This window comes from Leucobacter sp. Ag1 (assembly GCF_000980875.1).
GTDB lineage: Bacteria > Actinomycetota > Actinomycetes > Actinomycetales > Microbacteriaceae > Leucobacter > Leucobacter iarius.
This window is the reverse complement of sequence record NZ_LAYO01000091.1, coordinates 1-52,349: the sequence shown is the minus strand read 5'-3', so window position 1 is coordinate 52,349 and position 52,349 is coordinate 1. Positions and strand designations below refer to the sequence as shown.

Annotated in this window: 71 protein-coding genes, 1 tRNA gene and 1 pseudogene (1 of these 73 running past the window's edge); 21 read left to right on the top strand and 52 right to left on the bottom strand. The window is 69.0% G+C overall.

Going from position 1 to position 52,349, the window contains the following annotated elements; translation table 11 throughout:
* The 15 genes from XM48_RS18590 to XM48_RS07585 form a co-directional block, all read left to right on the top strand.
* Positions 1-99, top strand: partial view of a hypothetical protein gene (locus XM48_RS18590; protein WP_255350849.1) — the 3' portion only. It extends 27 nt beyond the left edge of the window; only the last 99 of its 126 coding nucleotides appear in the window; its start codon lies off the left edge, out of view; the stop codon is at positions 97-99.
* A gap of 12 nt (positions 100-111) precedes the next feature.
* Positions 112-480, top strand: coding sequence for a hypothetical protein (locus tag XM48_RS07650; protein ID WP_046455206.1), 369 nt, complete (start codon positions 112-114; stop codon positions 478-480).
* Positions 480-698 (top strand): helix-turn-helix domain-containing protein, encoded by a 219-nt coding sequence (locus tag XM48_RS07645; RefSeq protein ID WP_046455205.1) that lies wholly within the window; start codon positions 480-482, stop codon positions 696-698. The genes XM48_RS07650 and XM48_RS07645 overlap by 1 nt, the downstream gene beginning before the upstream one ends.
* On the top strand, positions 695-1,552 hold the full coding sequence (locus XM48_RS07640) for a hypothetical protein (RefSeq protein WP_046455204.1): 858 nt from the start codon (positions 695-697) through the stop codon (positions 1,550-1,552). The genes XM48_RS07645 and XM48_RS07640 overlap by 4 nt, the downstream gene beginning before the upstream one ends.
* Positions 1,553-1,724: 172 nt before the next feature.
* Positions 1,725-2,021 carry a hypothetical protein gene (locus XM48_RS07635; RefSeq protein WP_046455203.1) on the top strand — a complete coding sequence of 99 codons (297 nt, stop codon included), beginning with the start codon at positions 1,725-1,727 and terminating at the stop codon, positions 2,019-2,021.
* 44 nt (positions 2,022-2,065) lie between these two features.
* A complete protein-coding gene (locus XM48_RS07630) occupies positions 2,066-2,647 on the top strand; it encodes a hypothetical protein (protein WP_046455202.1) in 582 nt (193 codons plus the stop codon).
* 11 nt (positions 2,648-2,658) lie between these two features.
* Positions 2,659-3,330 carry a hypothetical protein gene (locus XM48_RS07625; RefSeq protein WP_156174973.1) on the top strand — a complete coding sequence of 224 codons (672 nt, stop codon included), beginning with the start codon at positions 2,659-2,661 and terminating at the stop codon, positions 3,328-3,330.
* On the top strand, positions 3,327-3,917 hold the full coding sequence (locus XM48_RS07620) for a helix-turn-helix domain-containing protein (protein ID WP_046455200.1): 591 nt from the start codon (positions 3,327-3,329) through the stop codon (positions 3,915-3,917). The genes XM48_RS07625 and XM48_RS07620 overlap by 4 nt, the downstream gene beginning before the upstream one ends.
* Entirely contained in the window at positions 3,904-4,128 is a 225-nt protein-coding gene (locus XM48_RS07615) for a hypothetical protein (RefSeq protein ID WP_046455199.1), read from the top strand. The genes XM48_RS07620 and XM48_RS07615 overlap by 14 nt, the downstream gene beginning before the upstream one ends.
* Positions 4,121-4,405 (top strand): hypothetical protein, encoded by a 285-nt coding sequence (locus XM48_RS07610; protein WP_046455198.1) that lies wholly within the window; start codon positions 4,121-4,123, stop codon positions 4,403-4,405. Before XM48_RS07615 ends, XM48_RS07610 begins: the two co-directional genes overlap by 8 nt.
* A 45-nt stretch (positions 4,406-4,450) precedes the next feature.
* On the top strand, positions 4,451-5,302 hold the full coding sequence (locus XM48_RS07605) for a hypothetical protein (protein ID WP_046455197.1): 852 nt from the start codon (positions 4,451-4,453) through the stop codon (positions 5,300-5,302).
* The gene (locus XM48_RS16915; protein WP_052961368.1) at positions 5,299-6,510 is read left to right on the top strand and encodes an AAA family ATPase; all 1,212 of its coding nucleotides are present in this window, start codon (positions 5,299-5,301) and stop codon (positions 6,508-6,510) included. The genes XM48_RS07605 and XM48_RS16915 overlap by 4 nt, the downstream gene beginning before the upstream one ends.
* On the top strand, positions 6,510-6,821 hold the full coding sequence (locus XM48_RS07595; RefSeq protein ID WP_046455196.1) for a hypothetical protein: 312 nt from the start codon (positions 6,510-6,512) through the stop codon (positions 6,819-6,821). Before XM48_RS16915 ends, XM48_RS07595 begins: the two co-directional genes overlap by 1 nt.
* 17 nt (positions 6,822-6,838) lie before the next feature.
* Positions 6,839-7,192: a hypothetical protein gene (locus XM48_RS07590; RefSeq protein ID WP_046455195.1), complete on the top strand. Its 354-nt coding sequence runs from the start codon at positions 6,839-6,841 to the stop codon at positions 7,190-7,192.
* Positions 7,189-7,437, top strand: a complete 249-nt coding sequence (locus tag XM48_RS07585) for a hypothetical protein (RefSeq protein ID WP_046455194.1) — start codon at positions 7,189-7,191, stop codon at positions 7,435-7,437. The genes XM48_RS07590 and XM48_RS07585 overlap by 4 nt, the downstream gene beginning before the upstream one ends.
* Positions 7,438-7,485: 48 nt before the next feature.
* On the opposite strand, the gene XM48_RS07580 is transcribed toward XM48_RS07585, so the two are convergent.
* The 11 genes from XM48_RS07580 to XM48_RS16905 form a co-directional block, all read right to left on the bottom strand.
* Complete coding sequence (locus XM48_RS07580; RefSeq protein ID WP_046455193.1) at positions 7,486-7,857, bottom strand: hypothetical protein; 372 nt, start codon at positions 7,855-7,857, stop codon at positions 7,486-7,488.
* Positions 7,858-7,867: 10 nt separating this feature from the next.
* Complete coding sequence (locus XM48_RS17865) at positions 7,868-8,044, bottom strand: AlpA family transcriptional regulator (RefSeq protein WP_156174972.1); 177 nt, start codon at positions 8,042-8,044, stop codon at positions 7,868-7,870.
* Positions 8,041-8,187: a hypothetical protein gene (locus XM48_RS17860; RefSeq protein WP_156174971.1), complete on the bottom strand. Its 147-nt coding sequence runs from the start codon at positions 8,185-8,187 to the stop codon at positions 8,041-8,043. Before XM48_RS17860 ends, XM48_RS17865 begins: the two co-directional genes overlap by 4 nt.
* Positions 8,188-8,483: 296 nt before the next feature.
* On the bottom strand, positions 8,484-8,825 hold the full coding sequence (locus XM48_RS07575; RefSeq protein ID WP_052961367.1) for a hypothetical protein: 342 nt from the start codon (positions 8,823-8,825) through the stop codon (positions 8,484-8,486).
* Positions 8,825-9,322 carry a hypothetical protein gene (locus tag XM48_RS07570; protein ID WP_046455192.1) on the bottom strand — a complete coding sequence of 166 codons (498 nt, stop codon included), beginning with the start codon at positions 9,320-9,322 and terminating at the stop codon, positions 8,825-8,827. Before XM48_RS07570 ends, XM48_RS07575 begins: the two co-directional genes overlap by 1 nt.
* Positions 9,319-10,125: a hypothetical protein gene (locus XM48_RS07565; protein ID WP_046455191.1), complete on the bottom strand. Its 807-nt coding sequence runs from the start codon at positions 10,123-10,125 to the stop codon at positions 9,319-9,321. The genes XM48_RS07570 and XM48_RS07565 overlap by 4 nt, the downstream gene beginning before the upstream one ends.
* An 11-nt stretch (positions 10,126-10,136) precedes the next feature.
* Positions 10,137-10,322 (bottom strand): hypothetical protein, encoded by a 186-nt coding sequence (locus tag XM48_RS07560; protein WP_046455190.1) that lies wholly within the window; start codon positions 10,320-10,322, stop codon positions 10,137-10,139.
* A gap of 8 nt (positions 10,323-10,330) precedes the next feature.
* Positions 10,331-11,128, bottom strand: coding sequence for a hypothetical protein (locus XM48_RS16910; protein ID WP_052961366.1), 798 nt, complete (start codon positions 11,126-11,128; stop codon positions 10,331-10,333).
* Complete coding sequence (locus XM48_RS07550; RefSeq protein WP_046455189.1) at positions 11,128-12,177, bottom strand: hypothetical protein; 1,050 nt, start codon at positions 12,175-12,177, stop codon at positions 11,128-11,130. Before XM48_RS07550 ends, XM48_RS16910 begins: the two co-directional genes overlap by 1 nt.
* A gap of 11 nt (positions 12,178-12,188) precedes the next feature.
* Positions 12,189-14,354 (bottom strand): fibronectin type III domain-containing protein, encoded by a 2,166-nt coding sequence (locus XM48_RS07545; RefSeq protein WP_046455188.1) that lies wholly within the window; start codon positions 14,352-14,354, stop codon positions 12,189-12,191.
* Between the two features lie 3 nt (positions 14,355-14,357).
* On the bottom strand, positions 14,358-19,049 hold the full coding sequence (locus XM48_RS16905; protein ID WP_052961365.1) for a peptidoglycan DD-metalloendopeptidase family protein: 4,692 nt from the start codon (positions 19,047-19,049) through the stop codon (positions 14,358-14,360).
* A gap of 29 nt (positions 19,050-19,078) precedes the next feature.
* Here XM48_RS16905 and XM48_RS07530 point away from each other — a divergent pair, with 29 nt between their 5' ends.
* Positions 19,079-19,798, top strand: coding sequence for a DUF4429 domain-containing protein (locus XM48_RS07530; RefSeq protein WP_046455187.1), 720 nt, complete (start codon positions 19,079-19,081; stop codon positions 19,796-19,798).
* Here the strand turns inward: XM48_RS07530 and XM48_RS17855 are convergent.
* The 29 genes from XM48_RS17855 to XM48_RS07395 all read right to left on the bottom strand — a co-directional run bounded on the left by XM48_RS17855 (position 19,787) and on the right by XM48_RS07395 (position 37,913).
* On the bottom strand, positions 19,787-19,945 hold the full coding sequence (locus XM48_RS17855; protein WP_156174969.1) for a hypothetical protein: 159 nt from the start codon (positions 19,943-19,945) through the stop codon (positions 19,787-19,789). The two genes, XM48_RS07530 and XM48_RS17855, sit on opposite strands and share 12 nt — an antisense overlap.
* 10 nt (positions 19,946-19,955) lie before the next feature.
* Positions 19,956-20,360 carry a hypothetical protein gene (locus tag XM48_RS07525; RefSeq protein WP_046455186.1) on the bottom strand — a complete coding sequence of 135 codons (405 nt, stop codon included), beginning with the start codon at positions 20,358-20,360 and terminating at the stop codon, positions 19,956-19,958.
* Positions 20,361-20,398: 38 nt separating this feature from the next.
* Positions 20,399-20,803: a hypothetical protein gene (locus XM48_RS07520; protein ID WP_046455185.1), complete on the bottom strand. Its 405-nt coding sequence runs from the start codon at positions 20,801-20,803 to the stop codon at positions 20,399-20,401.
* 92 nt (positions 20,804-20,895) lie between these two features.
* Positions 20,896-21,468 (bottom strand): hypothetical protein, encoded by a 573-nt coding sequence (locus tag XM48_RS16900; protein WP_156174968.1) that lies wholly within the window; start codon positions 21,466-21,468, stop codon positions 20,896-20,898.
* Complete coding sequence (locus tag XM48_RS07510; protein WP_046455184.1) at positions 21,461-21,688, bottom strand: hypothetical protein; 228 nt, start codon at positions 21,686-21,688, stop codon at positions 21,461-21,463. Before XM48_RS07510 ends, XM48_RS16900 begins: the two co-directional genes overlap by 8 nt.
* Positions 21,689-21,728: 40 nt before the next feature.
* Complete coding sequence (locus XM48_RS07505) at positions 21,729-22,121, bottom strand: hypothetical protein (protein WP_046455183.1); 393 nt, start codon at positions 22,119-22,121, stop codon at positions 21,729-21,731.
* Positions 22,114-22,455, bottom strand: coding sequence for a hypothetical protein (locus tag XM48_RS17850; protein ID WP_156174967.1), 342 nt, complete (start codon positions 22,453-22,455; stop codon positions 22,114-22,116). The genes XM48_RS07505 and XM48_RS17850 overlap by 8 nt, the downstream gene beginning before the upstream one ends.
* Positions 22,455-22,880 carry a hypothetical protein gene (locus XM48_RS07500; protein WP_156174966.1) on the bottom strand — a complete coding sequence of 142 codons (426 nt, stop codon included), beginning with the start codon at positions 22,878-22,880 and terminating at the stop codon, positions 22,455-22,457. The genes XM48_RS17850 and XM48_RS07500 overlap by 1 nt, the downstream gene beginning before the upstream one ends.
* Positions 22,881-22,940: 60 nt before the next feature.
* Positions 22,941-23,204, bottom strand: a complete 264-nt coding sequence (locus XM48_RS07495) for a hypothetical protein (protein ID WP_046455182.1) — start codon at positions 23,202-23,204, stop codon at positions 22,941-22,943.
* Positions 23,204-24,103 carry a phage major capsid protein gene (locus XM48_RS07490; protein WP_046455181.1) on the bottom strand — a complete coding sequence of 300 codons (900 nt, stop codon included), beginning with the start codon at positions 24,101-24,103 and terminating at the stop codon, positions 23,204-23,206. Before XM48_RS07490 ends, XM48_RS07495 begins: the two co-directional genes overlap by 1 nt.
* Before the next feature lie 17 nt (positions 24,104-24,120).
* The gene (locus XM48_RS07485; RefSeq protein ID WP_052961363.1) at positions 24,121-24,657 is read right to left on the bottom strand and encodes a hypothetical protein; all 537 of its coding nucleotides are present in this window, start codon (positions 24,655-24,657) and stop codon (positions 24,121-24,123) included.
* A gap of 92 nt (positions 24,658-24,749) precedes the next feature.
* The gene (locus XM48_RS07480; RefSeq protein WP_046455180.1) at positions 24,750-25,547 is read right to left on the bottom strand and encodes a hypothetical protein; all 798 of its coding nucleotides are present in this window, start codon (positions 25,545-25,547) and stop codon (positions 24,750-24,752) included.
* Between the two features lie 9 nt (positions 25,548-25,556).
* Positions 25,557-27,149 (bottom strand): phage portal protein, encoded by a 1,593-nt coding sequence (locus XM48_RS07475; RefSeq protein ID WP_046455179.1) that lies wholly within the window; start codon positions 27,147-27,149, stop codon positions 25,557-25,559.
* Complete coding sequence (locus tag XM48_RS07470) at positions 27,146-28,696, bottom strand: DEAD/DEAH box helicase family protein (protein ID WP_046455178.1); 1,551 nt, start codon at positions 28,694-28,696, stop codon at positions 27,146-27,148. The genes XM48_RS07475 and XM48_RS07470 overlap by 4 nt, the downstream gene beginning before the upstream one ends.
* A complete protein-coding gene (locus XM48_RS16895) occupies positions 28,650-29,051 on the bottom strand; it encodes a hypothetical protein (protein ID WP_156174965.1) in 402 nt (133 codons plus the stop codon). The genes XM48_RS07470 and XM48_RS16895 overlap by 47 nt, the downstream gene beginning before the upstream one ends.
* A gap of 192 nt (positions 29,052-29,243) precedes the next feature.
* On the bottom strand, positions 29,244-29,618 hold the full coding sequence (locus XM48_RS17505) for an HNH endonuclease (protein ID WP_046455177.1): 375 nt from the start codon (positions 29,616-29,618) through the stop codon (positions 29,244-29,246).
* A gap of 6 nt (positions 29,619-29,624) precedes the next feature.
* The gene (locus XM48_RS07455) at positions 29,625-29,894 is read right to left on the bottom strand and encodes a hypothetical protein (RefSeq protein ID WP_046455176.1); all 270 of its coding nucleotides are present in this window, start codon (positions 29,892-29,894) and stop codon (positions 29,625-29,627) included.
* A complete protein-coding gene (locus tag XM48_RS07450) occupies positions 29,891-30,313 on the bottom strand; it encodes a hypothetical protein (protein WP_046455175.1) in 423 nt (140 codons plus the stop codon). Before XM48_RS07450 ends, XM48_RS07455 begins: the two co-directional genes overlap by 4 nt.
* Positions 30,310-30,519, bottom strand: coding sequence for a hypothetical protein (locus tag XM48_RS07445; protein ID WP_046455174.1), 210 nt, complete (start codon positions 30,517-30,519; stop codon positions 30,310-30,312). Before XM48_RS07445 ends, XM48_RS07450 begins: the two co-directional genes overlap by 4 nt.
* Positions 30,520-30,706: 187 nt before the next feature.
* Positions 30,707-30,777 (bottom strand) — tRNA-Gln (locus XM48_RS07440).
* Between the two features lie 357 nt (positions 30,778-31,134).
* The gene (locus XM48_RS07435) at positions 31,135-31,800 is read right to left on the bottom strand and encodes a hypothetical protein (protein WP_046455173.1); all 666 of its coding nucleotides are present in this window, start codon (positions 31,798-31,800) and stop codon (positions 31,135-31,137) included.
* The gene (locus XM48_RS07430) at positions 31,793-32,626 is read right to left on the bottom strand and encodes a hypothetical protein (protein WP_156174964.1); all 834 of its coding nucleotides are present in this window, start codon (positions 32,624-32,626) and stop codon (positions 31,793-31,795) included. The genes XM48_RS07435 and XM48_RS07430 overlap by 8 nt, the downstream gene beginning before the upstream one ends.
* A complete protein-coding gene (locus XM48_RS07425) occupies positions 32,623-32,868 on the bottom strand; it encodes a hypothetical protein (RefSeq protein WP_046455171.1) in 246 nt (81 codons plus the stop codon). Before XM48_RS07425 ends, XM48_RS07430 begins: the two co-directional genes overlap by 4 nt.
* Positions 32,859-33,344: a hypothetical protein gene (locus tag XM48_RS07420; RefSeq protein WP_052961360.1), complete on the bottom strand. Its 486-nt coding sequence runs from the start codon at positions 33,342-33,344 to the stop codon at positions 32,859-32,861. The genes XM48_RS07425 and XM48_RS07420 overlap by 10 nt, the downstream gene beginning before the upstream one ends.
* Positions 33,334-33,648: a hypothetical protein gene (locus XM48_RS07415; RefSeq protein WP_046455170.1), complete on the bottom strand. Its 315-nt coding sequence runs from the start codon at positions 33,646-33,648 to the stop codon at positions 33,334-33,336. The genes XM48_RS07420 and XM48_RS07415 overlap by 11 nt, the downstream gene beginning before the upstream one ends.
* A complete protein-coding gene (locus XM48_RS07410; protein ID WP_046455169.1) occupies positions 33,645-33,914 on the bottom strand; it encodes a hypothetical protein in 270 nt (89 codons plus the stop codon). Before XM48_RS07410 ends, XM48_RS07415 begins: the two co-directional genes overlap by 4 nt.
* A complete protein-coding gene (locus XM48_RS07405) occupies positions 33,911-34,345 on the bottom strand; it encodes a hypothetical protein (RefSeq protein ID WP_046455168.1) in 435 nt (144 codons plus the stop codon). The genes XM48_RS07410 and XM48_RS07405 overlap by 4 nt, the downstream gene beginning before the upstream one ends.
* A 514-nt stretch (positions 34,346-34,859) precedes the next feature.
* Positions 34,860-36,233 carry a TRAP transporter large permease subunit gene (locus XM48_RS07400; protein ID WP_046455167.1) on the bottom strand — a complete coding sequence of 458 codons (1,374 nt, stop codon included), beginning with the start codon at positions 36,231-36,233 and terminating at the stop codon, positions 34,860-34,862.
* Between the two features lie 21 nt (positions 36,234-36,254).
* Positions 36,255-37,913, bottom strand: coding sequence for an amidohydrolase (locus XM48_RS07395; protein WP_052961359.1), 1,659 nt, complete (start codon positions 37,911-37,913; stop codon positions 36,255-36,257).
* Between the two features lie 130 nt (positions 37,914-38,043).
* On the opposite strand from XM48_RS07395, the gene XM48_RS07390 reads away from it, so the two are divergent.
* Both XM48_RS07390 and XM48_RS07385 read left to right on the top strand, forming a co-directional pair.
* A complete protein-coding gene (locus tag XM48_RS07390; RefSeq protein WP_052961358.1) occupies positions 38,044-38,766 on the top strand; it encodes a TetR/AcrR family transcriptional regulator in 723 nt (240 codons plus the stop codon).
* Between the two features lie 137 nt (positions 38,767-38,903).
* Positions 38,904-39,479: a nitroreductase family protein gene (locus XM48_RS07385; RefSeq protein WP_084821055.1), complete on the top strand. Its 576-nt coding sequence runs from the start codon at positions 38,904-38,906 to the stop codon at positions 39,477-39,479.
* Positions 39,480-39,550: 71 nt separating this feature from the next.
* On the opposite strand, the gene XM48_RS07380 is transcribed toward XM48_RS07385, so the two are convergent.
* On the bottom strand, positions 39,551-39,976 hold the full coding sequence (locus XM48_RS07380; protein ID WP_046455166.1) for a hypothetical protein: 426 nt from the start codon (positions 39,974-39,976) through the stop codon (positions 39,551-39,553).
* Between the two features lie 194 nt (positions 39,977-40,170).
* Here XM48_RS07380 and XM48_RS07375 point away from each other — a divergent pair, with 194 nt between their 5' ends.
* Positions 40,171-40,608, top strand: coding sequence for a carboxymuconolactone decarboxylase family protein (locus XM48_RS07375; protein WP_046455165.1), 438 nt, complete (start codon positions 40,171-40,173; stop codon positions 40,606-40,608).
* Between the two features lie 54 nt (positions 40,609-40,662).
* Here the strand turns inward: XM48_RS07375 and XM48_RS07370 are convergent, their stop codons facing one another.
* The 8 genes from XM48_RS07370 to XM48_RS07335 form a co-directional block, all read right to left on the bottom strand.
* Positions 40,663-41,124: a GNAT family N-acetyltransferase gene (locus XM48_RS07370; protein ID WP_046455164.1), complete on the bottom strand. Its 462-nt coding sequence runs from the start codon at positions 41,122-41,124 to the stop codon at positions 40,663-40,665.
* A gap of 69 nt (positions 41,125-41,193) precedes the next feature.
* Positions 41,194-41,979 (bottom strand): uroporphyrinogen-III synthase, encoded by a 786-nt coding sequence (locus XM48_RS07365; RefSeq protein WP_046455163.1) that lies wholly within the window; start codon positions 41,977-41,979, stop codon positions 41,194-41,196.
* Between the two features lie 196 nt (positions 41,980-42,175).
* Positions 42,176-42,433, bottom strand: a complete 258-nt coding sequence (locus XM48_RS07360; RefSeq protein ID WP_046455162.1) for a hypothetical protein — start codon at positions 42,431-42,433, stop codon at positions 42,176-42,178.
* Positions 42,430-42,912, bottom strand: coding sequence for a phage holin family protein (locus XM48_RS07355; protein WP_046455161.1), 483 nt, complete (start codon positions 42,910-42,912; stop codon positions 42,430-42,432). Before XM48_RS07355 ends, XM48_RS07360 begins: the two co-directional genes overlap by 4 nt.
* Positions 42,912-43,322, bottom strand: a complete 411-nt coding sequence (locus XM48_RS07350; protein WP_046455160.1) for a YtxH domain-containing protein — start codon at positions 43,320-43,322, stop codon at positions 42,912-42,914. Before XM48_RS07350 ends, XM48_RS07355 begins: the two co-directional genes overlap by 1 nt.
* Before the next feature lie 140 nt (positions 43,323-43,462).
* A complete protein-coding gene (locus tag XM48_RS16890) occupies positions 43,463-44,857 on the bottom strand; it encodes a hypothetical protein (protein ID WP_156174963.1) in 1,395 nt (464 codons plus the stop codon).
* Positions 44,850-45,965, bottom strand: a complete 1,116-nt coding sequence (locus XM48_RS07340; RefSeq protein ID WP_046455159.1) for a CPBP family intramembrane glutamic endopeptidase — start codon at positions 45,963-45,965, stop codon at positions 44,850-44,852. The genes XM48_RS16890 and XM48_RS07340 overlap by 8 nt, the downstream gene beginning before the upstream one ends.
* Positions 45,966-45,975: 10 nt before the next feature.
* Positions 45,976-47,361: a glycine--tRNA ligase gene (locus tag XM48_RS07335; protein ID WP_046455158.1), complete on the bottom strand. Its 1,386-nt coding sequence runs from the start codon at positions 47,359-47,361 to the stop codon at positions 45,976-45,978.
* Between the two features lie 106 nt (positions 47,362-47,467).
* Here XM48_RS07335 and XM48_RS07330 point away from each other — a divergent pair, with 106 nt between their 5' ends.
* Positions 47,468-48,586, top strand: coding sequence for an AI-2E family transporter (locus tag XM48_RS07330; RefSeq protein ID WP_046455157.1), 1,119 nt, complete (start codon positions 47,468-47,470; stop codon positions 48,584-48,586).
* A gap of 54 nt (positions 48,587-48,640) precedes the next feature.
* On the opposite strand, the gene XM48_RS07325 is transcribed toward XM48_RS07330, so the two are convergent.
* From XM48_RS07325 to XM48_RS07315, 3 genes are all read right to left on the bottom strand, one after another.
* Positions 48,641-50,107, bottom strand: a complete 1,467-nt coding sequence (locus XM48_RS07325; protein WP_156174962.1) for an NlpC/P60 family protein — start codon at positions 50,105-50,107, stop codon at positions 48,641-48,643.
* A gap of 252 nt (positions 50,108-50,359) precedes the next feature.
* Complete coding sequence (locus XM48_RS07320) at positions 50,360-51,292, bottom strand: 2-hydroxyacid dehydrogenase (protein ID WP_046455155.1); 933 nt, start codon at positions 51,290-51,292, stop codon at positions 50,360-50,362.
* A gap of 27 nt (positions 51,293-51,319) precedes the next feature.
* Positions 51,320-51,940: a TetR/AcrR family transcriptional regulator C-terminal domain-containing protein gene (locus XM48_RS07315; protein WP_046455154.1), complete on the bottom strand. Its 621-nt coding sequence runs from the start codon at positions 51,938-51,940 to the stop codon at positions 51,320-51,322.
* A 123-nt stretch (positions 51,941-52,063) separates the two neighbouring features.
* On the opposite strand from XM48_RS07315, the pseudogene XM48_RS07310 reads away from it, so the two are divergent.
* Positions 52,064-52,349 (top strand): annotated as a pseudogene (locus XM48_RS07310) (MFS transporter); the annotation flags it as partial.

Sequence of the window (52,349 nt, the reverse complement as noted above, 5' to 3'; positions counted from 1 at the left end):
ATCCCGCTCGCATTCGTGATCGCCGCCGGCGCATGGGCGCTCTGGCACGACACAAAGGAAAAGGCCCGGGGCTGCAACCACCGGGCCGGAGACAAGTAACTAGGAGTCCACATGTCTGACAACCACGATAGCACGAGCCTCACGCTCGTGAGAAGCACCGACCCCGAGACCAGCAGCGAAGCCGCGAAGTCGGTGAACCTCGGCCGCTCGATCGACTACGTGTACGACACCCTGCACCGGTTCGGGCCGTTCGCCGATCACGAGCTGGTCGAGTTCCACGAGACCGACCGCACCGGGATCGCGATCTACGGTCGCTTCTCGCCGCAGCGGATCCGCACGGCACGGGCGACACTCACGCAACGCGGCGACGTCGAGCCGACCGGCGAGTACACCCTGACACCTTCCGGTCGCCGAGCACGGATCTGGCGGACGACAGCGAAGCGGAAGGCCGTCCAGGAGCAGCCCAAGAAGGCGGCGTGATGGCAGTCGGCGAGATCCCTGAGCTGCTGACGCTGAAGGAGACCGCCGAGCTGCTCCGCAAGTCCGAGGCCCAGTTGCGGTGGATGGTCCACAGCACGACCGCCCCGCCTTCAGCGCTCATCGGCGGACGCCGCATGTTCCGCCGCTCAGACGTCGCGGCCTTCATCGAAGCCGCGTTCGACACCCACAACCCAACGACTGCCGAGGAGGCATCATGACCAGCACGACGACCGCTGACCGCACCTGGACCCCGACCCCGCTCGACGACCTCAAGGACTTCTACTCGCTCTCCGCAGATCGCATCGGGTTCGCTCTCGACTTCCTCGGTGCGACGCACGAGATCTACTCGGACGAAACTTCCGAGCTGGGCATGCTCGAAGAGGTTCAGGCCACAGCTGCCCGTGCCCTCGCCAAGTACATCCCCGGCATGAACGTCGATGACCGGACCGGGCTCGTCACCTTCGACAACGACGAGGCTCGGCAGGCGGCAAACACCTACGACGACGGCACGCCGGTCGAGAAGCGCCTCGAGTTCGAGGACGTCAAGGGTCTCTCTTTCACCTACCGTCCCCGTCACGACAAGATGCCGTGGGGTGAGTTCCTGGAGTGGGCGCGAGAGCACGCCGAGAAGTGGAAGGCTGAGCAGCACGACCGATACGCCAGTGCCGGCGAGCTCGGGATCGAGTACGTCGGCATCGAAGACGAGCCGTTCCAGCTGCACCTCGGGGATGACGCGCACGCCGCGTTGGACCGCGCTCAGGTGAAAGTGCTTCGGGATGGTCTCACCCGGATCCTCGCAACACAGGCGCGAGCGGGTGAAGCTACCGAGTCCGAAGCTGGTGGGGCATGGGCGCATGCTGAGGAGATCTCCGGCGGGCAGGGCTTCGTGTACGTCGCCACCTTCTACGGCGGCGAGAACGGGAAGCCCGGAGTCGTCATCCAGTCCAATACCGGCACCGCGCCTAGGCCGGTTGAGATGAGCCCCTTCGAGGCACGCCACCTTGCCGCGCTCATCCTCGAGCGTGCCGATGCTGCCGAGCACAAGCAGCACCAGTGGACGAGCGAGCAGTAACCGCTTCCGGCACGGTGTGGGCGGTCGCCAGGGCCTTCGGGTCACGCGACGCGGCGACTGCCCACACGGTCGAGGAGGCCGAGGACCAGCAGGTCGACGAGCAGGTCCGCCGTCGACTCACGAACAAGGAAATCCGGGACGCCATGCGCCCCTCGTTCAGATAGGAGCCGACATGCTCACCTACCTCCGATCCACGATCACCCTGCGGCGAGCGCGGCGGCGAGCGCTGGCAGCGTTCGCCGATGACCTGATCGGTCGTCCCGCTGGGTCGAGCGTCGCGCACCTGGTGCGGGCGCAGCGTGCTGGCGAACAGGCCCGGGTCGCTGCGGTGCTGGCTCGGATCGAGTCGGGCACGGAGACGATGCGCGACATGGCGGGTTCGGTGACGTTGCCGAACGGGATCAGGAAGCGGTGGGGCTACCTCACCGATGACGAGATCGACAGCCTGCGGCGAGCGCAGGCGTACTAACCACCTCGGGCGGCTGCAACCGCCCCAACCTCAAGGAGTCCACGATGACCACCACCCTGTCCCCCGAGCGCCTCGCACTCCCCGAGCTCGGCGACTGGTGCGCGCAGGTGCGCACCTTGCACGACGAGAACGCTCGCCCGATCACCAGCCCGGAGGATCCGCGCGCTGTGACGATGCAGACCGGGTACCGCGACGCCGAGGAAACCGTCCGGTACGCGACCTACCGAGCGCTGCGAGACATCGAGTCCGAGCCTGACCGTGCGGGCGAGACGTTCTTCGAGCACTGGGTCGAGCTGCCCGCTCCCCCGTTCCAGGGGCCGGCATGGGCCGAGAGCCACTCGTACACGATGGCGTGGCCGCAGGTCACGGTCGACTTCGAGTCCGCCCCCATCGAGGTGGGTGACGCCACGGCGTATCTCACGCAGTCCTGGACGATCCAGGTCGCGGACAAGGAGTACGCGCACGGCCCGGAGCTCGCTTGCTCGGTCTGGGATTCGACCCCGTGCGTGCAGGTCGTGACGGATGAGGAGTCGACGCTGGTCGTCTACGAGGCGTCCGGTGAACTGCTCCGTCAGGTCGCGGGTGCGATGCTGCTCGCTGCGGAGAAGCTCGGGGGTGAGAACTGATGGGTGCAACGTTGACCGTTGAGTCCGGCCAGCAGGATCGCCTGCGGCCGTTTGTGCCGAACCTTGAGGCAACGGACGAGGCTCGCGCCTGGGCGGCTGCAACGCTCGCCGACCTTCCGACCGTGGTCACGTTCCGCGACGATCTCCACGTTCAGGTCGAGCAGGACGCAGAGGGGCGCTTCTTTCGAAAGGCGTTCGCGATCGCCTGCTCGCCGAGCGAGACGATGAGGTTCAACATCAACATGTTCTCCGGTGCCGGACCCGATGACCTCGCGCGAGCACACCGGGTCATTGCCCGCGCGAAGGACGGCGTGTTCAATGCTGACTTCTGGCTCCCGCGCGATGGAGGGCGATGGGTCAACAAGCTCTGGTGGGCGTTCGACCCCGACAAGCTGCACCCGGGCGAGCTGCGGCCCTGCATGGTTCCGGGTTGCCTCGCCGACTTCCACGAGTGGCGAGACGATGAGTTCCAGGATCATCACCACCTTGAGCCCATCGTGACCGACCAGTATCGCGTCCTCGGCGAGAACTGGGGCGACGGCTGGAAGGCGAACTTCATCGACGAGATCGACTGCGAGGGTCCGGCGGGGCTGAAGCTACTGCGCGACCTCGTGAACGACTACGCCTGGATGCAGGCCGAGTGTGACAAGCTCAACGCCGCCGCGGAGGTGAGCGACCGATGAGCGAGAACAAGACCGCGAAGAGCCTCGGCCACACTCTCGGGCACCTGCGGTTGACCGCGCGCATGACCATCGCCGAAGCGAGCGACGTCTTCGGATGCGAACCGGCGCAGCTCGAGGCGATCGAGAAGGGCGAGCACACCCCCAGCCTGCTCGCGACTCACCAGCTCACCGCCATCTACGCCCGGAAGATCATCGCCGGGCACAAGCCCGAGACTCTCGAGCAGAATCCTCCCGCCCGGAAGTGGGAGACGCTCCCCTGCGCTGTGCGCGGCTGCTCTGACGGCTTCCACCGGTGGGCCGACAGCGAGCAGGACGACACCTGCTGCTGTATCCGCATCGGCGACAAGGCCCGCCGCGGGAACGACGCATGGCTCGTGGCCGGGTATCTCGACCGCGAGACCGGGATCTGGGAAGCGTACGCCGACGACATCGACCTCGGCCGCTTGACCGGTGCCGCGGGGCTCGTGACGCTCGAGCGGTTCGTCACCGCGTACCGGGCCGTGCAGCAGCACTGCGACCACCTGAACGAGCTGAACAGCCGCGCCGAGCTCGGCCACTTCCGAGGAGGCTCCCATGTCGAAGCCTGAGCAGGCCACAGCACGCATGTTCCTCGGCTTCATGAAGGCCGACCTCGAGCGGATGCGCGCCGAGCGCGAGCACTACTTCACCGGGCTCGCACCGACCTACATTGCCGCCGCCGAGCGTGCCGGCCTCACCCCCGAAGAGATCGCCGAGGAGAGCGGTCTCACCATCGACGAGATCAAGACCCTCACCGAAACGGAGAACACCCATGACTAAGCGTTTCAAGCTCCCCAAGAACATCCACTCCTGCGACGGCATCGTCGGAAGCATCGGAGGTGCGGATGCCGCCGCGGCCATCGGACTCTGGGCGATCGCCGGATCCTGGGCGCGCAAGCAGGACACCGGCGGATACCTCGATGGCCGGATGCTGAAGCACTGGCGGATCCCGACCGGGGCCGTGCAGGTGCTGGTCGCCACCGGTGTCCTCACGCCTCTGAAGGGCGAATCAGGCCAGCTGACCGGTGACTACCAACTCACCAACTGGAACGACTGACCATGCCCGACGAACACGATCGCGCAGAAGGAGACGAGAGTCACGATGAAGGAGGAAACTGAGTTGGCTAGGTCGTACGCGAACATCCGCATCAACATGTGGAGCGACGAGGACTGGCGGAACATTTCGGGTGCTGCGAAGCTGCTCTACATCACCCTGCTCTGCCACGACACCCTCAACTACGCCGGCGTCGCAGACTGGCGGCCGGGCAAGTTCGCCCCGCTGATTGACCCGAACTGGACAGCCGAGGACGTTCGCAACGCTGCCGCTGAGCTGGAGCGCGCATTCTTCGTTGTGATCAGCGAGGAGTCCGAGGAGATCCTGATCCGGTCGTTCCTGAAGCACGACGGGCTCATGAAGCAGCCGAAGATGGCTCAGGCGATGACAACCGCGTTCGCGAGCATCGCGTCGCTCGAACTCCGACAGGTACTCGCCTTCGAGGTGCAGAAGCTCCGAAACAACAACCCCGACATGCCCTGCTGGGGAAACGATGGGATAGAAGCGGTGCTTCGGCACTCGGCGTTCGACGTCCAGGGCACCGCTACAGCGGATACCTCTGCGGAAACCCCTGCCGTAGCCCTTGTGGCAACCCCTCCGGCTGGGCCTGGCGCTGCCCCTACGACGGAGCTGGATGCCCCGTTCCCCGACGACGGGCCAAAGTTGCGGTCGACGGCCCTGCCGAAAGACTGGGCCCCGACCGCGAGCCACTTTGAGCTCGCACGTAGCAGGAACGTGGATATCCAGGCCGAGGCCGAGGCGTTCAGACTGCACGCTGAAACCCATGACCGGAGGGCGGCGCGTTGGAACGCGGCCTTCACGACGTGGCTCAAGAAGGCGAAGCCATCAGCCGGAAAGGTCCGCAACGACGACTGGATGTTCCGGGGGCGTGACTCGTGACCGGGACTACCGCTGAGCGCAACCTCATCGCGTCGATCCTCGCCAGGCCCCGGCTCTGGCGCATGTCGGAAGGACTGGTGAACCGGCAGGACTTCTCCGACGACCGGCTCGGCATCATCTACGAGCAGATGTGCCAGACCGCCGCTGCCGGCGGCTCAGTCGGGCCGGTCGAGGTCGTCGAGCGTTTCCCGGAGTGGGGCATCCGAGGCATCGACTTCGCCGAGGTCATCTCCTGGGAGACCCCGGAGACCTACGCCCACGGGGTCGACGGCTACGCACGCGCGGTGCGGTCGGATGCGCTCCGCCGCACCGCGGCCGACGTCGGCCAGTACCTCATCGGGCAGTCGCGCGACGCCGGCACCGCGCCCGCCGAGATCCTGACGAAGGCGCGCGGCCTGCTCGAAGGCGCGATCGACGGATCCGCGACGGGCCAGCTGCAGCCGAAGCCGCTCGGCGAGATCCTCGCGGGCTCAGACTCATACGACTGGGTGATCCCGGATCTCCTCGAGCGGCAGGACCGTCTCATCCTCACGGGTGCCGAGGGTGCGGGCAAGACGACCTTCGCGCGCCAGATCTGCGTCATGGCTGCGGCCGGCCTGCACCCGCTCTACCGCGACGTCGACGTTTCGACCGGGCGGCGGACAGCGCAGCTGATCCCCGAGCCCGCGCGCGTGCTCGTCGTTGACGCAGAGAACACGGAGAAGCAGTGGCGGCGCGCGACCCGCTTCACCGCGCGCCGCGCGAAGGAGGAAGGCGCACTCGACCCCGCGAACGAGGTCATGGTGGTCGCCGGGCACCGGATCGACGTCACCCGCGGATCCCACCTCGGCGAGATCCACCGCATGATCGACCAGTACAAGCCCGATCTGCTCTACATCGGGCCGCTCTACAAGATCACGCACGGTGCGATCCAGACCGACGACGACGCGGCCCCGCTGCTCGTCGCCCTCGACTCGCTGCGCGAGCGCGGCGTCGCGCTCATCATGGAGGCCCACGCTTCGAAGGGCGACGGAACCACCACCCGTGACCTCCGCCCGCGCGGATCCGCTGCGCTGATGGGATGGCCGGAGTTCGGCTTCGGCCTGCACCCGCTCGGTGAGGACGCACCCGATGATGTCGAGCTCAAGCGCTGGCGCGGCGACCGAGACGAACGCGGCTGGCCCCGCCGCCTTACTCGCGGCCGCGACTGGCCCTGGGAGCTGCACTGATGAACGACAAGACGAAGGAAACGACGAACATGAGCCCCTTCACCCCGACCCCGCAGCTCGCCCGAGCGTGGTACTGCGCCGGTGCCGCTCAGCACGACGGTCTCGACCCGGCCAGGCTGCCCCATGAACAGCACGAACGGATCCACGGCGAGTTCGACCGGATGCTCGCTGAGGAACGCCGCGCCGCAGGCGCAAAGGCGCTGCGCGACGCTGCAGACGCGCACGAGCAGGAGTTCGGCGAACGCGCGCCCGGCGTGACCCTGTCGACGCCCGCGAGCCGCTGGCTACGTGGGCACGCCGAACGTAACTAAACGAAGGAGACGGACGCATGACGACCAGCAACCACCGCCGCGACGTGATCGACGCGATCCGCGGACCAGCACCCGAGGGATTCCCCGAGAGCGCCGGGCACTACCGCGCGCTCGCGATCCTCGCCGCCGACCTGCTCGAGACAGCCGAGAAGGAGGACGCTGCCAGGGCCCGGGACGCTGCGCACCCCGAGTACGTGCCCGAGGCCGTCACCGATGCCGCGTTCGAGTCGCAGGCGAGTTGGTGGAAGCCCGGCGACGAACCGTTGCAGGGCGTGCTCGTGCCGCAGATGATCGAGCAGATCGCCGAGGCTGCCTACCGATCCACCGTCGCGCATCTTGCAGCCGCCCAACAGGAAGGAGAGCCCCTGTGACCGCGGTCGACGAGCTCCCACCCGAGGAGACGATGGAGATGCTCGGCGGACCGCTCGACGGGATCCTGCAGCCGCTCGCGTGGGAGAACGACGGGCCCGCCGAGGTCATCGCGCTGTTCACCGCGAAGCGCCCGCCGGAGGGCACCGACTTCGACCCGAAGGAGGCGGCGTTCAACGTCGCCGAGTACCAGCTGGCCGGACTGCACACGGTCTCGCGGCGCTGGATCTACGTCCCCCGCCGCTGACAGAACGAGGGCCCCGCACCGGCTGATCGGTGCGGGGCCCTCGTGCTGCTACTGGCGGCGGGAAACGGATACCACGGCAGCGAGCGCGGCGCGGACCGTATCCGCGGGAACGTCGACCGAGATTCCGTCGAGGCGGTTGTCGTTGCCGGTGTAGTCGGTCACGGTCATGCCGTCGAGCTCGGAGACAACTGCCGGGTTGTGGCTCGTGCTCACAGGGTTGAGCGTGACGAGGTGTCCGGCGGCTTCGACTGCGGGGATGAGGTGCTCGCGGACGAGCTGAACCAGGGCGTCGTTGAGCGTCTCCTTCGTGTGGCCCTCCATGATGGCCTCGGCATCGCCTACCTGGCGGTAGATGATGTCGCCGTCCTCGAAACCCCACTTGTTGAGCAGCGAGGGTGCGTCGAGCGTGATCGTCTGCATGATGGTCAGCCTACTTCCAGTTTCCGCGGCCAGGGCGGGCCGCATTCCAGGTGTCGATCGTTTCCGGCAGCCAGCCCCGCGTCGTGCCGGTCATCGCGTCCGGCTCGGGCAGGGTGTACCGCGACAGCGTGCCGACCGCCACGCCGATGCGCTCGGCGACCTCGGCGCGGCTCAGGTACCGGATCACTTCCGGTCCGCCTTGCGGATGCCGGTGAACACGACGATGCCGGCGGCGACGACCGCGAGGCCGGCCGCGATCGGCGCGCTGCCGATCGTGAGCGCGGCGACGCCGAGCATCAGCGCCGCGGCGACGAGATTCAATGCGTTCATGGTGCTTCCCGTGGGATCATCGACCTTGGAGGGATCGGAGCCAGCTGCTATGGCTCCGATCCCTCTCAGCCTATTCCTTCCGCTTGCGCTTCCGGGGCCAGGCCTTCAGCAGTGCAGCCACCGAGGTGATGAGCGCTGCCGCCGCGAGCATGAGCTTCGCGAGGCTGTCGATGATGTGATCCACGTTTCCTCCTTTCTTCATGTCTCTATAATACACACTATCGGATGTGTTTGCAAGCGGTCTTGAAACGCGAAATCGCCCCCGCTCCACCGAAGTGGAACGGGGGCGAAGTAGGTCACTCGCGAGCTGCGGCGATTCGGCGCTCTCGCCGAGTGCCTGGCCCAGGCGCATAGCTCGGAGTGCGCGGCGAGCCGAGCAGCCATTCGAGCTTCGGCCAGCGATCGCCGAACCGTCGCACGAGCCAGTAGTAGAGCGCGACGATGCCAGCGGTCACGACCGACTGCACGATGACGAGCACCGAGACGCCGACCATGCCGGCCTCGGCGAAGATGCCGTCGAGCCACGCAATCGCCGCGGCGACCGTGGGCACCGCGGCAATGAGGCGGGCGAGCAGCACGCCGACGAATGCGGGTGTGAAGGTCCGGATCATGCCGGCGGCCTTGTCCTTCTGTTCCATCAGGGGTCCTTTCTGGGGTCCATCGTGTCTTCGATGCGGTCGGCGAGCTCCCGGTCGGCGCGCTCCTGCTCGCGCGACCACTCGGCCGACCATGCGAGATGCGTCGCGAGCTGCTGGCCCTGCCCGTCAACACGGTCCTCGACGCGGCCGATCTGCTTCTGCAGGCCGGTCATGCCGGTCATGATCTCCTCGTGCCGCCGGTCCTGCTCGTCGCGCATGATGATCGGCGTCCCGTCCGGGTGGCGGTGGTCGTTCTCGACCTGCGCGCGCACGCGCTCGAGCGTCGATTCGAGGCCCGGCATCTTGTCGAGCTTCTCGTCGATAGCCTTGAGCTTCCGGTCGAGCCCGATCAGGGTGTTCACCGCGTTCACGAAAGCAGTGATCTTCTTCCAGAGCAGCACGACCATGCCGAGGAACACGAGCGCGACGGAGACCCAGGCGAGGGAGGCCGCGATCGTCACGTCGCCGAACAGGACCGCGCCCTGGTCCTCGGTCATCGGTCCTTGCCTGCGAGCGCGACCGACAGGCGGGTCGCCTGCGCCTGGATCGCCATGTACCCGGCCCGGTCGGTCGAGGACGTCTCGCCGCCGAGCCCGCGGGCGTGAGTGCGCGCCCAGGCGGTGCCGGTCGCCACGTCCGTGGTGACCTCGTAGCCGCGGAACACGGTCACCTTGCCATCGGCGCGCTTCGCGCCGGGGGCAAGGTCGGCTCCGATGTCGGGGTGCGCGCGGGTCCACTCGGGGGCGGGGCCGGTGCGGCGGTGAACGGTGGGCTTCATGTCGTCCTCCTCGGGAGTGAGTTTCTGCGACGCTCGGAGCGTCTTGGTCTTGGCGCTGTTGACGGTCCCGGCGGTGAGCGCGCGAGGGCGCAGGTAGCCGAGGAGTCCGTCGGTGATGAGGTCGGCGATCTGCACCGCGCCCGGGTTCTGGGTGAGGCAGCGCAGCATGCGCGGTCGTGGCGCGTCGAGCACGATCGCGACGTGCGAGTCCCGATACCAGGCGGAGCCGAGCTCCCAGAACGCGACGTCCCCGGGGCGGGGTGCCGCGCCGGGGCCGAGTACTTCGAACCACTTCGTCAGTCCGGCGCGGGCGTGGTGGTAGACGTCGCACGCGAACCAGACGTGCGGCCCATCCCCGAACGCTTCGGTGTAGGTGGCCCAGGACGGGACGCCGAGGCACTGTGTCGCGTAGTGGGACCAGAGGTCCCAGCACTGCGCGCCGACCTGGCCGTCGACGTCGATGTAGTCGCCGCGCACGCGCGCGACGTAAGCGCCGAGGTTCGGCGCGCGAGAGGTAGCCATGCGTGGCCCTTCTATGCAGGAGCCCCGCTCGGGGCAGGACTCGGTTCGGTGATCGTGATCGGTGGGCAATCGGGGGCGTGGGCCACGTCGGTGATTTCGACCTGGCATTCCCCGCAGGTTGCGATGTCGCCGTGCGGCATGGTGAAGGTGATGCCATCGTTGGCGCAGTCGGGCGTGCGGCAGGTGATCTGGTCCATGTCGGCTCCTAGGGGTTCTGCTGGGAGGCGTGCCAGCCGATGCCCGCGGGGGCGGCAGCGCCACTGGTGAAGTTGTCGACGCGGATCTGGCAGCCGTTCACGGTCCGGTTGAGGATCGCGACGGACAGGCGGCTCGCGTCGTACGGGGTGGCCTGCACGTCGGGAACCTTCGTGAACGCGCCGGACGGAAAGGTGACGTTGAGCGTCGCGCCGCCACCGGCCGCGATCGTGCTGCTCAGCGCCGCGACGCCGGAGCAGTCCGCGAACGGCAGGTAGCGGGTCACGACATGGCCGCTGCGTCGGACCGCGAACACCTGCCGGTTCTCGGCCGTCATGTTCGACTGGATCCAGGCGACTGCCTGGGACTCGAACGTCGCGTCCCCGTGCTGCATGGCGAAGTAGGTGTGAGCGACCGCGGTCGGATTCGCGCCGTCGCCGCCCCCGAAGTACGCGCGATTGTTCGGCTGGTTGTAGGCGGTGAAGCCGCCGAGCAGCTGCACCTCGTTGTTGTAGGGCGACTTGATCCGCATCATGCCGCCGGCGCGGCCGGTGATGACCGCCCTCGTGCCCTGCAGCTCGACCCGAACCCGGTCGCCGACGACGAGGCCGGAGAGCGTCGTCAGGGGCGTGCCGAGCAGGGCAGCTTCGTCGCCGTCGAGACGGATCCGCAGCGCGCCCACCTCGGTGACGGTCGCCCACCGGAACGCGGGAGCCGCGGCGGCGCGGGCGCGGGCCGCGTCCACGCGATCGGACAGCTCGTCCCAGTCGCGGCCGAAGCCGTCGAGCGGATCCTGGGGTTCGACCATCAGAGCTCCCTCCACTGGGCTTCGCAGAGCGCCTCGAGGTCGAGGCCGATCCGCATCGACTGCACGCTCGCGGTCGTCTGGTGGCCGTCGCTGTCGAACGTCACGACGTCGTTCGGGTCGATCGGGATCAGCAGGTGGCTGACCGTGATCGACGCGACCGGTGCCATGCGGTCGGCGAGGCGACGTTCGGCGAGCGCTTTCGCGGCAGCCTCGTCTTCGACCTCGGCGGTCTCGCCGTCTGCGATCCAGCGATCGCCGCGGGCCTGGTAGCTGAACGGGGAGTTCGGGTCCTCGTTCTTCGCGACCCCGACGATCGCTTCCTCGTCCTCGGAGCCCGACGTCGTGACGGTGTACTTGTTCGGCACGCCGGAGAGGTCTTGGCCTCGCCCCCAGTCGGGTTCATGGATCGACGTCTCGCCCTCGGTGAAGTCCCAGACCGGCTGCCGATCCTTGGGGTTCACGTAGGGCTCGACACGGAACTGGCCCTCGCGGTCCACCCAGAGCGCCCAGTACCCGATCGCGTCGAGCAGGTCGTTGATGATCGACAGCTTCGACGTGTTCGCCTCCCACACGCGCTGCGACTTCAGCAGCGCGGCGGATGGCGTGACCGTGAACCGCGTCTCGCCCGCGGACTCGATCAAGGCCTGCACGGCCGCGACGACCGGCGTGCCCTCCGCGAGGGAGTAGGTCGCGTCGACCTTGTCCTCGTCGAGGATCGCGAGCTTCGTCGCGAGCTCGACGTCCCAGATCACGGGCCCGTCCGAGTGCTTCTCGTTCGGCGAGGCGAAGATGTAGACGCCCCACGACCACGGCTCGACCCCGGAGATCCCGGGGTCGTAGCGGAAGCGGCAGCGGTGCTGCAGCCAGTTGATGCCCTGCCCGCGGTCGACGATCGTGAGCTGCGCGCTGCCGCGCAGTTGCGTGGTCGCGTCCCGGGTGATCTCGCCGTCCTCGACGCCCTCGAGCGTCTTGAGGGTGGCGTCGTCCTTGTCGAGCAGGTCGATCAGCCAGCGGGGGCGGCGATGCCCGGAGAGGAGTTCCTTGTCCATGCCGCCCCCTTTCAGCGTTCGGAGCCTTCGAGCGTGACCTGGTACGACCACTCGCCGTCGACCACGCGGGTGAGCGGGATCGACGACACGGAGCCGTGGATGCGGGTGCCGTCCGGGTCGCGGTACATCTGCACCGGGGCCGGATCCAGGGCGAGCTCGTGCATGAGATCGCGGGATGCCACGTCCTCGTCCCCGTCATGGACGGAGCCGGAGAACTGCACCTGGATCGTGATCTGCTCGCCGACGACGTTCACGGGCAGCGAACGGCCAGCGAATCGGTGCTGGCCCCGCTTCCGGCCGTGCTCGATCATCACCTCGGGGTCATACGGCAGCCGGGCGGTGAGCGACAGGTCGTTGCCGCCGGACAGCCAGATCGCGGGCGAATCCGCGACCATCTCATCCTCTGTCGACGCGGACGCCCCGATCGCGGTCAGCGCGGTCGCCCGATACAGCGTCGACCCGGCACTGCGGCACTCCCAGTCGGAGACCGTGAGCGCAGGCAGATCACCCGGATCCTCGGACGCGAGCACCAGGCCCTCGGCGTACAGCTCCCAGGTCTGCCCGCCATCGACGGACCGCTCGAGCGAGACGGTGGCCGTCGCGGGCGCGTCGGCGGGGTCGGTGCCCTGGGTGACGGTGATGACCGCGGCCCCGGTGGGCTCGTCCCATCCGACGATCAGCGACGGCGCGGCCGGCGGTACGAACGCCACCACGAACCCGGCTTCGGTCCAGTCGGACTGGATATCCCCGGCCGCGGCCCGCAGCTTCACCGTGTAGGCAGCGCCGTCGAGCAGGCGGGTGTTCAGCGTGACCGTTGCGGTCGCGCCCTGCCCGCTGCGGGACTCCCGGATCGCGCCGGTGTCGTCGAGCAGCTGCAGCTCCCAGGACGACTGCGGCCGGCCCTCCGCCTGGAACCACGACCACTGCACGGGCAGCGTCGGCGAGTCCCAGCTGTCGACCGGCTGGTCGATCGTGACCTGCGGCCGGGAGATCACCGTGAACCGAGCGACCGCCGAGTACGGGGAGTACGTGGCGAAGCCGCCCTTGGTCGACACCTGGAACTCGTACACGCCCACCGCGAGCAGCGGGAGCAGGTAGCTTGCCGCCGTGGTCGCGGTGACGGTCGTCCATGAAGGTGCGCCGACGAGCCGGTACTGAATGTTCGCGGCGGTCTGCGCCGACGAGTCGACCGGGTTGTGCTGCCAGGTGAGCAGCTGCCGGGTGTCGTCGACCGCGAGCCCACCATTCGGGGTGAGGTTCGTCGGCGCGTTCGGCGCGGCAGGCAGCTGCACCGTGTTGGACGCCGCCGACTGCGGTCCCGTGAGGGTGACCCCGCCGGCCTGAGACACGACCTTCGCCCGCACGGTGTACCGGTGCGTGGTGGCGTTCGACGGGTTGACGTGCGTCCACGGCAGCGCGACACCGGTCGCGACCTGCGTGCCGTTGTCGAACACGTCGTAGGTCAGCGGGAACACGCTGGGCGCGGTCGCGCTCACCATGATGTTCGACCCGGAGCGTTCGGCCTTCGCGTTCGTCGGCGCGTTCGGTGTGGTGTAGATCCACCCGAACTCGTTCGACCAGCTACTCTGCCCGCCGGCGTTCACGGCAGCGACCCGGTACCGGTAGGCCATGTTCGGCTTCGTCCCGGTGTCGGTGTAGTTCGCCGGGTTCCCGGTGGGCTTCGCGATCTGCGTGAACGCCGAGATCAGGTCGTTCGTCGGTCCGGTGCTCGTGCGGGACTGTCGCTGCACCACAACCGCGGTCGCGGTCGAGAAGCGGGTCCACTCGGGACGGTGTGAGGTGTCCGAGTTGCGGATCACGCGGTCGATGCGCGGGGCGGTCGGCTTCGGCACCACCGGATCGGCGATGGTCACCGATCGGGATGCCGAAGCGGTGCCGCCCCAGTACGGGATCGGCATCGACACGGAGTAGGTGCGGGTGCCGGTGAAGGTCACCGAGGTCCGCACCAGCTCCTTCGTGGTGACGGCGAGGCCGGATGAGAAGCTGATTGCCCGCGATCCGGACCACGCGCCCCCGTAGCTGAGGGTCGAGTTCCAGGAGTGCGAGTAGCCGTTCTCGTTCCGGCCGTACACGACGAGGGTTGCCGTGGTGCCGGAGATGATGGCGTCGATGCCGAGCTGGAAGTGTCCAGCGACAGTGCCCCATGTGATCGCCATGCGTTACCTCGTTCCGTTCGCGCGCTGCCGGGCGCGGTTGGTGACCTTCCGGAGCCGCGAGATCCGGTCGTCTGCGATTTCGCCCATGTAGCCGTCGAACTCCCGCTCGCCGACCTGCAGCACGACCGGGCCGGAGTACCCGGCCGTGCCCGCCGTGCGGGCCTGAGCCAGGTCGTCCATGCGGATCTCGCGCGGGGGCAGGCTCGAGCGCGACAGGCTCACCTCTGGGGTGAGCGCTGCCGGCATCTGGACCATCGCCCGCGCCGACGCCGCGACCTCGCCGAGCGACGAGTCGATGCCGCGCGCGAACCCGAGACCGGACCAACGCCCGTCCTTCATGAGGACGCGCGACGGCGACTTGATCCCGAGCGTCTTGCGCACGGTCGCGGTGATCGTGTCGGCGATGCGCTTCGCCTGCGCCTGCAGCGCCTTCTCCTGCGACTGCAGACCCTTCACGAGGCCCCGAGCCGAGTCGATCCCGGCCTGGTACAGCACGTTGCCGACCTGATCGCCGAGCTTCCCGCCGGCCGCGTTCAGCTGCTTCCGCAGGTCCACGACCTGCTTCACGCCGGACGCGCCGGAGGCGAGGAGCGCGTCCGCGGCCTTCGACGAACCCGACTGCGCGAATTGCTCGGTGAGCTCCTGGATCGACCCCGTATCGAGGCCCATCTTCCGCAGCTTCTCGATCGTGGCGGTGAAGCCCTGCGTCGCGGTGATCCGCTTCTGCAGGTTCGCCACCATCGACGCAACCGACGACTTCTCGGTGATGCCGCCGAGGCTGTTGATCTTGTCCTGGATCCCGGAGGACCAGTCCGCCATCGTGTCGGCCGACTCCGCGAGCACCTTCTGCGCAGCTGCGAGGCGCTTCGCGACCGCCGCCCGCTGCAGCGCGAGGCTGTTCAGCTTCGCGTTCTGCGTCGAGAGGAAGGTCATGAGCGCCGGCTGCTTCGACTTGCCCGGTGCGCCGATCGAGGCGTTGATGGCCGCGATCTGCTTCCGGTAGTCGGCGATCTGCGCCGCGTAGTTCGCCTTCGCCCGCGAGCCCGCCTTCGCGCCGCGCCAGTTCCCCAGCGCCTTGTCGAGGCGGGTCTGCAGCGAGGACCGCTCGGAGCCGAGCTGGTCGAACGCGGACAGCACCGCACCGACCAGGCGCTCGGTCGCGGCGCGGGTCGCCGGCACCGAGCCGGTGATGCCCGCGACGAGCCCCGCGCCGGTGTACTTGCCGACCGTCTGCAGCTTGCGCGACGGCGAGTGGATATCGAGCACCTTGTTCGCCGTGCTGACGATCACCGAAGCGATCTCCTGCACCGCGGCCACGACACCGCCACGCCCACCGCGCAGGCCCGAGACGAGCCCGGCAAGGGCGTTGCCGCCGACGCCGCCGAGACCGCCCGCGCCCGAGAGCGCGCGCATGAGCAGCTTGTAGCCGTTCATCTCGGTGTTCGTCAGCACGGCTTCCGGCTTGCCGGAGAGGTTCACGCCCGTGCCGCCGTGCGGGATGACCCCGCCGCGGTCGTAGAGCTTCGCGCCCGTCGTGCCGGTATCCGCACCGAGCTTGCCGGTGAAGAACGAGGTCAGGCCCTTCAGGGTGGTCTTCGCAAGACCGCCCGCCAGGTCGATCGCCCAGCCTCCCGCGGGGAAGGCCTTCTTGATCTGCCCCACGGCCCCGTCGATGAACCCATCGAACAGGCCCGCGCCGACGCCGAGCTCCTTGCCGAACACGCCCAGATAGGGCGCGGGGTCGACGTAGCCGTTGTACGCCCGACCGCGCGCGGCATCGCCGCCCGGCTGCACCATGTAGTGCAGGTGCGGGCCGGTCGCCATACCGGTCGCGCCGACGTAGCCGATCGTCTGCCCCTGGCGGACCCGCTGCCCCTCCTTCACCGCGAAGCGGCTCAGGTGCGAGTAGCGGGTGCCGATGCCGTTCGATCCGGCGACGTAGATCTCGTTGCCGCCCATGTTCACCGGGCCCACGAGCTGCGCGATACCGGACAGCGCGGCGAGGATCCGCGTCCCCATCGGGGCCGCGAGGTCGATGCCGTTGTGCGCCGCACCCTTGAACGGCTGGCTCACGGAGTAGCTGCCCTTCGGCAGCGGCGACACGAGACCACCGCGGGCGAGGCCCTGCATCATCGACGCGAAGCCGACACCGCGCCGCCCGGCCGCGTTGACCGAGAGGAACGCGGAACGGTCCGCCTTCGTGCGCAGCGCCTCGGACACCATGACGCCCTCGCCGCGGCGAGCCTGGATGATCTGGTCATCGCCGTGGTGCATCCGGGACGATCCCGGGAGGATGCCGCCGGTCGCGAAACCCTTCGGGAGCTGGGGCTTCTTCAGGTTCAGACCGAAGCCATTCACCACGTCGATGAGCCCGCCGATGACGGTCTGCACGACGAAGCGAACGGGTGCCTTCGCGAGATCCTGGATACCCTTCCACGCCTTGCCGATGGCGTCACGCGCCGCCTCGAAGGCCTTCTTCGGATCCGAGGTGATGACCTTCACCAGGGTGTCGATCACGGGCTTGATGCCCTTGGTCCACACGCTCGAGATCACGTTCGAGATCGCGTCCCACGCGGGCTTGATCGCGTTCTGGTAGAGCCAGGTGAACACCGCGCCGGTGACGCGGATCTGCTTCTGGATCCCGTCCACGATCGGCTTGATGATCGTGTTCAGGATCCAGGTGAAGATCCGGCCGATGGCGTCGAAGACGGGCTTCAGGATCGTGTTCCAAAGCCAGGTGAAGATCGCGCCCCACATCTTGATGTAGACCTGGATCCCGAGGATGATCGGCTGGATCACGTAGGTGTAGATCCAGTTGAAAATCTCGCCGATCTTCGCGAACACCGGCTGCAGGATGGTCTCCCACAGCCAGGTGAAGATCGCTCCCCAGACCTGAATCTGAGCCTTGATGTAGCCGACGATGACGCTGATGATCGTGTCCCAGAGCCACTGGAAGATCGCACCGATGGCCTCGAAGATCGGTCGGAGAATGCCCTCCCAGACGCCCTGGAAGATGCCGGCCATGATCGCGAACGCGACCTGCACCGCGTTGAAGATCGGCTGCAGGATGGTCTCGAAGGTCCACCGCGCCGCGGTCACGATCGCGTCGAAGATCGGCTTCAGGATCGAGTTCCAGACGAACGAGAGCACCTGTCCGATGCCTTCGAAGACCGGCTTCAGCACGTTCTCCCAGACCTGCTTGAAGAACGCGGAGATGTTCCTCCACGCCTCGCCGAGGAACCGGGTGAAGTTCGCCCAGATCTCCTTGCCGAGCTTCGTCTGGGTGAAGAAGTACCCAAGTGCAGCGACTACAGCCAGCACGATCGAGATGATCTTCAGGATCGGGTTGGCGTTCATCACGAAGTTGAATGCCTTCTGGACGACTGCCGCAGCCTTCGTGATGCCAGTCCAGACAGCGATTGCGCCGTACCACGCCTTGAACGCGATGACGGCAGCGCCGACCCCGAGGCCCACCGCAATGATCACGTCCGACCAAGGCGCGAGCACGCCGACGGCGGCACTTGCCCCGGACGCGACACCAGTCAGGAGGTTTGCAAAAGCGGGAAGCACCGCGGTCACGATCTGAGCACCGACAAGCAGGAAGTCGGTCAGCGGCGGCACGACCTGCGGGAGTGCCTGCGCGAGCGCACCGCCGAGGATCCCCGCGACCGTTGAGAGGGCGGACCCGAGTGCGGGGAGCACCGGCTGCAGCGTCTTGAACACCAGCGAGAGCGGAGAGAGCGACTGCCACAGGTCCGTGAACGGCTTCGTGTTCACCGGCTTGTTCAGGAAGCCGATGAACTTGTCGACGGCGGGGGCGACGATCTTGCCGATCTTCTCCCCGAGCTTGCCTGCGACGTCCTCGAGCGGGCCGAATGCCTTCGTGGTCGCCTGCAGTACGGGAGCGATCTGGGTGAAGACGCCGGACAGCAGTCCCGCGCCGACGCGGCCGAGGCTCGCGACGAAGTTCGCCCATGCACCCTTCGTGGTCTTGCCCATCTCGTCGGCGACGGTGCCGGCCGCGGCGGTCGCGGCCTGCGAGAACTGCTCGAAGGAGACTTTGCCCTCGCTGGCGAGCTTGAACACCTCACCCGCGGTGACGCCCATGACCTTCCCGAGCTCCTGATAGATCGGGATGCCCTTATCGGCGAGCTGCGAGATGACGTCGTTCTGCACGCCATTGGCCTGGGTCGCGGCCTTGTTGAAGATGGAGCCCATCTCCCCCATCGAGACGCCGGCCGCGCTCGCGTTGTTCGCGATCGACTTCAGGTGCTTGGTCAGCGCCTCGCCGGGCTTGATTCCGGCGGCGACCGCAGCAGCCGAGACAGTGGCAGCATCGCCGAGACCGAAGGCCGTGCCCTTCACCGAAGTGAGGGCGTTCTTCATGATCGTGGAGACCGTCTTGGTGTCGTTCCCGAGACCGGTCAGCTTCGCCTTCGCGGTATCAATCGCGTCGAGGCGCTGGAAGCCCTTCACGAGCGCGGTGCCGACGCCGACCGCGATCGTCGCGCCGACCGCCTTCACGCCGAGCTTCAGCGACTTCGTGATGCCGCCGGCGAGCTTCGACCCCATCGACTGCCCGGTTGGGCCCAGGTCAACACCACCGAGAGCCTTCGTGACGTCGCGCTTCACGCCGGGCATCTGCGTCAGGACGGTGACATAGGCGCGTGCGATCTCTGCACCAGTAGCTGCCATGAGACCTCCAAGGTCGGTAAGCTCGGCGCATGAGCGCATCGAGTGCTCCGCTGCGGGCGGAGGGGTACAACGGACAGATCGACTTCGACGGCGAAACCGTCACGATCGGTCGGGCCGGTTGGCGTGGGAAGATCGGTCACGGCAGCGCAAGCCGAGTGGTGCCGGTCGAGAACATCGCTCGGATCGACTGGCAGGAGCCCAACCTGCTGACGAACGGGATCCTTCGGTTCGCGGTCCCCGGAGAGGTCGACTCGCAGATGACGAACGACCGCAACGCGGTGATCTTCTTGAAGAAGCACCGAGCAGCGTTTGAGGCGGTTCGCGATGCCGTCGCTGCCCTCATTCCGGAGGGCGCAGAGGCGGCGCTAGTTGGAGCCGCACCAGCTGGCAGCACCAAGCCGAGTGCGAAGCCAGCGAAGTACGACGACCATCGCGCGACCGGCACCGAGTACACGGTGGGCGGCTCGCTGATGCCGAAGGTCAAGAAGCCGATCGCGGGAACGACGGCGCTGTTCGAGAACGGGGCCGACACGAAGCGGTCGACGCTGACCCGTATCGGTGCCGGCGCGGTCCTCGCGGGCCCGCTCGGCGCGGTCGGTGGTGCGCTGCTGCGCAAGAACACCTCGAAGTGCTACGTCACCATCACGTTCGCGGACGGAGACTCGGTGATCGTCGAGGGGCCAGCGAAGGACGAGAAGGAACTGCGCGAGTTCGCGGCTGGGGTGAACCGGCTCGGCTCACTCGCCTGAGACGACTCGCAGGAGCGCCTTGCCGCCCGGATCCTTCCGGGCCTGCTTCACGTCCTCCTGTTCGATGAACGCGCGCGCGGTGCGCTTGTGCGGGTAGACGATGACCCGGTGGCCGGGGCCGGCCGCGGCGCGGCGACGATTCGCCACGCGCGCGACCTCAGCCACCGCCCCCGGTGACGTCATCACCTTGTTGATGCCCCTGAGCGCGAGCCGCACTTTCACGTCGTTCTTCACGTCGTCTCCTCTGTGCTTGGAGCTGGGCCACGCTCGACTGCTGCTTCGCCCGCGCAGCTGCGGCCTTGCGGTTCATCTCGCGCACGCCCTCGGGCAGCTCGCGCGGCTTCACCTTCGACTTCGGGCCGAGATGCGGGGCGAGCGCGGCGTACCAGACGTCGTTCAGGATCTCGGCTTCGAGGGTGACCGCATCGGCCTTCCCGAGCCATTGCCCGATCGCGCCACCGCGCGGCACCAGCGCCACGCAGTCAGCGATCTCCACCGGGTCGATGCGGCCCGCGTACATGTCCGAGAGCCAGACCGAGTAGTAGCGGCGAAGATCCGCCACTACCCGATCCCGGCAGACCCGGAGGAAGTACGCGAGCGTCAGGAGTTTTTTGCGCCTGCCGCCTCGGACACCTTCTCGAGCAGCTCGCCGGCGAACTTCGCGTCGGCGAAGCCGTCCTCGTCGGTGATCGACTTGACGAACTCCTCGTACTTCTCCTCGCCGAGGAGACGGCGCAGCGCGCCGTTCATCTGCTCGCGCTCGAGGAGGTCGAGGAAGCGGATATCGCGAATCGCCTTCGGGGACACGATGTAGGTCACGCCCTCGAACTCGACGGACACCTTCTCGCTCTCCTTCGGCTTGTGGTCCTCGGGCTTGCGCGTCGACTGCTCGCGCGTGGTCGCTGCTGCCTGCTCGGAGGTGCGGCCGGCGGCGTCGGCGCGCAGGCGCTCGAGCTCGGCGCGGTCGTCGGTCGACAGCTCGGTGGTGGTTTCGGTGTTGCTCATGGTGGGCTCCTTGATGGATCGGAAAGGTGGGTGTGGCTCGGGTGGGGTGAGGGCGGCGCGGCGAGCCACATGAACCGCGCCGCCCGGTCTGGTTACGGCGTGACGGCCGCGGCCTCGAGGAAGGTCGGCTCGTTGGTGAGCCAGTACCCCTTCGAGGTCTCCGTCATGGTGAACTCGTACGCCGGGTCGTCCTCGGTGTTCGCGACGTACGAACCGCGCTCCGAGATCGAGATGCGCTCGATGCACTTCATGCGGGTGAGGTCGCCGTCCTGCAGCACGATGATCGCGGCACGCTCGACCACGGGGACACGCTTGGGCAGGTCCACGCGGGCGATCTGCGAGCCCGCGGTGCCGACGAGGGTCGGCTTGCCGTGCCCATAGTAGAGGCCGGTCGTCATCGCCGAGTCCTCGAGCGCGACGAACTTCTGCGTCTTCTTGGTCTTGGTCGGCTTCGTCTTCACGATGTCACCGCCCGGCCACGCGACGGTCTCCTTCGTCTCGACCTCGAGCGACTCCTCGACACCGCCATCGGAGATGATGCCGATGTCCTCGAAGTCGGCCGGGATCTCGAACGAGGTCGTCGGCAGGGTCGTTCCGATCGGAGCGAACCAGAGAGCGCCGCCCTCGGTGTTCCAATCGCGCATGTTGTCCACGTTGCTAGCCACGCTGGGCCTCCTTCTTGGTGGGCTCGTTCTTGGTGGCCGGGGCCGGATTTGCGGCCTCGGCGGGCTTCTCGGCGGGTGCCGGGAGAGCGCGGGCTTCGCCGCGCTTGAGGAGGTCGCGAGCCTGGGCCGGCTCCACCTCCGCGGTCTGGGCGGGCTTGTAGGCCTTCCCCGTCTTGGGGTCGGTCCACCCGTGTGCGATCACGACCTTGGTCTTGGGCATGACTCGCTCCTTCCGGTAGAAATGCGAAAGCCCCCTGGGGTCAGGGGGCTGGGGTGTCGGGATACCGGCCGCGGATCTTCGCGCGGATCGTGAACTGGTATCGGTGGCCGCGGGTCGGCTCGTCCGGGAAGTAGACCGGGCTGCCGATCGTGCGCTTGGCGGTGACGTGGCGGCCGGCGAGTTCTCGGGCGAGCAGCACGAGCCGGTGGATCTCGGCGGCGTAGGCGTCCGCCTCGGCACGGCTTGGGGCCCAGCAGCGGAACGTCATCTGCGCGTCGTCGGTCGCAAGGCCCGGCGCGCCGCCGGTGCGCTCCACCTCGATGAAGCGCGGCGGGCGATCCTGGTCGGGCACCTCGGCGTAGGCGTCGTGCCCCTCGCCGAGGAGGTACGCGATCCAGGCGGCTTCTGCGGGGTCGAACTGGTATCTATCCATCGGCCCTCCGAAGATGCACCACGGTCCCGATCTCGCCGTACCGGGGGTGCTTCCAGGCCGCGGGCTCCCCCTCGACGAGGTAGAGCTCCCCGCGCACGGTGCAGGCGTCTCCGTGTTTGAACGGCATCCCGAAGGGGCCGTACAGGGTCGGCGTCGTGACGACCGCCTCACGGCCCGGCTGGACCACTGTGGAGCTGCCGGGGTCGAAGCCGAAGATCCCGATCTGCTCGTCAGGCCCCCACCCGGTGACCGGCTTGTTGTGGGAGTCGCGGGCCCCGGTGGTCTGGGGGTGCCGGGTGACGTACTCGCTGATGCGGCGCTGCACGAGGCCCATCAGCGTGCAGCCCGGGATCCAGCGAGCAGGTTGATCTCGAACGCCCCCTGCTCGGTGACGGCCTGGAGCTTGGCGAGCTCGCCAGGTTCCAGGACCAGCTGCCCGGGGGTGTCTCCCCCGTAGGTGACGGTCTTGCCCTCAGTGAGGGGGCCGGTGCCGATGTTCTCGGACACGGACCGCTCGCCCCGGGGATTCCGGAAGACGCGGGTAACCATCGCCACGGCGACGTCGATCGCGTCGGCGAGAAGGCCAGTGCGGGGCGGCGTCTCGGCGGCTTCGGCGTCGATCCGTTCCTGCAGGTCGGGAACCTGCCGGATGATCTCACGTTCGGCCTTCCCGAGCCAGACGGTCAGCTTCGCGGTGTCGGTCGGTTCGTCGTCACCGATCCATGCATCGGTGACGTCCTTGGGTTCTGCCCAGGCCATGCGTGCTCCCTTCGGGCGGAGGTGGTGGGGTCCGGGTACCGCCCGGACCCCACCACCGGTTCACTCCGTCTCGGGAGCCTTCGGGGCCTTGTCGGAGGCAGCGATCACCGCGGCGATCTCGGCCTTCTTCGTGGCCTCGCCCAGCGCGATCTCGTGCTCCGTGGCGTAGGCCTTGAGCTCATCGACCTTCCAGTCAGCGAGGGCCTTCGTCAGGTCATAGCCGGGACCGGTCGGGACGGCTCCCCAGGCCTTCGCCTGCGGGGAGTCTTCCTCGACGGTGACGACGGCCCCGCTGAAGGGGTCGGTCACTTCGATGCGGGCCATCACGCACCTGCCTTTCCAGTCAGGCGCGCGAAGCGGTTCACGTCGCGGACGATGAAGCCGATCTCGATCTCGCAGATCACCGAGAACATGTTGTCCTGGCGTCCGGCGTGCTTGAGGCTGCCGTCCGCGTTGAAGATCGGCCCGCCGTACTCCTCGTACTTGATTCCCTCGACGGCACCCCAGTACGCGGAGCTCCAGTCGCCGCCGATGCCGAGGGTCTCGACGGTGCCCGCGCCGCCGGCGGCCTGGTAGAGCGCGCGGGCCTTGTAGACCTCGCGTCCGAGGAGCGCGCCGATCGAGCCATCCTGCTGCGGGTTCACGGTGAACAGCGGGCGGTCGTTGCCGTCCTTCTCGCCGAGCACCTTGATCTCGCCCTGCGGGGCGAGGCCCCACGCGGTGACGTCGCCGCCCGCGGTAGAGACCGCGGAGAGAGCACCGAGCAGCCCCTGGTAGACGCTGCCCGCGGCGTTGATGCTGACCGCGGGCGCAGTCTTCAGGGTGTCGAAGTCGCCTACCGGCGCTCCGATGCCGTGCAGCGCGGCGAGATCGAAGGTTCGTGCGACCGCGCCCTGCATACGAGGCTTGAGCGCGTTGAACAGAGCGACCTTGTCACGCTTGAACTCGTCCGAGAAGGACTCGGTAAGCGCGATCTTGTAGGCGCGCATCGTCTTCGAGCCGAACGTCGGCTCGACGTTGGGCTTGCGCTCGGTCTCGCCGACGAACTTCGCTTCACCGTCGCCGGTGATGATCTGGATCGTCTTGCCCTCGCCGGGCAGGTCGGTCTTCTGACCGCGCTGCATCACGAAGGACTGCTCCTGCGCTCCGGACCAGATCTCGGAGGAGATCTGCGGGGGCAGCAGGACTCCGGTGGTCGTGCGGTTGGTGTTGACACCAGCCATGGTGTTACCTCGTTTCCTTACAGGTCGAACTGCTGTCCGGCCGTCCAATTCGCGAACTGTTCGGCGGTGGACTGGTTAGCGGTGGGGCGGGTGCCCTCGCCGGGGATGACGGTGCGCTGACGGCCAGCGGACTCGCCCTTGAACTGAATGAGCGCGTCGGCCGAGGCTTCGAGCTCTTCGCGCGTGCTGCCGGTCAGCAGCTCGGCGGGAACGTGAATGCCCTTCTCCGGGTCGGACTTCTCGCGTGCGACGTCGGCCCGCATCTGGGCCGCCTTGAACCCGGCGTTCTCACGCTCAAGCTCGGCGATGCGGTCGTTGGTGCGCTGCGTGTCGGTCTTCTTCTCGTCCTCGATCTGGTCGAACTTCTCGGCCTTCGCCTTCAGCTCGTCGTAGTCGGGGAACTTGCCGCGCTCCCGAGCAATCCGGGACTGAATCCGCTTGTCGAACTCCTCCTGCGAGGTGATCGCTTCGAACTCGGTGGTCTCCGTGACCTGCTCGTTGGTGGTCTCCTCGGTGGTGGTGGTGGTGCCACCGGTGTTCTGCTGCTCACTCACGGCGAGCTCCTTTCCGTTTTCGGGCCGTACGCCCATGACCCCGAGAGCGGCTCGGGTGACCGCCGCGGCGAACCGCGGAAGATGAGGTGCCGCTACCGGAGCAGCGAGATGGGGACGAGCGCCGAAAGGTACTCGCGCCCGGACGGGGTGCGGTAATTCGTCACGCGCTCGTAGTAGGTGGGGACCGGCACGCAGTGGCAGTTGTCGTGGTAGTCGTTCGCGAGACCGCGAGCGCCACGTGCCTGGACGCCTCCACCGACGCCGCCAGAGAGGCGGGTGCCGTTCTCGTCGAAGCCAGTGCGCTCCGACCCGCGACCGACGACCGCGCCGGCCGCAGCGTCAGACCGGTAGACGGGGCCGCGCCCGGCGAGGTTGATGCACCATGCGCAGGACTTCCCCGAGCGGGCCCGAGCCGGGTCCGTGCGCCTCCCCCAGCCGACCGCAGCCACCTTCCCTGATCGGGCATCCGACCGGGCCATGAGGTCGACCGTGGATCGGGCGGGGAGCATGACCAGCCGCTGGGCTGCACCGAGCAGGCTGGTCTCGAACGCACCCCAGTCAGGGTCCTCAGCGAATAGAGCGCCGACCGCCCACCGCACCGTTCCCTCGGATTGCTTCGTCTTCGCCGGGGCGGAGAGGACTGTGCGGGCTGTGCCGGATGACGGCGGGAGGTCGCGCATGAGGTCGTAGAAGTCGGCCCCGAGGACCGCGGCGGTGTCCCCGAACGTCGTCATGAAGTCCGGGAACACCCGCAGCAGGAGGTCGCGCACGCGCTTCGGATCCGAGCCGGGGCCGAAGCTGCTCAGGAGGTCGCGGAGCTGATCCTGGGCGAGCGAGGAGATGGCAAGGGCTGCCTGCCGGAACTCTTCGATCTGGGCTGCGTTCGCCATGCCGCCGCCTTACTCCTCGGCCGGGGACTTGATCGTGATCGGCTGCCCGGGGATGAACTTCACGTCGGTCAGGCCGACCAGCTTCGCGGCGGAGTCGGCGTCAACACCGGCACGACGGAGCACGCCGAGTGCGTCGGCCTTCGCCTTCAGCACCTGCGCTTCCTGCAGGCTCGCTTCGGCCGGGTTCGTGGCCGCAACCTGATCGCTTCCGCTGGGTGCCGGGCCGTCCGCGCGCGCTGCGCGGGTGGCTTCCACGAGCTGCGCGATTCGGTCGCCTGCGCCGGCGCGCTGCAGTTCGGCCTTCAGCTGGATGATCTGGTCCTGCGTGAGTCCGGCGTAGCGGAGCCCGACGTCGGTCGACGCGAAGCCGTCGATGTTCGTCGCGAGCTTCGAGAAGGCGTCAGCGCGGCCGGAGGGGGAAACCAGCATCGGGTCGGTGAACTGGGCGCGGAGTGTGCGCATCTCTTCGGTGTTCTCGGTGAGCCCGTCGCGGAGCCGGATCGCTGCGTTCATCGCGCGTGCGGCACCGAACCCCCAGAGGTTGTTCACGTCCTTCGTGCCCGTGATGAGGGTTTCCTTCGCCGCGAAGATCGCGTCAGCGGACGACGGGTTCGCGGAGTCGGCGTAGCGGACGTCCAGATCCATCTCGTCGGCGAACTGGGTCGCGAACATGCGCAGCTGGTCGGTGTGCGGTTGCGGCGATGCGCCGGTGAAGCGGTGCAGGTCCGGGTTCTCTTCGCCGCCCACGTGGTCGACGTCGAGAGCCTTGATGCGGCCCATGAGCGCCGTCCACCGGTTCTTGCCGATGAAGCTGCGCACGTTCGAGCCGAACAGCCAGTACTCGGGGGCGGCGTAGAGCTCGGCCGAGACCTCGGAGCGGACGATGGTGCGCAGCGCGGCGTCGGCGAAGTACATCGACGCCTTCGTGATCCGGGAGTGCCCGAGCGGCCGGCGCAGTTCGTAGCCGTGCACGAGCGGGTAGGCGGGCACCTCGCCAAGCGGGTTCCGGCGCTGCGTGTACTTCCATCCCGAGCTCGTGTGCCAGAGCTCGTAGATCCATTCCCAGGTGTAGAACACCATCGCGCGCGGTTCGCCGTCCTCGGAGATCTCCGTGAGCGACAGGAAGCCCTTCAGGCTGCGCCTGCGGCGGTCCCAGATCGCGGCGCTGGTCTCGGCGTCGCGGGCGAGCATGAGGACGTCTGGCTCACCGGATGCGATATCGCCGTCGCTGACGGTGATGAAGGAGCAGCCGTGCATCGCCGAGGAGACGCAGGCTGCGGGGAACTCGGTTCGGAACTGGTTGTCGAACATGATCGCGTCGACTCCGAGCGGGTCGTCAGCGCCGTTCGTGGTCGAGAAGGCCTCGAACTGGGACCGGTTCGTGAGCGCGCGGACGCCCTTTCCGATCCATCCGAGGGCCGCGACGACGTTGCTCATTTCCGGTGGGAGCGAGATCCCGAAGTCCACCAGCGCCTGCTCGCCGTCGTGGTAGAGCGAGCGCTTGATGTTCGTCGTGAGGCGCTTCTGCCAGACGGTCAGCAGTTCGCCGAGCAGGTCGGTGTCCGGGCCGAGGTCGACCGGGGGTGTGGTGTTGAAGATCACAGGATCGTTCCTCCGTTCCCGGACGGTGCGCGGCCGGTGAGTTTCGATGTGCGGGCGACCCAGAGCGCGAAGCTGATCGCCTCAGTCGGGGTCTCGTCGCCGTCTGGAGACTTCGCAGCCCACGCCCATGCCCCGTCCTTGCCGCGCGGGAGCTTCTTAGCGTCTGCGGTGGAGGCGTCGAGGCGTTCCTGGTTCGTGCGCGGGTGGGTGACGGTTCCGGCCTTCAGCTCGTTGTCGAGCATCTGGGCCGAAGCGAACACGGTCGGGCCGTTCAGCATGAAGATGAAGTGCTCAGGCACGCCCTTCTGTCGAAGCAGCTGCTTCAGCGCCGGGGCGTTCGCGCTGCCTGCGATCGCGATGCCACGCGAGCGTCGCCAGCGCGGCACCCCGTCGTCGTTCTTCTCCGCGAACCAGGCCGCGAGGGCCTTCATGCCGTCGTCCAGCGCGCCCTCGTCAGCGTCGAGCTGCTCGAGGAACGCGACCTTCTCGTCGAGGGTGGCGGCGGCGAGCGCCATGCGGATCCCGGATGCGGAGAAGGAGATTCCGTAGGCGGGTGCGCCGTCTGGGGCTTCGTCTACTGCGGAGTCTGTCCAGAGCTTCGCGGGGATGCCGCGTGCGCTCTCGCGGTCGTCGTCCCAGATGCCGAGTCCTTCTCGGCGGAACGAGTCGTCGTTGGCGAGGTTCTTGCGGACGCGGAGAATCGACTGCTTGGGGACGCGATGCGGGAAGGACGGGTTGGCCTTGGCGACCTGTGCCCAGTCGTCGAGATCGGCGTCGGGATCCGCACCGGCTTCGACGTAGAGCATGTCGGATTCGGCAGGCTTGCCGGCGGCGCGGAGCTTCTTGATCTCGAGGGCTTCGTTCCGGCGGGTGCGGAACGCTTCCCCGTCGTCGGTGGGGCGGGGCGGGGTGCCCATCATGAGGATGAGGGGGTTCTTGGCGGCGCTCGTGGCGGGCACGATGTCGTCGAGCGCCTTGCTTCCGAGGCGCTGCACCTCGTCGAACACCACGATGTCGACACCGGCGAAGCCGAGGCCGAAGCCGTTCTCGCGAGCTCCGAACATAATCCGGGAGCCGTTCTTGAACTTGATGACCTGTTGCCCGTTGGAGAGTCGGATCTGGGCCATGTAGGGGGCGATCTTGCGCTTGCGAGCGAAGCCCTGGAGCGATTCGAACGTTTCGTCGCTGGTGCGGGATCGGTGCGCGGTCCAGAGGACGGTGAGCCGGGGGAAGATGATGCAGAGGGCGAAGATGATCGAGCCGATGGTGAACGTCTTGCCGACCTGCCGGCAGATCGAGATGATGACTCCCCCGATGCCGGCCGCGTAGAGTCCGTCTGCGCGCTTGGCAAGGATCGCGCGTCCGAGGCCGGCCTGCCACTCGTCGTGGACGACGCCCATCTTGCGGCACTGGTCCCGCACCGCGGGCCATCCGGACGAGACGATCCCGCTCGGCAGGACGAGGTGCTTCGCAATCTCGGAGAGGCGGCGCTGGGTGGGCTCAGATCGCGTCTTCGTCCCACTCTTCGTCTGGCGTGTTGGCGGCATCGTCTGCCTCCTCCTCCGCCTGCGATTCGAGCGCGGTGATCTCACGGCTGATGTCGCGCACCTGGCGCGAGATCGCGGCCGCATCGCGCGGGCCGGCCTCCTTCATGAGCTGCACGAGATGGCGGCGGTGTGCCAGGGCCTGCTCGAGCGGTGTCCCGTCCTCGTAGGCGTCGATGAGTTCCATCTGCCGGGGCTTCGGCGGGCCCGGATCCGCGGGTGGTGTCTCGTCGGGCTCGACCGCGCGCAGCACGGGAGCCGTCTTCGGCTTCTCACCGCGGCACTCAGCCGAGCAGTAGCGGCGGCGACCGTCGCCAGTGAACCGCTTCCCGCAGGTCTTGCATGTGCGCTTCGCCATGACGATCACCTCCCGGCTGTTCCCCTGGCAGATACCCGCCGCCGCGTCACCTACTCACGAAAAGGAAGCCGAGGGGTTCGATGTCCACCCCTGGCGGAAAAATCGCAGGGAGAGAAAGGCCCAATGCCGCGGGTGGTCCGCCTGGGGTGGGGGTGGGGGTGGGTACCCAGGGTGCTGGTGGTGGGGCGGTGGTCAGTAGACGCGCAGCGGGCGGGGCTTCGGGAGCGGCTGGCCGGTGTCGCCGTGGAGCTTGGCGCGGGCTTCGGCGAGGGTCATGGTGCCCTTCCACCGGTTGCACTCTCGGTGCATGAGACGGCAGTTCTTTCGGGCGTAGGGTGACCCTCCACGGCTCCGGGGTATGTCCTCGTCGACTTCCGCGCGTCTCGGGTCCGGGATGCAGCCTTGGCAGTCGGGCTTGGAGCAGCGCTTGCCGTGCTGCCCGGCAAGGTAGGTGAGGCTCTTGTCGACGGGCTTGTCGCAGAGTGCGCAGTCGCTCTCTTCGGCCTTCACACGCTTCACGACCTCGCGTCTGCGGTGCCCGTTCGCGTTGTGCTTCGGTGTTGCCATGACGGTCTACGTCTCGGGGTGAGCGTCGAACAGCCAGACGTATCGGTACTCGAGGGTGCGGCCGTCGTCCTCGTGCGTGATGAACTCGGTGACCGACTTGAAGGCCAGCAGCGGGTACCCCTCGGGTGCGGCCTCGGTGAGCGCGAGGTGTGCGGCCTTCTCGAAGGTCACCTCGTCGTGCTCGGGCTTCTGCTCTCGCAGGGTGCTGGTCGTCAGCACCGTCACCTCGGCCGGGGCCCCTTTCGAGGCGGCTGCCGCGGTGGGCTTGGAGATCACAGCTGCTCCCTCAGACCCTTGCCGACGAGCCGCGCTACGGGCTTGCCCATCTGTGGGCAGGGGGTGTCGATGAGGATGGGCACCCACAGCACGGTGAGATCCCCGCTCGCGTCGATCGGTTCGATACGGCAGCCGTCCTCGTGGATATACCAGGGGAACTTCTCGCCGTCGACCGTCAGGTACTCGCCGGGCTTCTGCTCGAACGTGGTCGCCAGCTTGGGGGCGTCCTTCCGTTCCTCGCGCACTCGCTGTGCCTGGGCGGCCTCGGTCGAGCAGGTCTCGCAGATGCTGGGCCCGCCGCATCGAGCACGGCTCTTCGGGGCTGCGGTGCCCTTCGTGACGCCGGGGATCGCGTGGCCGTGGCTGGTCCACGGTCCGCTGAAGACGAAGCGCTCGTTGGTCATAGTGATCTCGGTCATGGCTTCTCCCTCTGGAATCCGAGCTGAATGTCCGGGATCCGGCGTTCGCCGTCGTCCCTCGTCTCGCGGAAGGCTGTCTCCACGAGGGTGTCGCTCCCGGGCGGCGGCGTCTCACCGGACTCCTGCCCACGCTCATCGAGCCATCGGCCCGCGAGACGGTACGCGAGGATCAGCGCGACGATCGCGACGAGTGCCCAGTCGGCCATGAATCCTCCTGCGGCGAGCGCGTGCGCCTTCTGTGAAGGCGAGTAGGTAGCCCCGCTCGGCTCGCTGTTGGTCCGTGTGGCGGTTGGTGATCGAGTGGCGGGGCTGGTCTAGGGGCTGGGGCGGGCAGGAGTTGAACCTGCAGTACCGGGCGACTCTCGCCCCAGCCGTGCACGTGCGTCGCCGTCGTTCCCCACCGAGGATTCGAACCTCGATTACCGGGACCAGAGCCCGGTGTCCTGCCGTTGGACGAGCGAGGAGCGCTCGTGCGGGGCCACCAGATGTTCTGCGAAGCCCCGCACGAGCAGTGCAGGTGACGCCAGGACGTCACCAGATACGGTTCGACCGCTCGGGTCGTCCGTTGTTGCGTGATGCGGCCGTGCACTGCCGCTTTACCCCGAGATGGTCTACCCCCAGCCCGCCTTGCGGGCCTCTGGTTATCCCAGAGAGCGGGCGGATCCCGTCACGTGCGGGAAGTCCGGGTACGCGAAAGGCCCCGAGTGCCGAAGCTCCCGGGGCCGTTCCTGGCGATCTAGACAGATCACCTCCGTGGTTCAACCGTAGCACGGATCGAAGGTGTGTGCGAAATGCATCTTCGAGAATGTCGGAGGTGTGTACTACGGGAGGTCAGCGAGCGCCGTGGCGAGTGCTTCGAGGTCGACGGTGAGTCCCGCGCCGATCGCGAGCGCCTGGAGCTCAGCTGGCCCGGTCCAGGTGGTCTCGCAGCCGTGGCACATCGCCATCGGGGTGCGGCCCGGCTTGACCAGCATCCGAACCGCCGCTGCGCGCGTCACGGGCGACTTCGCGTCGGGCTCGTCCTCCCCGTCGCCAACGGTCAGCACGTAGCGCTCGCCGCAGGCCGGGCACGCAGCGAGCAGCTCCTTCTCGTGGGGCGGGTCCAGGAAGTCCTCGATCTGCTCGACCGCTTCGGCGAACATGCCCAGCAGACGCTCGCCTTCCGCTTCGTCCAGCCGCCTGCCCGCGATCTCGGCGCGGATGGTTCTCAGGAGGGCGGGCACGAGTTCGATCAGGTCGCCCTTGGATTCCTGGTTGAAGTGGTCGAGCCAGCCCCGCACGCGGCCGTCGATGGTCTCGTACTCGGCGATCGCTCTGTAGTTGATGAGGGAGCCGGTGCCGCTTGCCGACGAGCCGCCGGTCCCCACCGACGAGTAGCGTGCGTCCCTCAGCTGCTCGAGCAGTGGTGAACATTCGAAGGTGCGGTCTTCGAGCCAGACGACATGCACCTCGGTGAGGCGCACCACAGCGTAGTCCGGGTCAGTCATTCGTGCTCCTGTTCTGCGGCGAGCGCTCGCGCCGTCGCGATCTGAAGGTGTAGATGAGGGCGAGCGACGGCGAGCGGAACACCGAGCCCACCTTCGGGCGGATGCCAAGCCAGTAGACGAAGCGGCGCAACGGGTTGATCCCGAGCCACCGGCGGATCCGTGCAGCACGGCCGAGTGGACGAGGCGGGGTGGTCGAGACCATGTAGTGCAGGTGCGCTGCAACCTCGGGGTCTACGGTCATCTCGACCACGAAGGGGAACTCGGGCGGATCCCATTGCTCCTCCGCTCGAGGCGCGAACTCGACAGCGGTCACGGGAGTGAGCGGCACGGTGAACCCTGCCGGCGCGTGGAAGACCCTCGTATGCTCCCCTGCGGTCGGCCGACCACCGAGGCGATCGAGCAGTTCGTCCAGCTCCCGGTGCGCACGGCGCGTGAAGTAGTCCGCCACCGCCTCGACCTGCGCGACCGGATCCCGTCGATGCGTCATCCGAATGAGCCCCAACTGGTGGCGCTCACTCTCGAGGTAGCTGCGCTTTCGGGCCAGATCAACCTCGAGCCGGTAGGCCGCCATCTTCAGCTCGGCGAGGTCCACCCTCGCCACGGCCGCAGCGATCTTCGCGAAGGCCTCCGACAGCGGGCCGATCGCGATCGCGCACGCCCGCGAGGCCTCAGCGAGCGCGAACCCGAGCTGCTCCATCTGCCACGGTGTCAGCTGCGGGATCTGACCGTTCAGACCCCCGCTTGACCGTCGCTCCCGCCTCCGAGCACCGCGCACCTTCATCCGCGGGAAGAACTCACGGGTGCGCGGCAGCTGCCCCCGGCTCATCGGTCGCTCCCGCTGAGCACCCAACCGACCAGGACGCAGACCCCGCAGATGGATGCAGCCGTGATGATGGTGGTCGCCATCAAGAGCCCCAGGCCGGCGAGACCAGCCTGCCATCCTGCCGGAATGCCCTCGAAGCCGAGGAAGAACCCCAGAAGGAAACCGAAGGCAGCCCAGGCAACAACGCCGAACGAGATCGCGACAGTTGCGCGCGCTCGGCGGCTCCGCGGACGGTTCATCGCCATCCCTCATCGAGCATGTCGCGCAGCTTCACAGCGAGGCATCCAGCGTGGAAGCGGTAGCACCCGTCGTAGTGGGTGCCAATCTGCCCAGCATGTGCCTCGATCACCTCAGCGAGAACTTCGACCGCGGCGTGCTCCCCCCGCGTCGCGTCGGGCTCGTAGATCGCAGCGAACACGTCGGCCTCCATCGGGAAGATCACGCCCTGTGCGTTGCGCACCACGTAGTCGCCGGGCTTGGCCTTCATCTCGCCCCACGGCGTCATGATGACCATGAAGCCGTCCGCGGGGTCGATGGTGACGCCGGACTCCGGGACCGGGGCGGGGTTGTACCGGTCGCGCACGGCCTCGTGGTCGTAGCTGCCGGCGGTGTTGCTCTCGATCCACAGGTAGATCCGGTGGAGCTCGCTGTCGCTGCCGACGAGCTGGATCGCTTCGACGTCGTACGGGCGGGCGGTGTAGGTGCTCTGGTCAGCGGTCATGGTCGGTTCCTTCCTCTGCGGCGAGCGCGGCGCTCGCCGGTGTGGTGCTGTTCGTTGCGGGGTGCTGCTGGTCGACCACTCGTGCGGCTCGGATGCCGTCGCACCAGAAGTCCAGCCACCATGCGTGAGCGATCGCCACACAGCGGAGGCGGTGGACCCCTTCACGCGCCCAGCCGGTGCTCTGCGAGAGAACCCAGCGGCGCACTTCAACTCGGTACCTGCAGCGCAGCGCGCGACGAGCTCGGCGGTCGCGGATCCATTCGGCCCGGTTGTAGACGACGGCCTCGGTCGGCAGGTCCTTCATCGCAGCAGCCCTTCTACCTCGGCGACGCGCTGCTGCACGACCGCCTCAGCCTTCTCTCGGACAGCCGCCAGGCCATCGAGGAGCGTGGTCTGCTCGAAGTCCGTCAGCAGCGCCCCGGCGTGCGAGAGTGCGAGGATGCTGAAGAACACTCGCTGGATGCGCCCTTCCTCGATCGCCTTCCGCAGCGCGTCGATCGCCTTCAGGCCTTCCTCGGCCTCCCGCTGCCGCTCCTGCGCTGCGGCGAGCGCCTGCAGCTTCACGCTCATCGCGCTGCCTCCTGGTTGCCGCTCGTACGCAGGTCGATGTCGGGCAGGATCGTCTCCGGCTTGAACGTCACCTTGTAGCGGTAGGCGTCCTGCTTCGACGGCTTCAGCTGCTCCACGAAATACGACACGTTGTCCGAGAGGCCCAGGAAGTGCTTCTTGTACTGGTCCTTGCCGGTCTTGCAGATCACCTCGAGCTGGTTGTCCTCGGTGTCGGCCGTGATCGAGCACAGGCCCTCGATCGTCAGCAGGTACTTGTCGGTGATGCCGTTGAAGAACACCACGCGGCGCTCGATCTTGAAGTTGTCCGAGTCCTGGCTGTTGTTGTAGCTCGCGACCGAGGCGTCGTTCGCGCAGCCGGTCAGGGCGAGGCCGGCGGCGAGCGCGAGTGCGCCGGCCGCGGCGGTGATGGTTCTGATCTTGCGGGCTCGCATGGATCCTCCTGAAAACACGAAGGGCCCCGCCGCGATGGCGAGGCCCTTGGGGTACGAAAAAGCCCCCCACGATCCCGTGAGGGGCTTAGCTCTGGGCACACCCGTGCCCTCCGCTGGGAACTACGCTAGCAGGACTCGAACAGATCTTCGAGGGCGGCGCGCGTACGATCGAGACGGATTCCCAGTCCGCAGGTTCCCGGGCGATCCCTTGCCGGGCATGGCCCAACAGTCCGCAATCAGTCCGCACGAGTCCCAATATCGGCCCATCACGGCCCATCGCCGCCAACGCAGGATCCGCACAATTCCAACGTTTCCAACGACGCCCAATCACCGCCAACGGGTTTCAGAAAGTTCGTCTACAACTACGCGGCCACCTACGGGAAGGCCGAGACGATCGTGCGCGACATCGTGTTCGTCACGACGTTCGCGTCGCTGCCCGTCATCGCGCTGATCGCGTGGCTGCTCGGCGGCTGATCCCGGCCGTTCGCGGTGCGAGCGACCGGGGCCGGCGGCCCTACGCCATGACGAAGCCCGTGATGAGATAGGCGATGAAGGTGAGCGCCCCCGCGAGGCCCGCGTAGGGCAGGATCGCCGTCATCAGGTTGACGGGCTTCACGCCGACCGAGCGGGAGGCGAGGATGATGCCGTCGCCGTACAGGCAGGTGGTCGAGCCGAAGGCCGCGCCCGAGAACACCGCGGCGCCCGCGAGGATCGGGTCGACGCCCATGGCGATGGCGAGCGGCAGCACGATCGGCGTGATGACCGCCGCGAGATCCCAGAAGGATCCCGTCGCGTAGGCGTAGATGCCGCAGACGAGGAACACGATCGCGGGGAGCAGCGCGCCCGTCATGAGCGGCTGCGTGACCTCGATCACCCAGTCGACGAGCTTCAGGTCCATGTTCATGTGCTGCACCATGAAGGCGAGCACCGACAGCACCATCACGAACATCATGCTCGCGATGCCCTCGAAGGCCTGGTCGAGCACCTTGCGGAACGTGAGGCGGCGCTGGATCAGGGCGATGACGATCGCGACGACGAGCGCCGCCGCCGATCCCTTGACGATGTCGATGCCGCTCGCGATGGTGACGGCCACGAGCGTGGCGATGGGGATCAGGAACGCGAACGGCAGCGGACGGCTGGGCGCGTCGCCCTGCATGCCCGCCTGCTCGAACGCGCGCTCCTCGTCAGTGGTGTTCGCGGGCAGGGTGTCGCCCGTCTCGCGCGCCCGGCGCACGTCGGCGCGCAGCGTGCCGACGGCGGGCAGCACGCCCAGGGCGAGCAGCAGGCCGATGATGAGCGCGATCCAGCCGAAGAACACGAACGGCAGGCCCTGGATGTAGGCGCCCATGCCGCTGCCGCCGACGGTCACGCCGTCCTTTTCGAGCAGCGCGGCGAAGAACACGGCCCAGGTCGAGAACGGGATGAGCACGGCGATGGGCGCCGACGTCATCTTGATGATGCTGCCGAGCATGGTGCGCGGCACCCCGTAGCGGTCGGTCACCGACTTCATGGAGGTGCCGACGGTGAGCGCGTTCAGGTAGTCGTCGATGAACAGCACGATGGTGAGCAGCCAGGTCGCGACGAGCGAGCGGCGGCGCGAGTTCACGAAGCGCTCGGCCCAGAGCGCGAAGTCGCGCACGGCGCCGGAGGCGTTGAACACGGCGATGAGCATGCCGAAGAGCGCGACGACGAGGAGCAGCCACTGCACCGTCTCGTCGTTCATCGAGGTGCCGAAGTAGCCGATCCACGAGTCGACGAAGCCGAAGCCGCTGAGCAGCAGCGCGCCGACGACCGTGCCGCAGAAGAGCGCGAGCAGGGTGCGGCGGGTGAAGACCGACACGAGCAGGATCGTGACGATCGGCAGGAGGGCGAGAGCGGTGTTCTGCATCTGAGGGGTGTTCCGTTCGGGCTACTCGGCGCGCGCGGCCGAGGTCGGGGCGTCGTCGCGGACGCCGGCGAGGTAGGTGGTGGTGACGGGGAGGTGCAGGATCTCGTCGCCGGAGACGAGCGCGGGATCCTCTTCCCAGACCGCCAGGTCGGCGTGGGCACCCTCGCGGATCACGCCGAGATCGTCGTCGCCCTGCGCGAGCGCGGCTCCGCGGGTGTAGCCGTGCAGCGCCTCGAGCGCGGTGAGGCGCTCCTCGGGCTCGTACACGTGCGCGTCCCGGTCGCCCGGTGTGCGACGCAGCATCGCCCACGCGAGACCGACTCGGGCGTCGAGCTCGGCGATCGGCCAGTCGGAGCCGAGCGCGAGCGGGGCGCCGGCGCGCAGCACCGATCCCGCGTTCCACGCCTGCTTCGCGCGATCCGGGCCGAGGCGCTCCGACCAGGCGTCGCTGCCGTCGGGGATCCGCCACTGCATGTGCATGAGCTGCATCGATGCGGTGACGCCCGTGGCGGCGAGGCGGGCGATGTCGCGGGGATCGAGGCACTCGAGGTGCTCGATGCGGTGCGTCGGGCGGCCGGCGGCGCGCAGGCCCGCCGCCTCGTAGGCTGAGATCGTCTCGCCCACCGCGCGGTCGCCGATCGCGTGCGTGGCGATCTGGAACCCGGCCGCGGTGAACTCGGCGACCGTGCGCACGAATGCGTCGTGATCGGCCCAGAACGGGGTCGTGCCCTCGCCGTGCGTGTCGGGCTCGTAGAGCCAGCCGGTGCCCGAGTCGATGACGCCGTCGGCGTAGAGCTTGATCATCCCGCCGCGCCACCGGTCGCCGCCGCGGTCGCGCTGGGCCATGAGGCGGGCCCGCTCCTCGGCGTCCGCCGCGGGCTTCACGTCGACCGCGCTGACGATGCGCACCGGCAGACCCGATCCGGTGGCGTCCAGCGCCTCGAGCAGGTCGAGGGTCCCGGTGTTGCCGTCCATGATCGCGCCGCCCGTGAGACCCGAGCGGCGCATGAGCGCGAGGGTGCGCCGCGCGGTATCGAGCGTCTCCTCGCGGCTGAGCTTCGGGATCACGGCGAGCACGTCGGCGTAGGCGCTCTCCTCGCGCAGCTCGCCCGTCGGGCGGCCGTCCGCGTCGACCACGACCTCGGAGGTGTCCTCGAAGGTCCGGGCGCCCGTGATGCCGGCCGCGGCGAGCCCGGCGGTGTTGACGAGCGCGGTGTGCACGTCGAAGAAGTAGAGCAGCGCGGGGACGTCGCCGAGCGCCTCGTCGATCGTGGCGGCGGCGATGCGCGTCCCCTCGAAGGCGGCGTAGTCGAGGTTCCAGGCGCGCACCCAGCCGCCGACGGTGTCGCGGCGCACGCGCGCGGCCTCCTCGCGCAGCCGATCGAGCACGATCCGCAGATCGGTGAGGCCGCCGAGATCGACGCCCTGCACGATGTCGACGCCCTGGATCGGGTGCAGGTGCGCATCGATGAGGCCGGGCGTGATGGTGCGTCCGGCCGCGTCGTCGATGCGTGTGCCCGATCCGCGGAACGCCTCCCGCACCGCGTCGGCGGCGCCGACGCCGAGGATCCGGCCGCCCGCGATCGCGATGGATCGGGGCGCTCCCCCGTCGAGATCGCCCGGCAGCATGGTGCGCACGCGCGCACCCTCGATGATGATGTCCGCAGTCCTCGTCGACACGTCTCTCCTCGCCCGTCGTCGCGTGAGCGGCGTCGCGGTCCGCTTCGCCGGGATTAATTTACGATGATTCAATTAATTGCGCAAGCGGGTGCCGCCGGGCGTGCAGCGCGGATCTGGGAGGATCGAGGGTATGAGCGAATCGGAGGGCCCCGCGCGCCGCGTCGGCCGACCGCGCACCGCCGTGCTCTCGCACGAGCGGATCCTCGAGGCCGCGTTCGAGCTCGCCGACGCCAACGGACCCGAATTCTCGCTCGCATCCCTCGCGCGCAGGCTCGGCGTGCAGCCCTCCGCCCTGCACCACTACTTCCCCACCAAGGCCGCGCTCATCGCCGCCATGCGCGGCCAGATCACCCTGCGCCTCGGCACCCACGGCTTCGACGAGCAGCCCTGGCACGAGGCGATCCTGCCGTGGGCGCGCGCCTCGATCGAGGCCTTCGGCCGGCACCCGGGCCTCATCGCCGCCCTCGCCACCCTGCCGATCGACGGCGAGCCCGAGTCCATCGCGGACTACGAACGGATCGTCGCCGCGTTCGAGCGCGACGGCTACCCGTCCGACCTGATCGTGCCCGCGCTCGTCGCCCTCGAATCCTTCATCATCGGCTCGGCGCTCGACGGCCTCACACCGCCCGACAACCTGCGCCCGGTGCACGAGCCCGAGCGCGCCCCGGCGCTGCTGCGCACCGAGGCCGCCGCGCGCGCCGCAGCTTCGGCGGCGGGGATCACCCCCGCGCAGCGCACCTTCGAGTTCGGTCTCCGAGCGCTCGTGGCCGGCCTCCGCGCCATCGGCGAGACCGGTGGCGAAGCCGGCGGCGCCGGCGCGGCCGCTCCACCGTCCCGGGAAATTTCCGGGTAATCCTCCGTCACAGACGGGAATAGCGCGCCGGAATGGGGTGTTCTGTTCTTCCGGCGCCGATGAAGCCGCGCCCCGGACCACGGGCGGCGCAGCCGCGTCGCATGCGATCCGCCCACCCGATCCCGCTTGGAGACCCCATGACCCCGCGCACCGCAGAGACCAGCGCCCCCGTGCTCGACACCATCGCCGAGCGCTGGAGCCCCCGATCCTTCGTCGCCGACCACGCGCTCCCCGAGGGCGCGCTGCGCGGCGCGCTCGAGGCCGCCCGCTGGGCGCCGAGCGCGAGCAACACCCAGCCGTGGCGCTTCATCGTCGCCCGCCGCGGCAGCGAGAGCTACGAGAAGATCCGCGAGAACCTGATGGGTTTCAACCAGGCCTGGGCCGGCTCCGCCTCGGCACTGATCGTGAACATCGCCGAGACCGTGACCGCCGAGGGTGACGAGCGCCCCTGGGCCGTCTACGACCTCGGCCAGGCCGTGGCGCACTTCGCCGTGCAGGCGCACAGCGAGGGCCTCTACGTGCACCAGATGGGCGGCTTCGACCGCGACGGGATCCGCGCCGCGTTCGATCTGCCCGAGCGCCTGCAGCCGATCTCCGTCGCCGCCGTCGGCCAGCTCGCCGATCCCGCGCAGCTGCCCGAGCCGCTGCGCGAGCGCGAGGTCGCCCCGCGCCAGCGCATCGAGCTCGACGAGCTCGTGATCCGCAACGACTGATCGCGCGCCCTCGAACGGGGTCGTACCGGCTACGCCGGTGCGGCCCCGTTTCGCGTCTGCCCGGTATTCCGTCAGTCGTCGGTGTCGGCCGTGAAGACGTCGTCGCCGTCGCTGAGCCGCAGCGCAGTGATGAGCTCGCTCGCGTGCGAGGTCGACAGGATCACCCGGGCGAAGTCGTCGTACTCGGCGACCCAGCCGGGCTCGGTCTCGGCTCCGTTCGGCGCGTCGAGGTCGATCACGATCGCCGGACGCCCGCTGCGCGCCACGATGAAGTCGCGGCCGCCGAGGCTGCGCCAAGTGCCGAGCGCGAGACGTCGGGGCAGGTGGGCGCCGAAGGCGCGGACGCCGCGCAGCCACACCCACGGATCGTCGGTGATGACCGCCGATGTGATCGCCTCGCGGCTGATCACCACGTCGCGCCGGCGCAACGCCAACGCCCGCTCGGACGCCGTCAGACGGACGACCACGCGGTCCGGATGCACCTCGATTCTCGCCATGGCTTCGAGTCTGCCCCGGATTCCGCCCGAAGGCCAGGGGGCGCGCAGCGCAGCGACGGAACCGAGGCCGCACATGCCGGTTCCGGATGCGACCGCGCGGGTCCGGCAACGCCGTGCGAGGATGGCGGAAGTCCCCGATCCGCCCGGACCCCGGCGCGGACGAGCGCTCACCTCACGGAAGCGGAGATCCTCCCATGTCGCGCGTGAACATCGGCAAGCAGCACCCCGCCGTCTATCAGGAGCTCGCCTCGCTGAACGCGGCCGCCGAGCAGGCCGCCCGCGCGGCCGGGCTGGAGCCGACGCTCATCGAACTCGTCAAGCTGCGGGTCTCCCAGCTCAACGGCTGCGCCTTCTGCTGCCGGCTGCACACCCGGGACGCGCTGCAGGCCGGCGAGACCGCCGACCGGCTCGCCGTGCTTCCCGCTTGGTGGGAGTCGCAGTACTTCTCGGAGGTTGAACAGGCCGCGCTCGCGCTCGCGGAGGAGGTCACCCGGTTGTCCGTGCCGGCGTCCGAGGGGTGGGACACCGGTGCGCTGACTCCCGACCAGGTGTCGGCGGTCAGCTGGCTCGCCGTTGTGATGGGTGCGTGGAACCGGGTCGCGATCCGCAGCGGGTATCGGGTCGCGCCGTAGCCTGCTGAGTCGCCCGGGTCTTCGAGTCGGCCGGGCAGCCCGCACCACCGACGCTCAGGCGCCCGGCAGCGCCAGGTGGAGGATCGGGTACGGGCGCCCGTCGCCGTCGAGCTCGCTGCGCCCGACCTGCACGAAGCCCCGGCTCCGGTAGAAGCCGTGCGCTCCGGGGTTCTGCTCGTTCACGTCGACGCGCACGACCCCCTGGGAAGCGCGCACGTGCGCCAGCAGCGCACTGCCGACCCCCGTGCCGCGCGCACGGTCGTCGACGAAGAGCATCTCGAGCGCGCCCTCGGCCGTGCCCGCGAATCCGACCGGGCGGCCGTCCCGCTCGGCGACCGACAGCGCGACTGCGGGGAGATAGGCGGGAGCGAGCGCCTGCTCGATCCGTGTGAAGTCCGCCTCGTCGAGGAAGCCGTGCGTCGCACGGACCGCGCTGCGCCAGATCGCGACGAGCGCGGGGTACTCGGCGGGGCCGTGATCGGGACGGATCTCGAGGGGAGCGGGCGAATCGGACACGGGACGATCCTGGCCGGAATCGAAGCGCGGGTCAAACTCCGCGCCGAGCCGCCGAAGCCGTGGAACGCCTCAGTCCAACATGTCGCTCTGGTCGATGACGGACTCCACCGTCTCGATCAGGGCACGCTTGAGCTCCGAGCGCTCGTGCGCCGGGTTGTGCAGCAGGCCCGCGGCGATCGCCTCGGGATGCGTGTGCGGGCCGACGCAGGCCACGATCGTGTCCTCCGGCAGATTCGGGAACTGCTCCGCGACCTCGCGGGCGATCTTCGCCGACGCGACGAGCAGGGCGTTGATGCGTCCCGACTCCACGTCCTCGCGCGTGTGCACGGACGCCGGGATGCCGATGGTACGGAACGCCACCACCTGGGTGACGTCGTGACCACGGCCGATGAGGCCTTCGGTCAGCACCGGCTTCGCGACGTCGGAGCGCAGCGTCAGCACGCGCAGCACGTCGCCCTCGTCGATCTCGGGCCAGACCTCGAGCAGACCTGCGGTGGTGTTGTTTTCCTCGCTCGGCGTTCGGCTCACCTGGTAGCCGGCATGCTCGAACGCGGCGGCCGTCGCTTCGCCGACCACGGCGACGCGAGTGCTCGCGGGGATCACGGTGTGGTGGTAGGCCAGCACGTCGACCACGGTCGAGCTGGTCGCGGTGATCCAGTCGTAGTGGCCGGCTTCGAGGAGCTTCAGCGCCTCGACGAGCTTCTCCTCCTCGCTCGTGTGAGCGAAGTCCACGAGCGGAGCGACCACGGGGCTCGCACCCTGCTCTCGGAGCGCACGAGCGACCAGGTCGCCCCACGTTCCACCGCGGGGGACGAGCACTCGGAGTCCGCTGAGCGGTTTCGCATCAGACGTCATACGCTCCACTCACTCCGAACAAACCTTCTGGCCCCCTCCCGAAGCCGGTCTCGAAAGACCGACCGCGCGCCCCTATTCTTACCCCGGCTCGACCGGAAGGCAAAACCGAGCGCTTCCGGACCCCGAACGCAACGCAAACGTGATCCAGCGCAGTTGACGGTGCCGCGATCCGGCGGCTACCTTACGCCGACCGGAATCAGCGCAGCGACTTCGAGAGCGCTTTGGCCACGCCCCACACCGCGAGACCGGCCACCGCGGCGACCGCGGCGACGCCCGCGACGAACACGAGCGGCCGCTCCCGCCGCTCCTCGGCGATGCGGACCTTGGCCCGCTCCGCCGCATCGTCGATGCGCTGCGCGTAGTCGAGACGGTCGCGCAGCTGCGCGAGCGTCGTGTAGAGCTCCTCGCGCGCGACCGCGGCCTCCTCGATTCTGGGGTGCTGCTTCTCGGTCATCGCCAGTTCCCTTCTTCGCCGGGCTTCGGCATCGACGGCGCACGGGGCGCACGGTCGGTCTGCGGCGCCTGCGGCGCGGCGGACGCGTTGAATCGGACCTCGCTCATGGCGCCGAGATCCTCCTCGACCCGGCCGATCGCGTCCTCGGGCACGGGGATCCCCCGCTTGATGAGGGCGATGCCGGCGAAGATCGCCGCCGCGGCGAGCAGCACGAGGCCGACGCCGACGACGAGCGCCGAGAGCCAGACCGGCCAGACGGTCGCGATGCCGGCGATCGCCGCTGCGACGAAGGCCGCGATGGCCCAGAAGAGGAAGAAGAGCGCCACGACGATCGCGAGCGCGCCGATGCCGCCGCGCTTCGCCTTCTGCGCGATCTCGCGCTTCGCGTTCTCGTACTCGAGCCGCGCCAGCGTGACTACCTGCTGCGGCAGCTTGGCCAGCAGTTCGAAGGTGCCGGCCTGGTCGCTGCGGCGCCCCATCACTCGCCCTGCCCCGAGGTGCTCCGCTTCGCGCTCTTCGACGCGGAGCTCTTCGCGGACGAGTCGCCGGACTTCTTCGGCGCGGACGCCGTGGTCCGGGTCTCGGCCGGAGCGGCCTCATCAGCCTGCGCAGCCGACCGCTCGGGGGCGGTCCGCGGCTGCGCGCCGCCCGCGGCTGCGCGCCCGACGCTGCTGAACACGTCCGCCACGACGCGGCGGGCGAAGAGCTTCGCCTCCTCCGCGCGCTCGTCGACGGCGCCGCGCACCATCTCGACGCCGCGCTGCACCGGGGGCGTGTTCCACACGGTCTGGGCCCCGCGCTTGATCTGCTCGTAGCGTTCGCGCCCGGCGCGCGTGCCGAGCACGTAGCCCACAGCAGCTCCGAGGACGAATGCGATCTTGCCCTTCACGATTTCCTCCAGACTTCGGTGCCGGCGCACCGGGTCACTGGCTCAGCCTAGCGCCGATTCACGCGGAGCCATATTCCGATTTCGAGATATGGCCGGGAATCGCCCGCGTCGTGCGTCCGAGCCCGGTCGCTCCGTCGGTCTCAGTCGGAGATCCCGGTCAACCGACGCCGCAGCGCGGTCGCCTCGCGGTCCGCGTCCGAGAAGGCCCGAGCGAGGTCGCCGCCGACCAGGCGGGCACCGACCGCGATCCGCTCGGACTCCTCCGCACGCCAGGCGGTGAGCTCCGCATCGCTGTCCTCCCGCTCGGCCACCGTCGCGAACGCGGCGACGTCGCGTCGCACCCGCCACTCGGTCCCGGGCGCACGTTCGATCTCGGATTCCGCGAGCACCGCGTCCAGGCGGCGGACGAGCTCCGCCGCTTCGGCCGTGCCGCCCCTCGGCCCGACTCGAGGGCCCGCGAGCTGCGCCATCCAGCCGCTCGCGCTCACCGGGCTCGCCGAGAGCCGCACCGACCAGGGCTCGCCCGAGAACTCGATCAGCAGCAGGCCGCCTGCCTGCCGCGCGTCCGCGCTCGGCGCGGCGGCGAACGGATCCTGAATGCCGATCTCGGCATGCACTCGCTCCGCCGTGGCCGACGGCAGATCCGAGTGGTCCGCCCCGGCCTGATCCTCGACGCGGATCGACGGAGCGGATCCGGTCTCCGGCAGCGTCCCTCCCTCGTTCCAACCCGCTCGGTCGCCGGCGTCGATCACCAGGCCCCGAGCGTGCGTCACCGCTCCGCTCGCGCGCTCGATCTCCCACCCTGCGGCGCCCTCGCGCGCGACGACGGCGGCGTCATCGGACAGGACGACGGCGTAGAGCGCGAGACGTTCGAGCAGCGCGGCGCGCGCGGAGAGCCAGCCGCCCCTTGGGACGGTCTCGGTTTCACGTGCAACATTCCGATCGGCGTATGCGAGTGCCGCACCCGTGAGCGAACCGGCGCGAGTGAGCAGCTCGTTCAGCCCCGGAGCCGCGACCGCCGCGTCGACCGCGTCGGCGCGGTCACCGTAGCGCTCCGCGACTGCGGGCTCGACGAGCCGGGACAGGGCGATCGCGCCGATCCGCGTCCGCACGAGCTTTCCGAGGGATCGGGTCTTGCCGACGGTGAGCAGCGGGGTCAGCCGATCCAGCCAGGCCCGGAACGCGCCACCGCCGCCCAGCAGCTGCTGCACCTCGCGGGCGAGCGGCTGCGCGGGGATTCCGAGCACCTCGGGCTCGGCCTGCCGTGACCAGTCGCCGCCGGGAGCACGCAGCATCGGCGCAGTCCGCGGGGCGGAGGTCGGCTCTGCTCCGGCGAATCCGGAGTGCTCGGGCGAGACGGGTGCGGCGACGCGAGCGAGCGCCGCGGCGATCACGCCGTCGGGGTCGCTCTCGGGACGGTCCGGCCAGGTATCGCCCGGCGCGACCACGAGTTCGACCGCGAGGCCGACCTCTGCGAGATCGAGCGCGGCGAGCATCGCGCTCGGACCGGATCCGGTGACGAGCACGTCAGGCACGGGCAGCTCCTTCGTCGGGGTTCGGCACGGGTGCGTCCGGGGCTTCGGCCGGAACGGCCGGCTCTGTCGGCGGCGCGACCGGGCGGCGCTCGATCACGTAGTCGATCCGGGTGCGCGGACGCCCCGCCCTGCGGCAGGAGCGATCGGCGAGCCAGGCGTAGACAGCGAGCACGATCGCCTGCGGGATCAGCGCGATCGGTCCCGCACCGGAGACCTCCTGCCCCGTGGATCCGCCGAAGCCGCCGAGCATGAACCCGAACGCGGCGATGTTGTTCACGACGTGCAGGCTGATGCCGGCCTCCAGCCCGCCCGTGCGCCAGGTGAGCCAACCGGCGGTCAGCCCGATCATGCCGACCGCGAGCAGACCCCAGATGTCGTAGATGTGCATCGAGGCGAACGCCAGGGTGGATCCCACGATCGCGAACGCGGGATGCCGCAGCCAGGACCCGATGACCTGCATGAGCACGCCGCGGAAGACGAGCTCCTCGGCCGCACACTGCAGGGGCACCAGCACGACGATGAGGAGCGCCGACCACAGCAGCGCGCTCGGGTCGAGCCCCTTCGCCGGCGTCATCGACGCGAGCTCGCCCGTGCCGGCGAACTCGAGCGCGAAGCCGAGCAGGTTCTGCGCCGCCACCACCGCGAGGGCGAGCAGCAGCGTGCGCCCGATGAGCCCCCAGCGGATCCGAAGTTCCACCGACCAGGCGCGCCCGAACGGGCCGAGACCCAGGCTCTTCATGCTCACCCAGACCACGGGGATCATCAGGATGATCGCCGTGAGCGAGATGAGCAGCGAGAGCGGGTTCTGCGTGTCCGGGATCAGGAACCGCTCCATCGCCCGCTGGTCGAGCACGTCGCCCCCCTGCGCGGCGAGCGCGATCCCGAGCCCGAGTCCGATCAGGATCTGCAGGCTGAAGTAGATCGCACCGCCGAGCAGGAGCGCGACGAGCGGCTTCCACCAGCTGAAGCGGGGCGTGCCCCGAAGCAGCCGGTGGAACGGCAGCGGTTCCGTCGGGACCCAGTGCTCCTCGTACTGCTGCGCCCAGGCCCAGGCGGGTTGCTGCGGCGCCCGATCCTGCTGGGGAAGGGCGGGATCCGTGGCGCTCATGGTGTGCTCCTTATGCGCCGCGCAGTCGCTCGGCGAGGTAGGCGTGCAGCTCGGCCCGCGGCACGCGCGTCTGCTGCATGGTGTCGCGCTCGCGCACGGTCACCGCGTCGTCGTCGAGCGAGTCGAAGTCGACCGTGACGCAGAACGGGGTGCCGATCTCGTCCTGGCGGCGGTAGCGGCGGCCGATGGCGCCCGAGTCGTCGAACTCGATGTTCCAGTCGTCGCGGAGGTCCGCGGCGATCTGACGCGCGAGCGGCGAGAGCTTCTCGTTGCGGCTCAGCGGCAGCACGGCGGCCTTGACCGGCGCGAGGCGCGGATCGAGCGCCAGCAGGGTGCGGGTGTCGGTGCCGCCCTTGGCGTTCGGCACCTCCTCTTCGCGGTAGGAGTCGACGAGGAAGGCCATGAGCGAGCGGGTGAGGCCCGCCGCCGGCTCGATCACGTAGGGGGTCCAGCGCTCGTTCTTCGTCTGGTCGAAGTAGGAGAGGTCCTTGCCCGAGTGCTTCGAGTGGGTCGACAGATCGAAGTCGGTGCGGTTGGCGATGCCCTCGAGCTCGCCCCACTCGCCGCCGGTGAACCCGAAGCGGTACTCGATATCGGCGGTGCGCTTCGAGTAGTGGGAGAGCTTCTCCTTCGGGTGCTCGTAGAAGCGCAGATTCTCGGGATCGATGCCGAGGCCGACGTACCACGCCATGCGCTCGTTCATCCAGTACTCCTGCCACTCCTCGTCGGTGCCCGGCTCGACGAAGAACTCCATCTCCATCTGCTCGAACTCGCGGGTGCGGAAGATGAAGTTGCCCGGCGTGATCTCGTTGCGGAAGCTCTTGCCGATCTGGCCGATGCCGAACGGGGGCTTCATGCGCGCGGACTGCAGCACGTTCGCGAAGTTCACGAAGATGCCCTGCGCGGTCTCGGGACGCAGGTAGTGCATGCCGGCCTCGTCGTCGACGGGGCCGAGGTAGGTCTTGAGCAGGCCCGAGAAGGCGCGGGGCTCGGTCCACTGGCCGCGGGTGCCGCAGTTGGTGCAGACGATCTCGGCGAGGCCGCCCTCGGGGGCGCGGCCCTTCTTCTCCTCGAACTCCTCGATGAGGTGGTCCTCACGGTAGCGCTTGTGGCACTGGAGGCACTCGACGAGCGGGTCGCTGAAGACCTCGACGTGGCCCGAGGCCTCCCAGACCTGCTTGGGCAGGATGACGCTCGAGTCGATGCCGACCACGTCGTCGCGCTTCTGCACCATGGCCTTCCACCACTGGCGCTTGATGTTCTCCTTCAGCGCGGTGCCGAGGGGGCCGTAGTCCCATGCGGAGCGGGAGCCGCCGTAGATCTCACCCGCCTGGAACACGAAGCCGCGGTGGCGGGCGAGCGAGATGACCTTATCGAGGCGGGACTGTTCAGCCATGTGTGGAATCACTCCAAGGGGCAAGCGGGGATCTTGGGCACGTGCGCGCTCACGCGGGGCGCAACGGTTCCAGTCTAGTGCCGCGGCCAGACGCTACCCTGATGCGATGGGAAACCCTGCACCGGAGCCGGAAACGCCCGGACCCGCCTCCGCGCCACGCGCGCCGCTGCCGTCGTCGGTCACGCTGCTGCTCGGCCTCGCCGCGAGCGTCGTGGTGCTCGCGGGGCTCTACTTCGCGAGCGAGCTCTTCGGACCGCTCGCCCTCGCCGCCGTCATCGTGATCATCTGCCACCCCCTGCGCGGGCCGCTCGAGCGCTGGGGCTGGCCGCGCTGGGCTGCGACCACCGCGGTGATCGCCGTCGCCTGGGCCGTGCTGCTCGCGATGGCGCTCCTGCTGACCTTCGCCGGGATCGAGTTCTCCAAGCTGGTGGTCACCTACGCCGAGAAGCTCTACAGCACCACCGACGAGGTCATCGCCTGGCTCGCGACGTTCGGGCTCGACCAGCAGGCCTCGTCGGCGCTGTCGTCGATCATGACCCCGTCGGCGCTGCTCGGCTTCGCGACCTCCATCGGCAGCAGCACCCTCAGCGTCATCACGGCGCTGTTCTTCATCTTCGCGTACGTCATCTTCATGGCGGCCGACGCGTCCCGCTACCGTCGGGCGACGACCCAGTTCGGGTCGAGCGCGCGGCCGGCGATGGCCCGCTTCGCGCACTTCAACGACTCGGTGCGCCGCTACTACGTCGTCAACGCCGCGTTCGGGCTGGTGGTCGCCGTGGTCGACGGGCTCGCGCTCTGGGCCATGGGCGTCCCCGGCGCGCTCGTCTGGGCGATCCTGTCGTTCGTCACCAACTTCGTGCCGAACATCGGCTTCGTGCTCGGACTGATCCCGCCCGCGCTGCTCGCCCTCGTCGTCGGCGGCTGGCCGCTCATGCTCGGGGTGATCGCCGTCTACTGCGTCGCGAACGTGGTGCTGCAGGTGCTGATCCAGCCGAAGTTCGTCAGCGATGCGGTCAACCTGAGCCTCACGCTGAGCTTCTTCTCGGTCCTGTTCTGGACCTTCGTCATCGGGCCGCTCGGCGCGATCCTCTCGATCCCGCTCACGCTGCTCGTGCGCGCGCTCGTGCTCGAGCGCGATCCGGACGCGCGCTGGCTGCGCTGGCTCTCGGGCGACTCCTCGGTGTCGGAGCGAGGGCGGTCCTCGCCGAGGACCGCCGAGGAGTAGCGGACGCGCGACGGGCCGGTGCGCACTGCGCACCGGCCCGTCGCGCCGTTCCGGTCAGTTGAACCGGATGATGGCACTCGGACGGCCGTCGAGCGCGGAGCTCGCGATCACCGTCTGGTTGCCCGCATAGCCGCTGTGGATGGCTTTGCCCCCGCCGATGTACATGGCGACGTGGCGACCTTCCCAGATCAGGACGTCTCCGGCCTTCAGCGCCGAGACGCGCTTGCCGCCGACGGCCGTGTACTCGCTCGCCCGGGTGCCCAGGTCGCCGACGCGCTTCCCGCTGGCGCGGAGCGCCCGCTCGATGAGAGCGGTGCAGTCCTGGCGCGCACCCAGCTGGGCAAAGGCGCTGCGGACCATGAGCTGGGGCCGGCTCGCCCAGGCGGTGTACGCGTTCTGCTTCGAGGCCGATGCGCTGGCGTAGGTTCCCGATCCCCAGGTGGCGCGGTAGGTCACGGCGACCTTCTTGCCCGCCATGCCCGGCGTGATGTTGATCTTCTTGCCGCCGCCGTAGCGCTTTCCGCCGACGTACCAGGTGTAGGTCCCGCTCACCTTGAGGTCGGCGGGCTTCTTGACGGTCGCCGTGGCCGTCAGGCTCTTCCCGACCTCGGCGTGACCCGTCACGCGCATCGCGACGGTGACCTTCGCGGTCTGCTTGACCACCTTGGCGGTCGCGGCGGACTTCGCCGTCTCGCGGGTGCCGGCGACGTAGGTGCCGGTCTCCGCCCAGGCGAGGTTCGCGGCGGCGGTGATGCGCTTCTGGAAGTCGGCGGGCTTCAGCGTATAGGCGGCACCGGTCGCGATCTTCTTGCCGTCGGCGTACCAGGTGTACCCGGTGGGCTTCACGACGACACCGGTCGGTGCGGTGACGCTCGACGCCGCTGCGGTCAGCTTCTTGCCGATCACGGCCGATCCCGAGATCTTCACGACGGCGGAGGCCGTCGCGGTCTGCTTCACGGGCACGCCGGTCGGCGACACGGCCGAGGCGCTGCCCGCGGCGAAGGCGTCGGTCGCGGGCCAGGCCACGGCCGCCGATGCGGTGATGGTCTTGCCGAGATCCTCGGGGCGCACGGTGAACCGCGCTCCGGTCGCGACCTCGGTGCCGTCCACGAGCCAGGCGAAGGTCGTCTCGGGGGTCACGCCCTCCGGCGCAACGGTGCTGTCCCGGGCTTCGAGCACGCTGCCGACGAGCACGACCCGCGCGTCCGTCTGCTTCGCGGCGTCGAGGATTCGGACCGATGCGGTGACCGCGGCCTCTCCGGGCGCCGACTGCGGCGCCTCGGGAGCGGGCGCCGGCTCGGGAGCGGGGGCGGGAGTCTCGGAGGACGGGGTCTCGGCGGGAGCCGGAGCCGGGGCGACCGGCGTCTCGACCGGGGCCGGCTGCTCGGCCGGCGCGGGAGACTCGGGCTGCGGTGCCTGCTGCGCCTCAGCGGAGACGGCGGGTGCCGGGTCCTGCGGGGCCTCGTCTGCGAACGCACCCGTCGCCGGGGCGAACACGAGCGCTCCGACGCACAGAGCCACGACCGTCTTCTGGAACCGCAAACATACCTCGTAACCTTGACAACAGGGACCGGTCCTTGCGGACCGCCGAACATGCTAGGCACAAGATGTGCGACATCGCCAGTCGATCGACCACTACATGTGGCCCGACTCGCACCGAGATCGGCTCCAGCACTGGGATCCCGGCCCGTTATTATTCTGTGACTTTTTTTGGCGCAAGGTCTCCTGCGAGCCCCGAATCCCCCGTACGCGGATCCGGTTCGAGGCTCGGGCTCAGCCCTCGAGCACCAGGTTCTCGGGCCGCTCCCCGGCCTGCATTCGAGCGACCTGCCGACGGATCAGGTCCACCACTCGCGGGAGCATCGCCGTCGAGTCGCCACCGGCGTGCGGGGTGATGAGCGCGTTCGCGCAGGACCACAGCGGATGGTCCGCGGGCAGGGGCTCGGGATCCGTCACGTCGAGCGCCGCGCGCAGCCGCCCGGACTCGAGCTCCCGCACCAGAGCCGCCGTGTCCACGACCCGTCCGCGGGCGACGTTCACGAGCAGCGCGCCGTCGGGCATGGCGGCGAGCGCCGCCGCGTCGATGAGCCCGGTCGTCTCGGGCGTGAGCGGCACCGCGAGGATCACGATCTCGGCCTCGGCGAGGCTCTCGGCGAGGTGGTCGAAGCCGCGCACCTCGACCGGGCTCCCCGAGAGGTCCCGATCCGTGCGGGCCGTGCGGGCGAGCCGGGTGACGTGCGCCTCGAAGCCCGCGAGCCGGGCATCGATGGCCTTGCCGACGCCGCCGTAGCCGACGATCAGCACGCGGCGGTCGGCGACGCTCGGGAAGGTGCGCAGATCCCACCGGTGCGCCTCGCCGTCCCGCACGAACTCGGGGATCCCCCGCTGCGCCGCGAGCAGCAGCGCGAGGGCGAGCTCGGCGGTGGACGCCTCGTGCACCGTCGCGGCGTTCGCGAGCGGGATCCCCGCGGGCAGGTGCGCGTCGACGCCGTTGTAGCCGATCGACTGCCACTGCACGAGGCCGACGCTCGTGCCGTCGAGGCGCTCGAGCAGTTCCGCTCCGCCCCAGTAGGGGGGAACGACGATGTCGAGGTGCGCGCGGGGCGCGGGCCCGTCGAGCTCCCAGGCGACCCATTCGACGCCGGGGATCTCGCCGAGCTCCTCGAGCAGGCCTTCGTCGGGCAGGGAGACGACCAGTTCACGCATGCTCCTCACCCTATGCCGCGACGGGTGTCAGGAGGCGCTGCGATACGCCGAGACCCGGGCTTCCACGCCCGCGATCAGCAGTTCAAGGCCGCGGTCGAAGACCAGCCGGTTGCGTGCGGCCCCGGACGGATGCCCGGGGAGCAGCTCGGCGAGCTTGCCCGTGGCCCGCTCGGCCCCGAGCACCGTGTCGGGCGAGAGCGCGTCGAGCGCCGCGCCGAACGAGAACGCGTCGATCACCTCGATGGTGGTGAGGATCTCGCCGTCGGGCAGGCCCGCCTCGGCGAGCGCGTCGGCGAGCGTGCTGTAGAACCGCAGCACGTCGGGCTCGTCGATGACGACGGTCATCATGTGCTGGAGCACGCGGGGGTGCGCGGCGTACATGCGCCAGGTGCGCTCGACCTCGCCGCGGATCCGCTGCGCCCAGTCGCCCGGGACCGGGCCTTCCGTCATGTATTCGGAGACGAGCACCTGGCGCATCGCATGGATGACGCCGTCGCGGCCGGAGACGTGGTGGTAGAGGGAGGAGACGCTGACCCCGAGCCGGCGCGCGAGCGGGACGAGCTGGAGCTCGTTGCCCGATTCGACGTAGTCGATCGCGGCCCGGCCGATGATCTCGCGACTGAGGATCGCGGTGCGGGGTCTCGCCACGTCGTACCTCCTCCGGCTCCTGCTTGACAGATCCTTTCACACGGGGGAGCATGTCTTCGCTAACCGAAACGGTTTCGATTAGTTCTCCACGACTCGGCAGAGCCGCCGAAGAAGAGAGTCACCGTGAGCTCCTCCGCCACCGCCGAACCGCGCCTTCCCCTCACCCTCAGGAACGGGAGCGCGACCTTCCTCATCGCGCTCGCGAGCCTGATGATGGCCAACCTCGCCCCCTTCGTCATCTCCGCGCTCCAAGGGCTCGGCTTCGACGTCATCACGAGCGGCAACATCCTGACCTGGGCGCTCTTCGCCTCGGCCGTCGTCGGCCTCGCGACCTCCCGCCTCGCCGCGGGCCCGCACCGCCGCCGGCTGGCCGTCGCGGGGCTCGCCCTCGCCGCCGTCGCGTTCGCCG

What these genes read in the sequence shown, in the direction of transcription:
- XM48_RS07650 (WP_046455206.1), top strand. Translation starts at nt 112, where the DNA reads ATGTCTGACAACCACGATAGCACGAGCCTCACGCTCGTGAGAAGCACC.
- XM48_RS07645 (WP_046455205.1), top strand. Translation starts at nt 480, where the DNA reads ATGGCAGTCGGCGAGATCCCTGAGCTGCTGACGCTGAAGGAGACCGCC.
- XM48_RS07640 (WP_046455204.1), top strand. Translation starts at nt 695, where the DNA reads ATGACCAGCACGACGACCGCTGACCGCACCTGGACCCCGACCCCGCTC.
- XM48_RS07635 (WP_046455203.1), top strand. Translation starts at nt 1,725, where the DNA reads ATGCTCACCTACCTCCGATCCACGATCACCCTGCGGCGAGCGCGGCGG.
- XM48_RS07630 (WP_046455202.1), top strand. Translation starts at nt 2,066, where the DNA reads ATGACCACCACCCTGTCCCCCGAGCGCCTCGCACTCCCCGAGCTCGGC.
- XM48_RS07620 (WP_046455200.1), top strand. Translation starts at nt 3,327, where the DNA reads ATGAGCGAGAACAAGACCGCGAAGAGCCTCGGCCACACTCTCGGGCAC.
- XM48_RS07615 (WP_046455199.1), top strand. Translation starts at nt 3,904, where the DNA reads ATGTCGAAGCCTGAGCAGGCCACAGCACGCATGTTCCTCGGCTTCATG.
- XM48_RS07610 (WP_046455198.1), top strand. Translation starts at nt 4,121, where the DNA reads ATGACTAAGCGTTTCAAGCTCCCCAAGAACATCCACTCCTGCGACGGC.
- XM48_RS07605 (WP_046455197.1), top strand. Translation starts at nt 4,451, where the DNA reads ATGAAGGAGGAAACTGAGTTGGCTAGGTCGTACGCGAACATCCGCATC.
- XM48_RS07595 (WP_046455196.1), top strand. Translation starts at nt 6,510, where the DNA reads ATGAACGACAAGACGAAGGAAACGACGAACATGAGCCCCTTCACCCCG.
- XM48_RS07590 (WP_046455195.1), top strand. Translation starts at nt 6,839, where the DNA reads ATGACGACCAGCAACCACCGCCGCGACGTGATCGACGCGATCCGCGGA.
- XM48_RS07580 (WP_046455193.1), bottom strand. Translation starts at nt 7,857, where the DNA reads ATGCAGACGATCACGCTCGACGCACCCTCGCTGCTCAACAAGTGGGGT.
- XM48_RS17860 (WP_156174971.1), bottom strand. Translation starts at nt 8,187, where the DNA reads ATGAACGCATTGAATCTCGTCGCCGCGGCGCTGATGCTCGGCGTCGCC.
- XM48_RS07575 (WP_052961367.1), bottom strand. Translation starts at nt 8,825, where the DNA reads ATGGAACAGAAGGACAAGGCCGCCGGCATGATCCGGACCTTCACACCC.
- XM48_RS07570 (WP_046455192.1), bottom strand. Translation starts at nt 9,322, where the DNA reads ATGACCGAGGACCAGGGCGCGGTCCTGTTCGGCGACGTGACGATCGCG.
- XM48_RS07565 (WP_046455191.1), bottom strand. Translation starts at nt 10,125, where the DNA reads ATGGCTACCTCTCGCGCGCCGAACCTCGGCGCTTACGTCGCGCGCGTG.
- XM48_RS07560 (WP_046455190.1), bottom strand. Translation starts at nt 10,322, where the DNA reads ATGGACCAGATCACCTGCCGCACGCCCGACTGCGCCAACGATGGCATC.
- XM48_RS16910 (WP_052961366.1), bottom strand. Translation starts at nt 11,128, where the DNA reads ATGGTCGAACCCCAGGATCCGCTCGACGGCTTCGGCCGCGACTGGGAC.
- XM48_RS07550 (WP_046455189.1), bottom strand. Translation starts at nt 12,177, where the DNA reads ATGGACAAGGAACTCCTCTCCGGGCATCGCCGCCCCCGCTGGCTGATC.
- XM48_RS07545 (WP_046455188.1), bottom strand. Translation starts at nt 14,354, where the DNA reads ATGGCGATCACATGGGGCACTGTCGCTGGACACTTCCAGCTCGGCATC.
- XM48_RS16905 (WP_052961365.1), bottom strand. Translation starts at nt 19,049, where the DNA reads ATGGCAGCTACTGGTGCAGAGATCGCACGCGCCTATGTCACCGTCCTG.
- XM48_RS07530 (WP_046455187.1), top strand. Translation starts at nt 19,079, where the DNA reads ATGAGCGCATCGAGTGCTCCGCTGCGGGCGGAGGGGTACAACGGACAG.
- XM48_RS07520 (WP_046455185.1), bottom strand. Translation starts at nt 20,803, where the DNA reads ATGAGCAACACCGAAACCACCACCGAGCTGTCGACCGACGACCGCGCC.
- XM48_RS07510 (WP_046455184.1), bottom strand. Translation starts at nt 21,688, where the DNA reads ATGCCCAAGACCAAGGTCGTGATCGCACACGGGTGGACCGACCCCAAG.
- XM48_RS07505 (WP_046455183.1), bottom strand. Translation starts at nt 22,121, where the DNA reads ATGGATAGATACCAGTTCGACCCCGCAGAAGCCGCCTGGATCGCGTAC.
- XM48_RS17850 (WP_156174967.1), bottom strand. Translation starts at nt 22,455, where the DNA reads ATGGGCCTCGTGCAGCGCCGCATCAGCGAGTACGTCACCCGGCACCCC.
- XM48_RS07500 (WP_156174966.1), bottom strand. Translation starts at nt 22,880, where the DNA reads ATGGCCTGGGCAGAACCCAAGGACGTCACCGATGCATGGATCGGTGAC.
- XM48_RS07495 (WP_046455182.1), bottom strand. Translation starts at nt 23,204, where the DNA reads ATGGCCCGCATCGAAGTGACCGACCCCTTCAGCGGGGCCGTCGTCACC.
- XM48_RS07490 (WP_046455181.1), bottom strand. Translation starts at nt 24,103, where the DNA reads ATGGCTGGTGTCAACACCAACCGCACGACCACCGGAGTCCTGCTGCCC.
- XM48_RS07480 (WP_046455180.1), bottom strand. Translation starts at nt 25,547, where the DNA reads ATGGCGAACGCAGCCCAGATCGAAGAGTTCCGGCAGGCAGCCCTTGCC.
- XM48_RS07470 (WP_046455178.1), bottom strand. Translation starts at nt 28,696, where the DNA reads ATGCCGCCAACACGCCAGACGAAGAGTGGGACGAAGACGCGATCTGAG.
- XM48_RS16895 (WP_156174965.1), bottom strand. Translation starts at nt 29,051, where the DNA reads ATGGCGAAGCGCACATGCAAGACCTGCGGGAAGCGGTTCACTGGCGAC.
- XM48_RS17505 (WP_046455177.1), bottom strand. Translation starts at nt 29,618, where the DNA reads ATGGCAACACCGAAGCACAACGCGAACGGGCACCGCAGACGCGAGGTC.
- XM48_RS07450 (WP_046455175.1), bottom strand. Translation starts at nt 30,313, where the DNA reads ATGACCGAGATCACTATGACCAACGAGCGCTTCGTCTTCAGCGGACCG.
- XM48_RS07445 (WP_046455174.1), bottom strand. Translation starts at nt 30,519, where the DNA reads ATGGCCGACTGGGCACTCGTCGCGATCGTCGCGCTGATCCTCGCGTAC.
- XM48_RS07435 (WP_046455173.1), bottom strand. Translation starts at nt 31,800, where the DNA reads ATGACTGACCCGGACTACGCTGTGGTGCGCCTCACCGAGGTGCATGTC.
- XM48_RS07430 (WP_156174964.1), bottom strand. Translation starts at nt 32,626, where the DNA reads ATGAGCCGGGGGCAGCTGCCGCGCACCCGTGAGTTCTTCCCGCGGATG.
- XM48_RS07425 (WP_046455171.1), bottom strand. Translation starts at nt 32,868, where the DNA reads ATGGCGATGAACCGTCCGCGGAGCCGCCGAGCGCGCGCAACTGTCGCG.
- XM48_RS07420 (WP_052961360.1), bottom strand. Translation starts at nt 33,344, where the DNA reads ATGACCGCTGACCAGAGCACCTACACCGCCCGCCCGTACGACGTCGAA.
- XM48_RS07415 (WP_046455170.1), bottom strand. Translation starts at nt 33,648, where the DNA reads ATGAAGGACCTGCCGACCGAGGCCGTCGTCTACAACCGGGCCGAATGG.
- XM48_RS07410 (WP_046455169.1), bottom strand. Translation starts at nt 33,914, where the DNA reads ATGAGCGTGAAGCTGCAGGCGCTCGCCGCAGCGCAGGAGCGGCAGCGG.
- XM48_RS07405 (WP_046455168.1), bottom strand. Translation starts at nt 34,345, where the DNA reads ATGCGAGCCCGCAAGATCAGAACCATCACCGCCGCGGCCGGCGCACTC.
- XM48_RS07400 (WP_046455167.1), bottom strand. Translation starts at nt 36,233, where the DNA reads ATGCAGAACACCGCTCTCGCCCTCCTGCCGATCGTCACGATCCTGCTC.
- XM48_RS07390 (WP_052961358.1), top strand. Translation starts at nt 38,044, where the DNA reads ATGAGCGAATCGGAGGGCCCCGCGCGCCGCGTCGGCCGACCGCGCACC.
- XM48_RS07385 (WP_084821055.1), top strand. Translation starts at nt 38,904, where the DNA reads ATGACCCCGCGCACCGCAGAGACCAGCGCCCCCGTGCTCGACACCATC.
- XM48_RS07380 (WP_046455166.1), bottom strand. Translation starts at nt 39,976, where the DNA reads ATGGCGAGAATCGAGGTGCATCCGGACCGCGTGGTCGTCCGTCTGACG.
- XM48_RS07375 (WP_046455165.1), top strand. Translation starts at nt 40,171, where the DNA reads ATGTCGCGCGTGAACATCGGCAAGCAGCACCCCGCCGTCTATCAGGAG.
- XM48_RS07365 (WP_046455163.1), bottom strand. Translation starts at nt 41,979, where the DNA reads ATGACGTCTGATGCGAAACCGCTCAGCGGACTCCGAGTGCTCGTCCCC.
- XM48_RS07360 (WP_046455162.1), bottom strand. Translation starts at nt 42,433, where the DNA reads ATGACCGAGAAGCAGCACCCCAGAATCGAGGAGGCCGCGGTCGCGCGC.
- XM48_RS07355 (WP_046455161.1), bottom strand. Translation starts at nt 42,912, where the DNA reads ATGGGGCGCCGCAGCGACCAGGCCGGCACCTTCGAACTGCTGGCCAAG.
- XM48_RS07340 (WP_046455159.1), bottom strand. Translation starts at nt 45,965, where the DNA reads ATGAGCGCCACGGATCCCGCCCTTCCCCAGCAGGATCGGGCGCCGCAG.
- XM48_RS07335 (WP_046455158.1), bottom strand. Translation starts at nt 47,361, where the DNA reads ATGGCTGAACAGTCCCGCCTCGATAAGGTCATCTCGCTCGCCCGCCAC.
- XM48_RS07330 (WP_046455157.1), top strand. Translation starts at nt 47,468, where the DNA reads ATGGGAAACCCTGCACCGGAGCCGGAAACGCCCGGACCCGCCTCCGCG.
- XM48_RS07320 (WP_046455155.1), bottom strand. Translation starts at nt 51,292, where the DNA reads ATGCGTGAACTGGTCGTCTCCCTGCCCGACGAAGGCCTGCTCGAGGAG.